The 54,401-nt window shown below is 64.9% G+C and carries 61 protein-coding genes (2 of these 61 cut by a window edge); 26 read left to right on the forward strand and 35 right to left on the reverse strand.

Going from position 1 to position 54,401, the window contains the following annotated elements:
* Window positions 1–572: the 3' end of a cyclopropane-fatty-acyl-phospholipid synthase family protein gene (locus AAFG16_RS28465; protein ID WP_342730580.1), read on the forward strand. Its footprint begins 679 nt before the window's first position; the window shows 572 of its 1,251 coding nt (coding positions 680–1,251); its start codon lies off the left edge, out of view; its stop codon occupies window positions 570–572.
* Window positions 573–674: 102 nt separating this feature from the next.
* Here AAFG16_RS28465 and AAFG16_RS28470 read toward each other — a convergent pair whose 3' ends face one another.
* Entirely contained in the window at window positions 675–854 is a 180-nt protein-coding gene (locus AAFG16_RS28470; RefSeq protein ID WP_342730582.1) for a transcriptional regulator, read from the reverse strand.
* 562 nt (window positions 855–1,416) lie between these two features.
* On the opposite strand from AAFG16_RS28470, the gene AAFG16_RS28475 reads away from it, so the two are divergent.
* Window positions 1,417–2,928: a replicative DNA helicase gene (locus tag AAFG16_RS28475; protein WP_342730584.1), complete on the forward strand. Its 1,512-nt coding sequence runs from the start codon at window positions 1,417–1,419 to the stop codon at window positions 2,926–2,928.
* A gap of 46 nt (window positions 2,929–2,974) precedes the next feature.
* Window positions 2,975–4,252, forward strand: a complete 1,278-nt coding sequence (alr, locus tag AAFG16_RS28480; protein ID WP_342740989.1) for an alanine racemase — start codon at window positions 2,975–2,977, stop codon at window positions 4,250–4,252.
* Window positions 4,253–4,263: 11 nt separating this feature from the next.
* Here alr and AAFG16_RS28485 read toward each other — a convergent pair whose 3' ends face one another.
* A complete protein-coding gene (locus tag AAFG16_RS28485; protein ID WP_342730586.1) occupies window positions 4,264–4,482 on the reverse strand; it encodes a cysteine rich repeat-containing protein in 219 nt (72 codons plus the stop codon).
* A 40-nt stretch (window positions 4,483–4,522) separates the two neighbouring features.
* Between AAFG16_RS28485 and AAFG16_RS28490 the strand changes: the two genes are divergently transcribed.
* On the forward strand, window positions 4,523–5,293 hold the full coding sequence (locus AAFG16_RS28490) for an exodeoxyribonuclease III (protein ID WP_342730588.1): 771 nt from the start codon (window positions 4,523–4,525) through the stop codon (window positions 5,291–5,293).
* Between the two features lie 127 nt (window positions 5,294–5,420).
* Here the strand turns inward: AAFG16_RS28490 and AAFG16_RS28495 are convergent, their stop codons facing one another.
* From AAFG16_RS28495 to AAFG16_RS28505, 3 genes are all read right to left on the reverse strand, one after another.
* On the reverse strand, window positions 5,421–6,236 hold the full coding sequence (locus tag AAFG16_RS28495; protein WP_342730590.1) for a hypothetical protein: 816 nt from the start codon (window positions 6,234–6,236) through the stop codon (window positions 5,421–5,423).
* A 98-nt stretch (window positions 6,237–6,334) separates the two neighbouring features.
* Window positions 6,335–6,703: a GFA family protein gene (locus AAFG16_RS28500; RefSeq protein WP_283079670.1), complete on the reverse strand. Its 369-nt coding sequence runs from the start codon at window positions 6,701–6,703 to the stop codon at window positions 6,335–6,337.
* An 86-nt stretch (window positions 6,704–6,789) separates the two neighbouring features.
* A complete protein-coding gene (locus AAFG16_RS28505) occupies window positions 6,790–7,098 on the reverse strand; it encodes a hypothetical protein (protein WP_342730593.1) in 309 nt (102 codons plus the stop codon).
* A 180-nt stretch (window positions 7,099–7,278) separates the two neighbouring features.
* On the opposite strand from AAFG16_RS28505, the gene AAFG16_RS28510 reads away from it, so the two are divergent.
* The 9 genes from AAFG16_RS28510 to AAFG16_RS28550 all read left to right on the forward strand — a co-directional run bounded on the left by AAFG16_RS28510 (window position 7,279) and on the right by AAFG16_RS28550 (window position 14,105).
* Entirely contained in the window at window positions 7,279–8,019 is a 741-nt protein-coding gene (locus tag AAFG16_RS28510; protein ID WP_342730595.1) for a FadR/GntR family transcriptional regulator, read from the forward strand.
* Window positions 8,020–8,050: 31 nt separating this feature from the next.
* Window positions 8,051–8,956, forward strand: coding sequence for an NAD(P)-dependent oxidoreductase (locus tag AAFG16_RS28515; protein WP_283079673.1), 906 nt, complete (start codon window positions 8,051–8,053; stop codon window positions 8,954–8,956).
* Window positions 8,957–8,960: 4 nt separating this feature from the next.
* Complete coding sequence (locus tag AAFG16_RS28520; protein ID WP_342730597.1) at window positions 8,961–9,644, forward strand: amino acid ABC transporter permease; 684 nt, start codon at window positions 8,961–8,963, stop codon at window positions 9,642–9,644.
* Window positions 9,645–9,651: 7 nt separating this feature from the next.
* Window positions 9,652–10,320 (forward strand): amino acid ABC transporter permease, encoded by a 669-nt coding sequence (locus AAFG16_RS28525; protein WP_283079675.1) that lies wholly within the window; start codon window positions 9,652–9,654, stop codon window positions 10,318–10,320.
* Window position 10,321: 1 nt separating this feature from the next.
* On the forward strand, window positions 10,322–11,077 hold the full coding sequence (locus AAFG16_RS28530; protein WP_342740990.1) for an amino acid ABC transporter ATP-binding protein: 756 nt from the start codon (window positions 10,322–10,324) through the stop codon (window positions 11,075–11,077).
* 20 nt (window positions 11,078–11,097) lie between these two features.
* Entirely contained in the window at window positions 11,098–11,892 is a 795-nt protein-coding gene (locus AAFG16_RS28535) for a transporter substrate-binding domain-containing protein (protein WP_283079677.1), read from the forward strand.
* A gap of 69 nt (window positions 11,893–11,961) precedes the next feature.
* Window positions 11,962–12,408 (forward strand): ribose 5-phosphate isomerase B, encoded by a 447-nt coding sequence (gene rpiB, locus AAFG16_RS28540; RefSeq protein WP_018646068.1) that lies wholly within the window; start codon window positions 11,962–11,964, stop codon window positions 12,406–12,408.
* Window positions 12,409–12,417: 9 nt separating this feature from the next.
* Window positions 12,418–13,335 carry a ribokinase gene (locus AAFG16_RS28545; protein WP_342730603.1) on the forward strand — a complete coding sequence of 306 codons (918 nt, stop codon included), beginning with the start codon at window positions 12,418–12,420 and terminating at the stop codon, window positions 13,333–13,335.
* Between the two features lie 44 nt (window positions 13,336–13,379).
* Window positions 13,380–14,105: a sulfite exporter TauE/SafE family protein gene (locus AAFG16_RS28550; RefSeq protein ID WP_283079680.1), complete on the forward strand. Its 726-nt coding sequence runs from the start codon at window positions 13,380–13,382 to the stop codon at window positions 14,103–14,105.
* Window positions 14,106–14,112: 7 nt separating this feature from the next.
* On the opposite strand, the gene AAFG16_RS28555 is transcribed toward AAFG16_RS28550, so the two are convergent.
* The gene (locus tag AAFG16_RS28555; protein WP_342730605.1) at window positions 14,113–16,182 is read right to left on the reverse strand and encodes an EAL domain-containing protein; all 2,070 of its coding nucleotides are present in this window, start codon (window positions 16,180–16,182) and stop codon (window positions 14,113–14,115) included.
* Window positions 16,182–17,339 (reverse strand): ABC transporter substrate-binding protein, encoded by a 1,158-nt coding sequence (locus AAFG16_RS28560; protein WP_342730607.1) that lies wholly within the window; start codon window positions 17,337–17,339, stop codon window positions 16,182–16,184. Before AAFG16_RS28560 ends, AAFG16_RS28555 begins: the two co-directional genes overlap by 1 nt.
* Window positions 17,340–17,541: 202 nt before the next feature.
* Here AAFG16_RS28560 and radA point away from each other — a divergent pair, with 202 nt between their 5' ends.
* The 6 genes from radA to AAFG16_RS28590 all read left to right on the forward strand — a co-directional run bounded on the left by radA (window position 17,542) and on the right by AAFG16_RS28590 (window position 24,853).
* Complete coding sequence (gene radA / locus AAFG16_RS28565; protein ID WP_342730609.1) at window positions 17,542–18,990, forward strand: DNA repair protein RadA; 1,449 nt, start codon at window positions 17,542–17,544, stop codon at window positions 18,988–18,990.
* Window positions 18,991–19,156: 166 nt separating this feature from the next.
* Window positions 19,157–19,786, forward strand: coding sequence for a CvpA family protein (locus AAFG16_RS28570; protein WP_092216675.1), 630 nt, complete (start codon window positions 19,157–19,159; stop codon window positions 19,784–19,786).
* Between the two features lie 28 nt (window positions 19,787–19,814).
* On the forward strand, window positions 19,815–21,338 hold the full coding sequence (purF, locus tag AAFG16_RS28575; protein WP_342730612.1) for an amidophosphoribosyltransferase: 1,524 nt from the start codon (window positions 19,815–19,817) through the stop codon (window positions 21,336–21,338).
* Between the two features lie 156 nt (window positions 21,339–21,494).
* Window positions 21,495–22,235 carry an SDR family NAD(P)-dependent oxidoreductase gene (locus AAFG16_RS28580; protein WP_342730614.1) on the forward strand — a complete coding sequence of 247 codons (741 nt, stop codon included), beginning with the start codon at window positions 21,495–21,497 and terminating at the stop codon, window positions 22,233–22,235.
* A gap of 78 nt (window positions 22,236–22,313) precedes the next feature.
* The gene (locus AAFG16_RS28585) at window positions 22,314–23,459 is read left to right on the forward strand and encodes a hypothetical protein (protein WP_342730616.1); all 1,146 of its coding nucleotides are present in this window, start codon (window positions 22,314–22,316) and stop codon (window positions 23,457–23,459) included.
* Between the two features lie 167 nt (window positions 23,460–23,626).
* Window positions 23,627–24,853 (forward strand): ABC transporter substrate-binding protein, encoded by a 1,227-nt coding sequence (locus AAFG16_RS28590; protein ID WP_342730618.1) that lies wholly within the window; start codon window positions 23,627–23,629, stop codon window positions 24,851–24,853.
* Between the two features lie 184 nt (window positions 24,854–25,037).
* On the opposite strand, the gene AAFG16_RS28595 is transcribed toward AAFG16_RS28590, so the two are convergent.
* The 8 genes from AAFG16_RS28595 to AAFG16_RS28630 form a co-directional block, all read right to left on the reverse strand.
* Window positions 25,038–26,294: a TCR/Tet family MFS transporter gene (locus AAFG16_RS28595; protein WP_342730620.1), complete on the reverse strand. Its 1,257-nt coding sequence runs from the start codon at window positions 26,292–26,294 to the stop codon at window positions 25,038–25,040.
* A complete protein-coding gene (gene der, locus AAFG16_RS28600) occupies window positions 26,291–27,673 on the reverse strand; it encodes a ribosome biogenesis GTPase Der (protein ID WP_342730622.1) in 1,383 nt (460 codons plus the stop codon). The genes AAFG16_RS28595 and der overlap by 4 nt, the downstream gene beginning before the upstream one ends.
* A 50-nt stretch (window positions 27,674–27,723) precedes the next feature.
* Window positions 27,724–28,269: a hypothetical protein gene (locus AAFG16_RS28605; protein ID WP_342730624.1), complete on the reverse strand. Its 546-nt coding sequence runs from the start codon at window positions 28,267–28,269 to the stop codon at window positions 27,724–27,726.
* A gap of 44 nt (window positions 28,270–28,313) precedes the next feature.
* A complete protein-coding gene (locus tag AAFG16_RS28610; protein ID WP_283079689.1) occupies window positions 28,314–28,967 on the reverse strand; it encodes a tetratricopeptide repeat protein in 654 nt (217 codons plus the stop codon).
* Between the two features lie 169 nt (window positions 28,968–29,136).
* Window positions 29,137–30,729, reverse strand: a complete 1,593-nt coding sequence (locus AAFG16_RS28615; protein WP_342730627.1) for a class I adenylate-forming enzyme family protein — start codon at window positions 30,727–30,729, stop codon at window positions 29,137–29,139.
* Window positions 30,730–30,800: 71 nt separating this feature from the next.
* Window positions 30,801–31,385, reverse strand: coding sequence for an NnrU family protein (locus AAFG16_RS28620; RefSeq protein WP_342730629.1), 585 nt, complete (start codon window positions 31,383–31,385; stop codon window positions 30,801–30,803).
* 71 nt (window positions 31,386–31,456) lie between these two features.
* Entirely contained in the window at window positions 31,457–32,035 is a 579-nt protein-coding gene (locus AAFG16_RS28625) for a hypothetical protein (protein WP_342730632.1), read from the reverse strand.
* 228 nt (window positions 32,036–32,263) lie between these two features.
* Window positions 32,264–33,886, reverse strand: coding sequence for a peptide chain release factor 3 (locus AAFG16_RS28630; protein ID WP_342730634.1), 1,623 nt, complete (start codon window positions 33,884–33,886; stop codon window positions 32,264–32,266).
* A gap of 157 nt (window positions 33,887–34,043) precedes the next feature.
* Between AAFG16_RS28630 and sugE the strand changes: the two genes are divergently transcribed.
* Window positions 34,044–34,358 (forward strand): quaternary ammonium compound efflux SMR transporter SugE, encoded by a 315-nt coding sequence (gene sugE, locus AAFG16_RS28635; protein WP_283079694.1) that lies wholly within the window; start codon window positions 34,044–34,046, stop codon window positions 34,356–34,358.
* Here sugE and AAFG16_RS28640 read toward each other — a convergent pair.
* The 7 genes from AAFG16_RS28640 to AAFG16_RS28670 all read right to left on the reverse strand — a co-directional run bounded on the left by AAFG16_RS28640 (window position 34,351) and on the right by AAFG16_RS28670 (window position 40,987).
* Window positions 34,351–35,355 (reverse strand): inorganic phosphate transporter, encoded by a 1,005-nt coding sequence (locus AAFG16_RS28640; protein WP_342730636.1) that lies wholly within the window; start codon window positions 35,353–35,355, stop codon window positions 34,351–34,353. The genes sugE and AAFG16_RS28640 overlap by 8 nt on opposite strands.
* Window positions 35,356–35,453: 98 nt before the next feature.
* Entirely contained in the window at window positions 35,454–36,098 is a 645-nt protein-coding gene (locus AAFG16_RS28645) for a DUF47 domain-containing protein (RefSeq protein ID WP_283079696.1), read from the reverse strand.
* A 154-nt stretch (window positions 36,099–36,252) separates the two neighbouring features.
* Entirely contained in the window at window positions 36,253–37,221 is a 969-nt protein-coding gene (locus tag AAFG16_RS28650; RefSeq protein WP_283079697.1) for a branched-chain amino acid ABC transporter permease, read from the reverse strand.
* Between the two features lies 1 nt (window position 37,222).
* Window positions 37,223–38,086, reverse strand: a complete 864-nt coding sequence (locus AAFG16_RS28655) for a branched-chain amino acid ABC transporter permease (protein ID WP_027557529.1) — start codon at window positions 38,084–38,086, stop codon at window positions 37,223–37,225.
* Window positions 38,087–38,157: 71 nt separating this feature from the next.
* Complete coding sequence (locus AAFG16_RS28660; RefSeq protein ID WP_342730641.1) at window positions 38,158–39,381, reverse strand: ABC transporter substrate-binding protein; 1,224 nt, start codon at window positions 39,379–39,381, stop codon at window positions 38,158–38,160.
* Between the two features lie 111 nt (window positions 39,382–39,492).
* Window positions 39,493–40,239, reverse strand: a complete 747-nt coding sequence (locus tag AAFG16_RS28665; protein WP_235546869.1) for an ABC transporter ATP-binding protein — start codon at window positions 40,237–40,239, stop codon at window positions 39,493–39,495.
* The gene (locus AAFG16_RS28670; protein ID WP_027557526.1) at window positions 40,232–40,987 is read right to left on the reverse strand and encodes an ABC transporter ATP-binding protein; all 756 of its coding nucleotides are present in this window, start codon (window positions 40,985–40,987) and stop codon (window positions 40,232–40,234) included. Before AAFG16_RS28670 ends, AAFG16_RS28665 begins: the two co-directional genes overlap by 8 nt.
* A gap of 312 nt (window positions 40,988–41,299) precedes the next feature.
* Between AAFG16_RS28670 and AAFG16_RS28675 the strand changes: the two genes are divergently transcribed.
* Window positions 41,300–41,983 (forward strand): hypothetical protein, encoded by a 684-nt coding sequence (locus AAFG16_RS28675; protein WP_283079699.1) that lies wholly within the window; start codon window positions 41,300–41,302, stop codon window positions 41,981–41,983.
* A 24-nt stretch (window positions 41,984–42,007) separates the two neighbouring features.
* On the opposite strand, the gene AAFG16_RS28680 is transcribed toward AAFG16_RS28675, so the two are convergent.
* Window positions 42,008–42,361 carry an ArsC family reductase gene (locus tag AAFG16_RS28680; RefSeq protein WP_342730646.1) on the reverse strand — a complete coding sequence of 118 codons (354 nt, stop codon included), beginning with the start codon at window positions 42,359–42,361 and terminating at the stop codon, window positions 42,008–42,010.
* 103 nt (window positions 42,362–42,464) lie between these two features.
* On the opposite strand from AAFG16_RS28680, the gene AAFG16_RS28685 reads away from it, so the two are divergent.
* The 3 genes from AAFG16_RS28685 to AAFG16_RS28695 all read left to right on the forward strand — a co-directional run bounded on the left by AAFG16_RS28685 (window position 42,465) and on the right by AAFG16_RS28695 (window position 44,468).
* On the forward strand, window positions 42,465–42,836 hold the full coding sequence (locus tag AAFG16_RS28685) for a tRNA-binding protein (RefSeq protein ID WP_342730648.1): 372 nt from the start codon (window positions 42,465–42,467) through the stop codon (window positions 42,834–42,836).
* A 213-nt stretch (window positions 42,837–43,049) separates the two neighbouring features.
* Window positions 43,050–43,682 (forward strand): TetR/AcrR family transcriptional regulator, encoded by a 633-nt coding sequence (locus tag AAFG16_RS28690; protein ID WP_342730650.1) that lies wholly within the window; start codon window positions 43,050–43,052, stop codon window positions 43,680–43,682.
* A gap of 3 nt (window positions 43,683–43,685) precedes the next feature.
* Window positions 43,686–44,468, forward strand: a complete 783-nt coding sequence (locus tag AAFG16_RS28695) for a sulfite exporter TauE/SafE family protein (RefSeq protein ID WP_342730652.1) — start codon at window positions 43,686–43,688, stop codon at window positions 44,466–44,468.
* A 2-nt stretch (window positions 44,469–44,470) separates the two neighbouring features.
* Here AAFG16_RS28695 and AAFG16_RS28700 read toward each other — a convergent pair whose 3' ends face one another.
* The 11 genes from AAFG16_RS28700 to AAFG16_RS28750 form a co-directional block, all read right to left on the reverse strand.
* On the reverse strand, window positions 44,471–45,175 hold the full coding sequence (locus AAFG16_RS28700) for a glutathione S-transferase N-terminal domain-containing protein (protein ID WP_342730654.1): 705 nt from the start codon (window positions 45,173–45,175) through the stop codon (window positions 44,471–44,473).
* 79 nt (window positions 45,176–45,254) lie between these two features.
* Window positions 45,255–45,398 (reverse strand): hypothetical protein, encoded by a 144-nt coding sequence (locus AAFG16_RS28705; RefSeq protein ID WP_342730656.1) that lies wholly within the window; start codon window positions 45,396–45,398, stop codon window positions 45,255–45,257.
* A 117-nt stretch (window positions 45,399–45,515) separates the two neighbouring features.
* Complete coding sequence (locus AAFG16_RS28710) at window positions 45,516–46,181, reverse strand: DUF429 domain-containing protein (protein WP_342730658.1); 666 nt, start codon at window positions 46,179–46,181, stop codon at window positions 45,516–45,518.
* Window positions 46,182–46,186: 5 nt separating this feature from the next.
* Window positions 46,187–46,534, reverse strand: a complete 348-nt coding sequence (locus AAFG16_RS28715; RefSeq protein WP_342730660.1) for a carboxymuconolactone decarboxylase family protein — start codon at window positions 46,532–46,534, stop codon at window positions 46,187–46,189.
* 3 nt (window positions 46,535–46,537) lie between these two features.
* Window positions 46,538–47,059 (reverse strand): sigma-70 family RNA polymerase sigma factor, encoded by a 522-nt coding sequence (locus tag AAFG16_RS28720; RefSeq protein ID WP_342730662.1) that lies wholly within the window; start codon window positions 47,057–47,059, stop codon window positions 46,538–46,540.
* On the reverse strand, window positions 47,056–47,265 hold the full coding sequence (locus tag AAFG16_RS28725; protein WP_283079709.1) for a DUF2892 domain-containing protein: 210 nt from the start codon (window positions 47,263–47,265) through the stop codon (window positions 47,056–47,058). Before AAFG16_RS28725 ends, AAFG16_RS28720 begins: the two co-directional genes overlap by 4 nt.
* A gap of 95 nt (window positions 47,266–47,360) precedes the next feature.
* Window positions 47,361–48,545, reverse strand: coding sequence for a serine hydrolase domain-containing protein (locus AAFG16_RS28730; RefSeq protein WP_342730666.1), 1,185 nt, complete (start codon window positions 48,543–48,545; stop codon window positions 47,361–47,363).
* Between the two features lie 71 nt (window positions 48,546–48,616).
* Window positions 48,617–49,309, reverse strand: a complete 693-nt coding sequence (locus AAFG16_RS28735; protein WP_342730669.1) for a GNAT family N-acetyltransferase — start codon at window positions 49,307–49,309, stop codon at window positions 48,617–48,619.
* 4 nt (window positions 49,310–49,313) lie between these two features.
* Entirely contained in the window at window positions 49,314–49,661 is a 348-nt protein-coding gene (locus AAFG16_RS28740; protein WP_018646107.1) for a Lin0512 family protein, read from the reverse strand.
* A 229-nt stretch (window positions 49,662–49,890) separates the two neighbouring features.
* On the reverse strand, window positions 49,891–51,555 hold the full coding sequence (locus tag AAFG16_RS28745; protein WP_342730672.1) for an acetolactate synthase large subunit: 1,665 nt from the start codon (window positions 51,553–51,555) through the stop codon (window positions 49,891–49,893).
* Between the two features lie 230 nt (window positions 51,556–51,785).
* Window positions 51,786–52,679, reverse strand: a complete 894-nt coding sequence (locus AAFG16_RS28750) for a LysR family transcriptional regulator (RefSeq protein WP_342730674.1) — start codon at window positions 52,677–52,679, stop codon at window positions 51,786–51,788.
* Between the two features lie 104 nt (window positions 52,680–52,783).
* On the opposite strand from AAFG16_RS28750, the gene AAFG16_RS28755 reads away from it, so the two are divergent.
* Together AAFG16_RS28755 and AAFG16_RS28760 are read left to right on the forward strand one after the other, a co-directional pair.
* Window positions 52,784–53,524, forward strand: coding sequence for an SDR family oxidoreductase (locus AAFG16_RS28755; protein ID WP_342730676.1), 741 nt, complete (start codon window positions 52,784–52,786; stop codon window positions 53,522–53,524).
* A 23-nt stretch (window positions 53,525–53,547) separates the two neighbouring features.
* The gene (locus AAFG16_RS28760) at window positions 53,548–53,781 is read left to right on the forward strand and encodes a 4-oxalocrotonate tautomerase family protein (protein WP_342730678.1); all 234 of its coding nucleotides are present in this window, start codon (window positions 53,548–53,550) and stop codon (window positions 53,779–53,781) included.
* On the opposite strand, the gene AAFG16_RS28765 is transcribed toward AAFG16_RS28760, so the two are convergent.
* Window positions 53,762–54,401 carry the 3' portion of a class I SAM-dependent methyltransferase gene (locus AAFG16_RS28765; protein WP_342730680.1) on the reverse strand. 5 nt of this gene lie beyond the right edge of the window, so only the last 640 of its 645 coding nucleotides appear in the window; the start codon falls outside the window, past its right edge; it ends in the stop codon at window positions 53,762–53,764. The two genes, AAFG16_RS28760 and AAFG16_RS28765, sit on opposite strands and share 20 nt — an antisense overlap.

Consider the following 54,401-nt stretch of genomic DNA (forward strand, 5'->3'; position numbering starts at 1 on the left):
TCGAGGACTATCGCGACATCGACGGGCCGTTCGATCGCATCGTCTCGGTCGGCATGTTCGAGCATGTCGGGGCGAGGTTCTACGACACCTATTTCGAGCGCTGCGCCGAGCTCCTGAGCGAGGACGGCATCATGCTGCTGCACTCGATCGGCCGGTCACAGGGGCCGGATTCGACCAATCCCTGGATCGCCAAATACATCTTCCCAGGCGGCTACATCCCCGCCGTGTCGGAGGTGCTACCGGCGATCGAGCGCGCTGGCCTGCTGGTCTGCGACATCGAGATTCTGCGCCTGCACTATGCCGAAACGCTGAAGGCCTGGCGGGAGCGCTTCATGGCGCGGCGCGAGGAAGCCGTGCAGTTCTACGACGAGCGCTTCGCGCTGATGTGGGAGTTTTACCTGGCAGCCTGCGAGATGACCTTCCGCAAGCAGGCGATGATGAACTTCCAGATCCAGCTCACCAAGCGTCAAGGTGTGGTGCCGATCACCCGGGACTACATCGCGCGGGAGGAAGCCCGCCTGCGGGCGATCGAAGGCGGCGCCAAGCCCAGGCTGAAGCTGGCCGGTGAATGAGTTCTCGAGCCCCGTTTCCGATGGCATCGGAACGGGACTCTCGATTCCTGTTTTGACGCGTTTTCTTGACGCGAACCGGTATCCACTTCGCTTGAAAACGCTCTAGTGACGCAGGGTCGAGATCGGCGAGGACCGGAGAGAGGCCGTTAACGTCAGCTGCGCCCGCAGTTCCGCGATGATCTCGGGTGCGACCGGCTGGCGGCGGATGTCGGGGCGTTCGGCGTGCTGCATGGCGGCGATCAGGCCTGACAGCCAGAGCCGGCTACCATCTCGCTTCGCCACTGATGGTGCTGCCGTTCTGGCCGCATCGCTTGCCTCTCCCTGATGGCGGGTCGAAGATAACCCCCTGCCCGCCTGCCTGTTCCGGCTCTACCCCGAAAGAATCCGGGGAGATGTGATCTGCTTCACATAAGTCTGGTCGGGTCCGGTCTAGACCGTCGCTATGAGCAAAGAGACCCAATCCCCATTCGACGTGCAGGACGGCCTCCGTACGGATTACGCCCTGATTGCCACCGGCGTCGGAGCGGCCCTGGTTGCGCTGGTGTACCTCCTGCTGGTCTGAACCCGAGCCGAAGGCTCCCGGGCGGGCCTCGTTCGGTACGCGTCTGAATAGGTCTGCGCCCTCCCCCATAAGGTTCATGTCATCCGGATTCTTCCGTAGCGCGGCTGCGAACGCAGCCGGCGGGGTTCCGCAAATCCGTCAAGCACGGCGCATGCTGCGGCCGCTAATCATCCACCGCTATTAAGATCGGTTGATAGCGACGAGCTTTTGCTTCCGCTTTGGGCTGCGGCGGCGCTTTATCCCGGCCCCGCATCCGCCCAAGAAAATTGCTATCGCTCGACCATGGCCCTGACTGATTCGAACGTCCTGAAACTTGCGCCCGAGCCTGGAACTCCCGCCTATCGGAGCGCGCCGCATAATATCGAGGCTGAACAGAGCCTTCTGGGCGCGATTCTGGTCAACAACGACGCCTTCTATCGTGTCTCCGACTTTCTGGAGCCGAAGCATTATTTCGAGCCGTTGCACCAGACCATCTTCGAGACCGCCGGCAGCCTGATCCGGATGGGCAAGATCGCGACGCCCGTGACGCTCAAGACGTTCCTGCCCGCCGACACCGATGTCGGCGGCATGACCATCGGGCAATATCTGGCGCGGCTCGCGGCGGAAGCCACCACCATCATCAACGCCCAGGACTACGGCCGCACCATCTATGACCTCGCGCTGCGCCGCGACCTGATCGGCATCGGCGAGGACATGGTCAATGTCGCCTATGACGCGCCGGTCGACTTCGCGCCGCGGGCACAGATCGAGGACGCCGAGCGCCGCCTCTACGAACTCGCCGAATCCGGCCGCTACGACGGCGGTTTCCAGAAATTCTCACAGGCGCTGACGGTCGCGGTCGATCTCGCGGCGAAGGCGTTCCAGCGCGACGGAAAGCTGTCCGGCATCTCGACGGGCATGCGGGACCTCGACACCAAGATGGGCGGCCTGCAGCACTCCGACCTCATCATCGTCGCGGGACGCCCCGGCATGGGCAAGACGTCGCTGGCGACCAACATCGCCTACAACGTCGCGCAGGCCTATGTCGGCGAGCTCCAGGCCGACGGCACCATGAAGGCGGCCAATGGCGGCGTGATCGGCTTCTTCTCCTGCGAAATGTCGGCCGACCAGCTCGCCACGCGTATCGTGGCCGAGCGCACCGGCATCCCCTCCTCTCACATCCGCCGCGGCGGCATCTCGGAGGCCGATTTCGAGAAGATCCGCCAGGTCTCGATCGAGCTGCAATCGCTGCCGTTCTATGTCGACGCGACCGGCGGTCTGTCGATCGCGCAACTGATGGCGCGCGCGCGCCGGCTCAAGCGGCAGAAGGGCCTCGATCTGCTCGTGATCGACTACATCCAGCTCTTGTCCGGCTCAGGCAAGCGCGCCAGCGATAGCCGCGTGCAGGAAATCACGGAGATCACGACCAGCCTGAAGGCGCTGGCCAAGGAGCTCAACGTTCCCGTGATCGCGCTGTCGCAGCTTTCACGACAGGTTGAATCGCGCGACGACAAGCGGCCGCAACTCTCCGACTTGCGTGAATCCGGATCAATCGAGCAGGACGCCGACGTCGTGCTGTTCGTTTACCGCGAGGAATATTACCTCGCGATGAAGGAGCCCCGCCCGGGCACGCCTGAACACGAGAAGTGGCAGCTTGACATGAGTCTTGCGCACGGCAAGGCCGAAGTCATCATCGGCAAGCAGCGCCACGGCCCGACAGGCACCGTCGACCTGGCCTTCGAAGCCTCGGTCACGCGGTTCGGCGACCTTGCTCCTGACAGTCAGTTGCCCGCTCGCAGCGGCAACGACTACTGAGTTCCTTGAACCAGACCTGCCTCTTGCGTAAAACGGCGCCATGACAATGGCGTCCGACCCGAAAATGATCCCGCAAACCGGCCTTCTCTCCGCGGAGGCCAACCAGGCTGCCGCGCTCGCAGCCTATGGCGGCGTGCTCACCGTCGATCTCGACGCGATCATCGCCAACTGGCGCAAGCTCGAGAAGACGGCGGTGCCGGCCGAATGCTCGGCGGTGATCAAGGCCGACGCCTATGGTTGCGGCGCCGAGCAGGTTGCGCGCGCCCTGAGCAAGGCCGGCTGCAAGACCTTCTTCGTCGCCACCATCGAGGAAGCGCGCAAGGTGCGGGAAGCCGTGCCGGAGGCCGCGCTCTACGTGCTCGGCGGCTACTTCCAGAACACCGGCGAGCACTACGCCAAGATCAACTGCCGCCCTGTCATCGGCGATCTCAACGAGCTCGCCGAGTGGGACGTGTTCTGCCGCCGCACCGGCTGGAACGGCGGCGTTGCAATCCACATCGACACCGGGATGAACAGGCTGGGACTGACGCTGTCGGAAGCGCAGGCCATCATCCCCCGCATCAATGCCGGCGATCACGGCATCACGCTGGTGATGAGCCATCTGGTTTCAGCCGAGCAGCTCAACAGCCCGGTCAATGCAAGACAGCTCGCGGCCTTCCGCGGCATCGCCAGCGAGTTCGCGGGCGTGCCGGCGGCGCTCGCCAATTCGTCCGGCATCTTCTTAGGGGCGCCCTTCCAGTTCGACATGGTGCGGCCGGGCGCAGCGCTCTACGGCGTCAACCCGACGCCGGAGGCCGACAATCCGATGCAGCCGGTCGTGGATCTCAAGGCGCGCATCGTGCAGGTCCGCAATGTCGAGCGCGGCGAGAGCGTCGGCTATGGCGGCACCTGGACCGCGCGGCGGCCGACGAAGCTGGCGATCGTCGCGGTCGGCTATGCCGACGGCTATTTCCGCGCCGCCAGCTCCAATGACGGCACCCGCGGCGCCGAGGTGATCGTGGCGGGCAAGCGCTGCCCGGTCGCGGGCCGCATCTCCATGGACCTGATCGCGGTCGACATCACCGATCTGCCGCCGAACGCGGCGCGGCGCGGCCACATGGTGACGCTGCTCGGCGAAGGCATCACCGTCGACGAGCTCGCGCATCATTTCGGCACGATCGGCTATGAGGTGCTGACCAGCCTCGGCCACCGCTACGCCCGCGTCTACAAGGGCGGCAACGTGGTGGAGCCGCTGGCAAAGCCGGAGCCCACGCAGGCGGCCGAGCAGCCGCCCTCGCCGCCGCCGATCGAGCAGCCGACAAGTCCGCCGCCGCTGCCGAGCTGAACTCTCGCTGCCTACTTCTTCCGGCTGTCGAGCGCCGCCTTGCAGGTGGCGCTGAGCTGACCGCGCTTGGCCTCGAGGCAGGCGATGATCTTGCCGCCGCCCGGCGCGATGCCGGCGCAGAATTTGTCATAGTCCGCCTTGCACGCACCGCGCGGATCGGACGATTGTGCCGAAGCGACACCGGAGAATGCGACGGCGACGACGATGGCGGCAAAGCTCAACTTGGACATTGTATCTCCGGTGACGGAAGGCAGGAGCCGATAGCTCTACATGAAGATTGCGACATTCAACATCAACAACGTCAACCGCCGCCTGCCCAATCTGTTGGCTTGGATGCGCGCAGCGAAGCCCGATGTCGTCGCGCTTCAGGAATTGAAGGCGAGTGATGGCGAATTTCCGGCGGCCGCGATCGAAAAGGCCGGCTACGGCGCAGTGTGGTGTGGACAGAAGACCTGGAACGGCGTCGCCATCCTCGCCCGCAACGCCGAGCCTGTGCTGACGCGAGACCGGCTACCGGGAAAGGCGGGGGATCACGAAGCCCGCTATATCGAGGCCGCCGTGCGCGGAATCATCGTCACGAGCATTTACTTGCCCAACGGCAATCCGCAGCCAGGACCGAAATTCGACTACAAGCTCGACTGGTTCGCACGGCTCAAGCGCCACGCCAAAACCTTCATCAAGCAGGAACTGCCCGTGGTGCTCGCCGGCGATTACAACGTCGCGCCGACGGAGATCGATATCTATCCGACCCGCTCATGGGACAAGGATGCGCTGATCCAGCCGAAGAGCCGCGCGGCCTACGCCTCGCTCGTCGCGCAAGGCTGGTGCGATGCGATCCGCGAGCGGCACCCTGAGAAACGCATCTACACGTTCTGGGATTACAAGCGAAATCGCTGGCCGCGCGATGCGGGCCTGCGGCTCGATCATCTCCTGCTCAGCCCTGCCCTCGTCTCACGCCTGGCGAAGGCCGGTGTCGACAAGAAGGTGCGCGGCGAGGAAGGCGCGAGTGATCATGCGCCGGCATGGGTGGTGCTGAAATAAACGAGGTGACGAAGATCTCGCAGGGTGGGCAAAGCGAAGCGTGCCCACCAAATTCGCTTACGCAAACAGATGGTGGGCACGGCGCAAGTGCGCCTTTGCCCACCCTACGATTGATCGCACGATTCAATCAGCGCCCGTAATATTCCTGCACCGTATCCCACGCCGCCTTTTGCAGCAGCTGGGTCGTCTCCGCATCGAGCCCCATCGTGTAGGAATTGCCGACCGGCGAGCGTCCCGTCAGCGCGGCCAGTGTCACGCAGGTTGCCAGATACGTGCCGGCGGGACTCGGATGCCGCTTGTCGGGCGCATAGAGATTGAGCTCGGGCTGGAGCTTGCGGACACGCGCGAAGGCAAGACCTGCGGGAATGACCAGCGCATCGTTTGCGTTGCCGGCGATCGTATAGGCCTCGGCCAACCCTTCCGTCATCTCCGGCTTGTCGGCGTAGGCCCAGGACATGAAAAACACCGGCCGCATGCCATGGGCACGGACGATCTCGCTGTCCTTCTTCGCGAAGGTCGTGAACGCGTCCTTCAGCTGCGGATGGATCGGGCACTGGCTGCAATCCATCATCACCACAGCGTCGTATTGCTTGCCCGGCTTGTTGAAGACCACGTTGTTCTGGTCGTCGAAGGAATACGCACCGAGACCGCCGGGTCGCAGCAGATTGTCCATGTCGTGCCAGTCGAGGCCGGAACCACCGATCGTCGCCATGGTGTTGCGATAGGCCGCCTTGTTCTCGGCATCGGCTGCCCGCTCCATGAAGGTGAGATGCCCGGGCATGCCGTTGTTGTAGTAGAAGAAGCTGTTGCCGACGAACAGCGCGGCCTTGGGAAAGTCTGGTCCGAGCGAGGTGACCTTCGGCTTGGTCTGTGCCTGCGCATTGAGGCCGGCCACAACGACCAGACACATTGCGAGCATCACTCGCGCAAAAAGACGCATCATGGCTTCCTCCCCTTTCTGTCGGGCCGGAACCAAATCAGCTTTTCAAAACCGCCTCAAGAGGACGGGGGCGCGCGGCACACATGCGTCGCCCCGCATGCTCACCACAAATTCTTACCGTCGATCATGTTGACCGGCACGGCGTCGAGATCGAAATCGTCGAACAGGCGCGCATTCACCGCGACCTTGGGATTGTCGAAATCGGGCTTGCCGCTCGACCAGTCCGGCGACTCCGAATAGGTGCCGCAGCCGCAATTGGCGCAGAAATGATGTTTGACGGTGCGACTGCCCCAGAGATAGGTCGCGACGTTGTCAGCCGGTGACAGCAGGCGAAACTGCGCCGGCGTGTAATAGGCCCACAGCGCGCCGCGCTTGGCGCAAAGCGAACAGGTGCAGCGGGTGACGCTGACGGGCGCCTCCGTCACCTCGAATACCGTCTCACCGCAATGACAGCTTGCCTCGATCGGCATGACCCGCTCCCCGTTTTGTCAGGAGATGGTCGTAGCCGGCCCCTGCTGCCAACATGCTCTCAGCAGCAAAACCCTGCCCGGAAAGTTCAGTTGGCAGACAGCCGCCTGGCGTTCGCGGCCACATGCTCGCGGTAACGCTGGATGATGGCCGCCGGCGTTGCCCCTGCGAGCAGGTTGGCTGCCGCCTCGAAGGCCGCGGCGATCTTCTCGCTCACCATCAGCACGGCCTCCTGCCCGGCCGCCTCGTCGCCATGGCTGAGCTTCTCGCAGCGCAGCCGCACCACTTCGCTCGTCTCAAACGCGAGCATCGCGCCGGCGTACCAGGGAAAGCCGTTGTCGGATCCGCCGAGCACCGCATGGCGGTCGAGCGCGGAGAAGGAGTGGTGATCGGGCATCGCGGACCTCAAATTCTTTGAGCGAGCGCTCCGATCAATACGCTTCAAATTCTAAGGATCAGGCCGGGGAACCGGTCGGATTGGGCAGTGCTGAGACATCAGCCATTAACCAAGGCCCTTGACGCCATCACTCTGGTTAGCCTACTGGTCTGACCAAGATCAGACCAAAGCGGGATGGGGATGGAGCTCAAGCGCGCCACCGAAGGCGAAAAAGGGTTCGAAAAGGTGTTCGCCTTCTTGCGCGAGCGCCTGCTCGCGGGCTCGCTCAAGCCCGGCGACCGCCTGATCTCCGAGCGCGAGCTCGCAACCCTGCTTGGCGTCAGCCGGCCGATCGTCCGCGAGGCGCTGCGCGCCCTGACCGTGCTCGGCATCGTCGAGATCCGCGACCGCATCGGCACCGTCGTGACCCGGCCGGACGTCTCGGTGCTGAACGACTTCTTCACCTTCGCGCTGGCCCAGCAAGCGGACATGCTTGACGACGTCATGCAGGCGCGCGTCGCGATCGAATGCCAGGCGATCCGCCTCGCCTGCGAGCGCGCCAACATTGCCGATTTCGAGCGCCTGCAGCGCGCGCTCGCGAAGATCGGCGAGACGATCGACGAGGCCGATGCCGGCGGCATGGCCGACTTCGAATTCCACCGCGCCATCGTCGTGGCGTCACATTCGGAAACGCTTTCCGTTTTGCACAGCTCGATGGCGGGCCTCCTTACGCATTCGCATCGCAGCCGCCGCGAACTGGTGCAGGCCTTCCCGTCGATGAAAACCTATCTGATCGACGACCACCGCCGCATCTTCGAAGCCGTCATCGCGCGCGATCCAGAACGCGCCGACGCCACGCTGCGCAAGCATTTCGCCATCGGTGACGAATACCGCAGGCGCGCCGTCGTCGGCGACATCGACAAGACCAGCGCCTCACGCTGATCGCAGACCAACCAAGAAACGGACTGAGGACATGGGACGGAACGACAAGGGCAATGTGGGCTTCATCGGCATCGGCACGATGGGCCGCGAGATGGTGCGCAACCTGCTGATGGCCGGCCATGCCGTGCGCGCCTTCGATCTCAATGATGCTGCCCTGGCCGACAGCGTCATGGAAGGCGCGACGCGCGCCGCGGGCCCCGCCGATGCCGCTCAAGGTGCCGACATCGTCATCACCATGCTGCCCGACACACCCCATGTCGAGGCGACCATTTACGGCGAGCAAGGCCTTTTGAGGTCTCCCCCACCCGGCAAGCTCATCGTCGACATGAGCACGATCTCGCCGGTCGCGGTCCGCCGCATCCATGCCGACTTGCAAAAAGCCGGTGTCAGCTTCATCGACGCGCCGGTCTCAGGCGGGCCGGTAGGCGCCAAGAACGCCGCGCTCTCGATCATGGCTGGCGGCGATGCTGACGCGTTCGCCAAGGCCGAGCCGTTCTTCCGGGCGATGGGCACGACCATCACGCATGTCGGCGCATCGGGCGCCGGGCAAACGGTCAAGCTCTGCAATCAGCTGATCTGCGGCATCAACATCCAGGCGATCTGCGAGGCACTAGCGCTCGGCCGCGCTTCGGGCCTCGACCTCGATCTGCTGCGCCGGGTGCTGCTCGGTGGCTCCGCTGCCTCCTGGATGCTCGACAAGCTCGGCCCCGCAATGATTGCGGGCGACGTCTCCGCGGGCTTCCGCATCGATCTGCAGCTCAAGGACCTTCGCCTCGTGCAGGAGCACGCGCAGGCTCTCAACGTGCCCCTGCCCGGCACCGCACTCGTCACCAGCCAATATGTCGACGCCCGCGCCCATGGCGAAGGCAGCAACGGCAACCAGGCGCTGTTCCGCGTCTACGACCGCATGACCAACCAGACGACCGGCCGAAGCTGATACGATGAGCCTCCAACTCGACTTTCCCGCAGTGATGGAGCGTTGGCCAAGTTTCTTGGCTGGCGCTGCGCTGACGCTCGAGTTGGCTTTCTTCGCGACCGTGCTGGGCGCTCTGATCGGCACGCTCGCAGCTGTCGGCCGCGGCTCGCGGAGTTCGCTGATCGCCGGAGCGTGCAAAGTCTACGTCGAGGCGATCCGCAACACGCCGCTACTGGTCCAGATCTTCCTGGTCTATTTCGGCCTCGCCAGCCTCGGCCTGAAATTCTCCGCCTTCACCGTGGCCGTGGCGGCGCTGACGATCAACGTCGGCGCCTACACCGCCGAGATCATGCGCGCCGGCTTCGAGGCGATCCCGCGTGGACAGATCGAGGCGGCCGAGGGACTGGCGCTGTCGCGGCTGCAAATCTACTGGCACATCATCCTGTTGCCGGCGGTCGAGAAGGTCTATCCGGCGCTGACCAGCCAATTCGTGCTGCTGATGCTGGCCTCGTCGGTGTGCTCGCAGATCTCGGCGGAAGAGCTCACCGCCGTCGCCAACTACATCCAGTCGGACACCTATCGCGCGTTCGAGACCTACATCATCGTCGCCGTGCTCTACGTCATCCTGTCGCTGGTGATGCGCGCCGGCTTCTGGGGCCTCGGCCTCGCGCTGTTTCCGCGTCGTCGCCGGCTCGGCACGCCGCTGTGAGATGATCATGGGCGGACACCTCAACATCAATCATCTGATATTCCTCGGCCAGGGCGCGCTGTGGACCATCGGCCTTTCGGTGATCGCACTGATCGGCGGCGGCATCGTCGGTTTCGTGATCGCGCTGGCGCGGATCTCACCGCTCAAACCGGTGCGGATCGCCAGCGCCGTCTATGTCCAGCTCGTCCAGGGCACGCCGCTGCTCGTCATCCTTTTCCTCGGCTATTTCGGCCTCGCGGCGATCGGCCTCAAGGTCTCGCCGCTGACGGCCGCCGGCGCCTCACTGACGCTCTATGTCGCCGCCTATCTCGGCGAGATCTGGCGCGGCTGCATTCAGTCGGTGCCGAAACCACAATGGGAGGCTGCCGAGGGCCTCGCGCTGAGCCGGACCCAGCGCATGATGAAAGTGATCCTGCCGCAGGCGATCCGCATCGCGACGCCGCCCACGGTCGGCTTCATGGTGCAGATCATCAAGAACACATCGCTCGCCTCCGTCGTCGGTTTCGTCGAGCTGATGCGCTCGGGCCAGATCGTCAACAACTCGCTGTTCGAGCCGTTCGCCATCTACGCCATCATCGCCGTCACCTATTTCGCCATGTGCTATCCCCTCTCCCTGTTCAGCCAGAGGCTGGAACGGCGGATGGGACGTGGCAGGTCCAACCTTGCACCGGCCTGATATGCAGCAGAATCTCTCCTCCGAACCGATCGTGTCGCTCCGCGACGTGCAGAAGAGCTTTGGGCCGCTCCGGGTGCTCGATGGCGTCTCCTTTGCCGTCGAGCGCGGCGAAGTGCTGGCCCTGATCGGCCGCTCCGGCTCCGGCAAGAGCACGGCGCTGCGCTGCATCGACCGCTTCGAGAAGGTCGATGGTGGCGAGATCGTCGTGTGCGGACATCGGGTCGACCGTCCCGACGTCGATCTGCGCGCACTGCGTCAGGACGTCGGCATCGTGTTCCAGAGCTACAATCTGTTTCCACACCTCACGATCGAGCAGAACATCACGCTTGCACCCTGCGCCGTGAAGGGCATGGCCTCCTCGCAGGCCAAGGACCTAGCCCGAAAAGTGCTGGCGCAGGTCGGGCTCGAAGAGAAGCTGCACGCCTATCCCGAACAGCTCTCCGGCGGTCAGCAGCAGCGCGCGGCGATTGCTCGCTCGCTGGCGATGCAGCCGAAGGTCATGCTGTTCGACGAGGTCACCTCTGCGCTGGATCCCGAGCTCACAGCCGAAGTGCTGAAGGTGATCGAACAATTGGCAGCCGACGGCATGACCATGGTGATGGTCACCCACGAGATGGGCTTTGCCAAGGGTATCGCCGACCGCATCGTCTTCATGCATCGCGGCAGGGTCCACGAGACCGGACCCGCCTCGATCCTGACATCGCCGACGACCCCCGAGCTCACGCAATTCGTGGGCACGGGAAATCTAAAATCATAACAGGGAGAGGAGAACCAAGAATGACAAACAAGACGTTGCTGGGCACCGCCGCGGCTTTGTGCGGCCTCATCATGATGGCGGCCACGCCGGCATCGGCCGACCTGCTCGACGACATCACGCAGGCGAAGAAGATCCGCATCTCGACCGATCTCGCCATCCCGCCCTCGGGCATGATGGATTCGAGCATGAAGCCGACCGGCTCGGACGTCGAAGTCGCCCAGCTGCTCGCCAAGGACTGGGGGCTCGAGCTCGAATTCATCCAGACCACCGGCGCAACACGCATCCCCAACGTCCTCACCGGCAAGGCCGACATCATCATCTCGACCCTGTCCGTGACGGCCGAGCGCGCCAAAGTCATCGACTTCACCAAGCGCTATGCGACGCTGCAATCCGACGTCGGCTGCCTGAAGTCGTCGACCGTGAAGGACTGGCCGGACCTGAAGGACAAGTCCATCGGCGTCTCGCGCGGCACCACGCAGGACACCACTCTGTCCAACATGAAGGACAAGGACCTCAAGATCGCCCGCTACGACGACGACGCCACCATGGTGACCGCGGCCGTGTCCGGCCAGGTCGACTGCGTCGCCTCGTCGGCGACGATCATCAATCAGATCGGCGTGAAGAACCCCTCGCGCGTGTTCGAGTCTCGGATTCCGCTGGCGACCTTCGACCTCGCGATCGGCCTGAAGAAGGGCGAGCAACGGCTGATGGACAAGCTCAACGCCTGGATCACCGAGAACGTCAAGAACGGCAAGCTCAACGCAATCTACAAGAAATTCCACGGCGTCGAGCTGCCGCCGGACATGCGCAGCTGAACCATAGAGAATCCGTGACAGCCGCTGTTCGGCTGTCACGGCCAATACAAATATCAAGAAGGACATCACATGCGTCTCGTCATCGGATCCGACCACGCCGGCTGGCCGCTCAAGCAGACCGTCATCGACCACATCCGCAAGCTCGGCCACGACATCGTCGACGTCGGCTCCTATGATGACAAACCGGTGGACTTCCCCGACATCGCGCGGGCCGTGGCGCAGAAGGTGACCTCGGGCGAAGCCGCACGCGGCATCATGGTGTGCGGCACCGGCGTCGGCGCCTCGATCGCCGCCAACAAGATGAAGGGCATCCGCGCCGCGGTCTGCCACGACGTCCACTCAGCCCATCAGAGCGTCGAGCATGACGACGTCAACGTCATGTGCATCGGCGCACAGATCGTTGGCGCCTGGCTCGCCGTAGACCTCGTCTCGTCCTATCTCTCGGCCGAATTCTCCACCGACGAGGATTTCCGCCGCCGCGTCGAGAAGCTGCGCGTCATGGACGAGCAAGGCTGACGTCCCCTCATGATCCTGGTGTTCGGGTCGCTCAACATCGATCTGGTCGCGCAGGTCCCGGTCATTCCCGGCGCCGGCCGGACGGTGCTCGCGCCGTCCTACCAGACGCATTTCGGCGGCAAGGGCGCCAACCAGGCCGTCGCCGCCGCACGGATTGCGCGGCCGGGACAGGTCCGCATGGCGGGCCGCGTCGGCCAGGACGGATTCGGCGACAGCGCGATCGAGAACCTCAAGTCAAACGGTGTCGACACCGGTCTCGTCGTCAGGGCCGACGAGCCGACCGGCTGCGCCTTCATCACGGTCGATCAGGCCGGCGAGAATGCGATCACTGTAGCGAGCGGCGCCAACATGGCCGCGAATGCCGCAGACCTGCCCGCCGCGCTCCTTGGCACTGACATGGTGCTCGTGCTTCAGATGGAGGTGCCGTTTGCACAGGCGCTGCAAGCCGCACGGCGAACGACATCGGCCTCGGGCACCGTCATCTGGAACCTCGCGCCTGTCCCGGACAAGATGACGCGCGAGATGGTGTCCGAGCTTCTCGGCGTCACTGACTATCTTCTCCTCAACGAGCACGAGGCAATGGACGCCGCAGTCGCCATCGGCCTCGCGCCGTCCGGTTACGAAGCTGCAGCCGCGGACCTGGCCAGGACGGGTGACCTCACCTGCATCGTCACCGCCGGCGCGCAGGGCGCCTTGGCTGTCGCAGCGAACGGAACCCGTTTGCACGCGCCCGCCCCGCGCATCACGCCAGTGGACACGACAGGGGCCGGCGACACCTTTGTCGGTGCGTTTGCGGCGATGGTCCACGAGAAGGTTCCGCTGCAAAGCGCGCTCCAGGTCGGGTGCGAAGCGGCGGCCCAGAAGTGTCTCACGCCGGGGGCGCAGGCCGGCATGCCGGTGCGGGCGAAGATTCCGTCTCTCGCTTAGCGTCGTCCGCGGCTACAGTGCTCCGATTCCCGGAGCCCCTGCCCTTGGCCTTTCTTTTCGTCCTCACCGTCGGCCTGATCGCCGGCACCATCTCAGGCATCGTCGGCACGGGGTCGTCGATCATGCTGATGCCGGTGCTGGTCTATGCCTACGGGCCGAAGGAAGCGGTGCCCATCATGGCGGTCGCCTCCGTGATGGCGAACTTTTCGCGGATCCTGGCGTGGTGGCGCGAGGTCGACTGGCGGGCCTGCTTGGCTTATTCGGTGACGGGCATTCCGGCCGCAGCACTCGGCGCGCGCACCCTGCTGGCGCTGCCCTCGCACGCCGTCGACCTTGCCATCGGAAGTTTCCTGATTGCGATGGTGCCGGTGCGGCACGCCCTGGCACGGCATGACCTCAAGGCCAATCTCTGGCACCTCGCGATCGGGGGCGCGGTCATCGGCTATCTCACTGGCATCGTGGTCTCGACCGGCCCGCTCAGCGTGCCGCTGTTCCTGTTCTACGGCCTGTCCAAGGGCGCCTTCCTCGCCACCGAAGCGGCCTCCTCGCTCGGCCTTTACTTCGCGAAGTCCGTGACCTTCGAACGGTTCGGCGCGCTCACCAGTGACGTATTCATCAAGGGCCTGATCGCCGGCGCCTCGCTGATGTCAGGCGCCTTCATCGCCAAACGCTTCGTGCTGCACCTGAAGCCCGAGATGTTCCGCCTTCTGATGGACGCGATCATGATCGCGGCCGGGCTCTCGATGCTCTGGAACGCGGCGCAGTCGTAAGCAGCCCTCAGGCGGCAAATTCCGGCGCGATCGAGGGACTCTCGGCAATGACACGCCGCTCGGGCACCGCTTGTCTCTCGAGCCATTGCAGCACGGCCTCGAGCGGCTGCGGCCGGTGATAGAGATAGCCCTGCCCCAGCGTCACGCCCATCTCGCGCATCGCCCGCGCCTGCTCGGCCCGCTCGATGCCTTCGGCGACGAGCGTCAGCCCCAGCGTGCCGGCGAGCGATGCGATGACGCCGACGATCGCCTTGTCTTCGGCGCTATCGGGGATCTCGCTGATGAACGCCTTGTCGATCTTGACCTTGTCCAGCGGAAAGCGCCTGAGATGCGCGAGCGAGCTGTATCCGGTGCCGAAATCGTCCAGCGCGATGGTGGCGCCGAGGCGCCGCAACCGGTGCAGCGTCTCGGAGGCACTGGCAATGTTGTTGATCAGCGAGCCCTCGGTGATCTCGAGCTCCAGCGACGATGGCGCGACATCGAAGCGCGCGCAGGTCGCGCGCAGCTCGGCGGCGAGCGAATGGTCGGCGAGCTCGGACGGCGGCAGGTTGATCGCGATCCGGATCTGCGGCCTGCCGGCGGCGGCCAGAAGCTGCAGCGCCCGGCAGGCATCGGTCAGCACATAGCGCGTCAGCCGCGTATTGTTGCCGCTGCGCTCGATCAGCGGCAGGAATTCGCCGGGGCCGATCACGCCATGTTCAGGGTGGCGCCAGCGAATGAGCGCCTCGAGCCCGACGACGGCCTGGCTCTCGAGGTCGACCTGGCTTTGATACCAGACCTCGAACTGCCCCTCGGCGAAGCCTGCGGGAACGGCGAGCTCGAGGTCCCTGCGGCGGCGATAGTCGCGCTGAAGTGCTTCGTCCAGCACGGCGACCGTGCCGGGCGCCTTGCTCTTGGCGTGGTAGAGCGCGATGTCGGCAAGCGCCGGCAAATGCGACAATTCAGGGTCGCCGGCGCGGCGCACGGCAAGGCCGATGCTGGCGCGCGGCACCACCTGCTTGTCGTGCAGCCGGATCGGCTCGGAGATCGCGTCCAGCAGCTGGCGCGCGAACGCCTGCGCGGTCGCCGCGTTGCTGACCTCGGGACGGATCACCACGAACTCGTCGCCGCCAAGCCGCGCCACCCAGTCTTGCGGCTCGACTGCCGCAAGCAGACGCTCGGAGATGTGGACCAGGAACTTGTCGCCGGCATCATGACCGAAGGTGTCGTTGATGCCCTTGAAGTCGTCGAGATCGATGAAGCAGAACGCGATCAGCGAGTCCGGCGAGCCGGCATCGTTGCTCAGCGACAGCAGCTGCTCGGACAGCGAGCGGCGATTGGGCAGGCCCGTCAGCGGATCGTGCGCGGCCATGTGCCCGAGCCGGTCGAGCGCTCCCGACGTCGTGTGCTGCATGGCGTTGAAGGCGCGGGCGAGCTGGCCGAATTCGTTGGAGGATTTGACGTCCGCCGGATAGGCACGGCCATCCTGCTTGCTGCGCTGGATCGCCGACATCATCGCCGCCAGCGGCCTGCCGATGAAGATGTTGGCGGATATCCGCATCGCGATCAGGGTGGCGAGCGTTGCGAGCAGGCCGACGACCAGCAGCAGCACCAGCCGGCTGCCCGCATCCGCATACAGCGCCGCACGGGAATAGGCGATCGCGATGCGGCCGGCCTGCACCGACATGTTGCCGTTGCTGTAGTGGATCGGACGCGAGACCTCCGCAACCCCCTGCTCCGAAGGACGCGCCACCACGCGGGCAATCGCAACGCCGGTGTCGTCGTAGACGGCCGCCGCGGCGATGGTCTCGTCGTGCATGATCTCGTTCAGCACGCCCGTGACCTGGTCGTAACGCATCTTCCAGAGCGGCTCGGCGATCAGCTCGGCCCGGCTCTCGGCGACGCGGGCCATGCGGGCATCGAGCTGCCGGATCTGCGACCAGAAGCTCGAAGCCTCGACGCCGGCAGAGGCGAGCAATTGCACCAGCAGCAGAACCGGCACGGTGGCCCAGATCATCGCGCGAACGACCGAGCGCAGACGCGGCGGCACGGCCTGGGCGCTGCGGTCCCGATCGGTCATGTCGTCCTCGTTTTGCATCAATCGGCGGTGCCTTCCACTGGCGCCAGCGACGAGATTAGCGCGTCGATCGAGAAATCGTACTCCCCACAGCGTCCCGGCGTCGCCCTGAACCGCGTGAAGTCGATGCGGTCGAAGGCGCGCACCCGGATGAGGTCGCCGACCGAAACCAGATTGTCGCGCGTGATCGCGGATGTCTTGACCTCGACGCGCGGAGATGCGGCCGCGAAATCGCAGCCGTCGGCATAGTCGCGCAGGAGAACGATCGACCAGCCGCCGAGCAGGAAATGCCCACCGTCGCTCAGGAGCAGATGGCCCGCCTTGATCTCGCGCAGCGCGTCGTCGGACCAGTTGAGGCCGGCCACCTGGATGTTCCGGCCGGGCGTGAGGCCGGCAGCGATCGCCGCGCGCAGCGCGCCGAGCGCCATCGGATCGTTTCCGGCCCAGATGCCGGCCGGCCTGATCTCCTTGCGCGAGGCCCAGCCCAGATAGTTCGCGGTGACCCGCTCGGCCTCGGACTGCGTCCAGTTGGCGAACAGCATGCGGTCCACCACCACATCGGGCGCAGCCTCGACGGCGAGCTTGAGGCCGGCATTGCGGGCGATCGAGGACGGGGTGATCTCGTCACCGCCGATGCCGAGAATGTGGATCTTGCCGTCGGCGCTCTGCCATTTCTCGGCGCGCGCGGTGGCGATCAGGGCGTTCGCCATCCGCGCCCCCGCGGTCTGAAGATCGGTCGTGATATCGCCGAGCCAAGTCTTCAGCTTCTGGCGCGGCGGGCCAAGGCGAGTCGCGTCATCGCCGATCAGCGTGTTCGAGAGCAGCAGCGACTTGACGCCGGCGGCCTCGGCCGCCTCCAGGATCGGAACGGCGGCGGATTCCTCGTTCGAGAGGATGAGGAAATCGGGCTTGTCAGCGCGCGCGACCACGCCGAAGCCCAGCTCCTGCATGGTGCGGTAATTCCGCTCGCTGGTCAGCACCTCGATATGCGCGTCGAGCTTGCGGCCGGCGGCCTGCATGGTCTGCGCGACCATGTCCCAATAGACCTCGCCGGTCTTGCCGGGGTTGACGAAAACGATGTTGAGACGCTTGGCGTCCGCCGCAACAGCGCCGCCAGGCGGCATCAGAACGCCGCAGGCCATGCTCATCGCGAGCAATATGCGCAAGACTACAGTCATTTGTTTCGCCATCCCGTCTCGGTTCCGAAACTGGGCCTGCGTCCGCTAACATTTGGCAAAGTCCGGCCTAGTGCCGCGGCGCAGAGCTAACAAAGGGTGTATCGGACGCGCTGAATTGCCATATTTGGCGGCGCGGGTCGCTCTGTCCGCCCTCCGTTCCGTGCTATCAGCAGGCCCGAAACCCCTCCGACTCGCTGTCCCCATGGCCAAGAACACGCTTTCCTTCGTCTGCCAGAACTGCGGCGCGGCCTATAACCGCTGGCAGGGCAAATGCGAGTCCTGCGGCGAGTGGAATACGCTCGCGGAAGAAGACACCAGCGGTAGCGTCCCGGTGTCGATCCGCTCCAAGCGCAAAGGCCGGACGTTCGCCCTCGAGAGCCTTGCCGGCAAGAGCCCGGACGCGCCGCGCCTGTCGTCGGGGATGACCGAGCTCGACCGCGTCACCGGTGGCGGCTTCGTCCGCGGCTCGGTGCTCTTGGTCGGCGGCGATCCCGGCATCGGCAAGTCGACGCTGTTGACGCAGGCGACCAGCATGATGGCGCGCGCCGGCCACCGCATCGTCTACATCTCCGGCGAAGAAGCCATCGCCCAGGTTCGGCTGCGCGCCGAGCGGCTCGGCCTGTCCGACGCGCCGGTGCAGCTCGCCGCAGAGACATCGGTGGAAGACATCGTCTCGACGCTGTCGGACGGCGCGGTCCCGCGGCTGATCGTGATCGACTCGATCCAGACCATGTGGACGGACACGGTGGAATCGGCGCCCGGCACGGTGACGCAGGTGCGCGCCTCGGCACAGGCCCTCATTCGTTTCGCCAAGAAAACCGGCGCTGCCATCATCCTGGTCGGCCACGTCACCAAGGACGGCCAGATCGCGGGCCCTCGCGTCGTCGAGCACATGGTCGACGCGGTGATGTCGTTCGAGGGCGAAGGCTCGCAGCAATTCCGCATCCTGCGCGCCGTGAAGAACCGTTTCGGCCCGACCGACGAGATCGGCGTGTTCGAGATGACCGGCCTTGGCCTGCGCGAGGTCACCAACCCTTCCGAGCTGTTCCTGTCCGAGCGCGATCTCGGCACGCCCGGCACCGCAGTCTTTGCGGGCATCGAGGGTACGAGGCCCGTCCTGGTCGAATTGCAGGCGCTTGTGGCCCCGACCTCGCTCGGCACCCCGCGGCGGGCCGTGGTCGGCTGGGACCAGAGCCGGCTCTCGATGGTGCTGGCGGTGCTGGAGGCCCATTGCGGGGTCAAACTGTCCGGCCACGACGTCTATCTGAACGTCGCGGGCGGCCTGCGCATCCACGAGCCGGCGGCCGACATGGCCGCCGCAGCCGCACTGGTATCGTCCCTGGTTAATGCGCAGTTACCCACCGATGCCGTCTATTTCGGCGAGATCTCGCTCTCCGGCGTGATCCGTCCGGTGGCACAGACCCCGGCCCGGCTCAAGGAAGCGGCCAAGCTCGGCTTCAAACGCGCCGTACTGCCCGAATCGGCCCGGGGCGGCGATGCCGGCGGTGACGCCGGATTGTCGCTAAACGCGGTCAACAGCCTCACCACGCTGGTGGCCGAAATCGCCGCCAAAGGCTCCCGCCGCGGCGAACAGAGCCCGCCGGCGGAGAAAAATGCCACACCGGCAAGATTCCGCCGTGGAGAGGGTTAGCTGGAGGTGACGTTCCCCGCCCCCGCCGCTATACAGCCGTCACAAAAGCAGCATGGGATTGCGTGGTTGCGGCCTTGCCGGGAACGCCGTCTGCCCCTCTTTTAAGGCAGCGGCCAAGCACCGATTCGCTGAGCACCTTTGAAGTACGAGCGGACCAGACCAGCCGATGCCAGTAACACTCCTCGACCTGATCCTGCTCGGTGTGATGCTGATCTCGGGCCTGCTCGCCATGGTCCGCGGCTTCATGCGCGAAATCCTGTCGATCGCAGCCTGGGGCACGGCGGCGATCGTGACGCTCTACTCCTTCTCGAAGCTGCTGCCGACGGCCAAGACCTATTTCAACAACGACACGGTCGCGAGCGTGGTCGTCGTCGCAGGCGTGTTCGTCGGCACCCTGGTCATCGTTTCCGTGATCACGGTCCGGATCTCCGACATGATCCTGGATTCGCGCATCGGCGCGCTGGACCGCACCCTGGGGTTCCTGTTTGGCCTCGCTCGCGGGCTTTTGATCGTCGTGGTCGCGTTCCTGTTCTTCACCTGGCTGGTGCCGGACAAGCAGCGCCCCGACTGGGTCACGGGGGCCAAGTCCCGCGTCGTGCTCCAGGGAACCGGCGATTGGCTGATGTCCCTCTTGCCTGATGACCCCGAGAACACCATCTTGAAGAGATTCAAGAAAAACAAACCAGATGATGATCAAGCTGATTCCGAGCAGCAGCCTTCGGGCAGTGGCGACGGATACAGTAAACCGGCTCGTGACAGTTTGAAAAAACTGATCGAGAAACCCGCGGCACGTTGACTTGAGCCCAGAGAGAGGCGCGAACGAGATGCGACACCCTGACCAGGACGCTCAACTTGATCTCGACGCCAAGGCCGGTTTGGGCCCATCCGCGCTGGAGCTTCAGGACGATCTGGAAGGGGATACGCTGCGCGAGGAATGCGGCGTGTTCGGCATCTACGGCCACCCCGACGCCGCCGCCATCACGGCGCTCGGTCTCCACGCCCTCCAGCACCGCGGCCAGGAAGCCGCCGGCATCGTCTCCTACGACGGCAGCCGCTTTCACAGCGAACGCCGCCTCGGTCTCGTCGGCGACACCTTCTCCCGCCGCGAGGTGATCGATCGCCTGCCCGGCAACATGGCAGTCGGCCATGTCCGCTACTCCACCACCGGCGCCACCATCCTGCGCAACGTGCAGCCGCTGTTCGCCGAGCTCAATGCCGGCGGCCTCGCGGTCGCCCACAACGGCAACCTCACCAACGGCCTGACGCTGCGCCGCGAGCTCGTGAAGCACGGCGCGATGATGCAGTCGACCACCGACACCGAAGTGATCCTGCATCTGGTCGCGCGCTCCAAGCGCGCCCGCTTCATCGAGCGCTACATCGACGCGCTGCGCGAGATCGAGGGCGCCTATGCGCTGGTCTCGCTGACCAACAAGAAACTCGTCGGCGCGCGCGACCCGCGCGGCATCCGTCCGCTCGTGCTCGGTGAGCTCGACGGCTGCCCGATCCTGACCTCGGAGACCTGCGCGCTCGACATCATCGGCGCCCGCTTCATCCGCGACATCGAGCCGGGCGAAGTCATCGTGTTCGACGAGAACGGCCAGGACATCCACAAGCCGTTCCCGCCGATGGCGCCGCGCCCCTGCATCTTCGAATACATCTATTTCTCCCGGCCGGATTCCATCGTTCACGGCCGCTCGGTCTATGAAGTGCGCAAGGCCTTCGGCGCGCAGCTCGCGCGCGAGAGCCACGTGCCGATCGACGTCGTCGTGCCGGTGCCGGATTCCGGCGTACCCGCTGCGGTCGGCTACAGCCAGCATTCCGGCGTGCCGTTCGAGCTCGGCATCATCCGCAACCACTATGTCGGCCGCACCTTCATCCAGCCGACGCAGGCGATCCGCGAATCCGGCGTGCGCATGAAGCATTCGGCCAACCGCGCCGCGATCGAAGGCAAGCGCATCATCCTGATCGACGACTCGCTGGTGCGCGGCACCACCTCGAAGAAGATCGTGCGCATGATGCGCGATGCCGGCGCGAAGGAAGTGCATTTCCGCCTCGCTTCGCCGCCGATCCTCTACCCTGATTATTACGGCATCGACCTGCCCGATCGCGGCGGTCTTCTTGCGGCGACACATTCGCTGGAGGAGATGCGCGAGATCATCGGCGCCGACTCGCTCGCCTTCCTGTCGATCGACGGCATGTACCGCGCCATGGGCGAGCCCGGTCGCGATCCCGCCAATCCGAAATTCTCGGATCATTGCTTCACCGGGGCCTATCCGACCCACCTCACCGACCAGACCCAGACCGAACAGCAACCGCGGCAGCTGTCGCTGCTGGCGGAGGCGAGCTGACGGCGTAGCCGTCATCCCGGGGCGGTCCGCAGGACCGAACCCGGGATCTCGACGTTGTCTTGCAGCCTCTAGATTCCGGGTTCGATGCTTCGCATCGCCCCGGAATGACAATGCCGCAGGCTTGTGCGGGCCGCCTGCCTCTGCGATACCGCCTGCATGACAAAACCGCTCGCCAACCGCATCGCTCTCGTCACCGGCGCCTCGCGCGGCATTGGATTCGCCACGGCCCTCGCTTTGGCAAAGGCCGGCGCGCATATCGTTGCCACCGCGCGCACACAGGGCGGGCTGGAAGAGCTCGACGACGAGATCCGGAAAATCGGCGGCAGCGCCACGCTGGTGCCACTGAACCTCACCGATTTTGATGGCATCGCGCGGTTAGGCGCCGGCCTGCACGAGCGTTATGGCAAGCTCGACATCCTCGTCGGCAATGCCGGCGTGCTCGGCCCCTCTTCGCCCATCGGCCATATCGAGCTGAAGACGTTCAACGACGTCATGGCCGTCAACGTCTCTGCCAACTTCCAGCTGATCCGCTGCATGGAGCCGCTGCTGAGGCAATCCGATGCCGGCCGCGCCGTGTTCATCACCTCCGGCGCCGCCAACAAGGCGACCGCCTATGTCAGCCCCTACGCCGCCTCCAAGGCCGCGCTGGAGACGCTGGCGCGCGCCTGGGCGCAGGAGACCGCGAACACGTCTCTACGCGTCAACCTGTTCAATCCCGGGCCGATCCGCACCCGTATGCGCGCGACCCTGATGCCCGGCGAAGACCCCGCGACGCTCGACACGCCCGAGCAGGTCGCCGAATTCATCGTGCCGCTCTGCGCGCCCGACTGGACCGAGACTGGCAAGTTCTACGACTATAAGACCCGCAGCCTGATGAGCTTCCGCCCGCCGGCCTGATTGACTCGGGTCCCTCCCCGCGATTGACTGCCGGCGCTCAAGCGGCAGCAAGCTGCAGGCCAAAAAAGGGAGGTCGCCATGACACCATGGCATCGCGCAGGGCTTTCGCGTGCGCTCGCAAATGTCTCTCACGCCTTCTCCATCCTGATCGCAGCCATTGCGCTCGTCCTTCCGGGCGTTGCGATTGCTGCCGACGTCCCGACCTTCGCGGTCGATCCTTCCTGGCCGAAGCAGCTGCCGAACAACTGGATCCTCGGCCAGGTCGGCGGCATCACCGTCGACTGGCAGGGCCATATCTGGGTGATCCATCGCCCGCGCTCGCTCACCGACGATGAGAAAGGCGCGAGCCTCAACCCGCCGCGCTCCAAATGCTGCGTCTCGGCGCCGCCCGTCCTCGAGTTCGACAGCGATGGCAACCTGCTGCGGTCCTGGGGCGGACCGGGCGAAGGCTATGAATGGGTCGGCCGCGAGCACGGCATCGAGGTCGACGAACGCGGCTTCGTCTGGGTCGGCGGCAACGCCGACAACGACAACGCGATCCTGAAGTTCACGCTGGACGGCAAGTTCGTCGCGCAGATCGGCAAGATCGCGCCGAGCCTCGGCAGCAACGACACGACGCAGCTCGGCAAGCCCGCCGAAACCGCGCTCGACAAGGAAGCGAACGAAATCTACGTCGCCGACGGCTACGGCAATCGCCGCGTCATCGTGTTCGATGCGACGACGCTCGCTTACAAGCGGCACTGGGGCGCCTATGGCAACAAGCCTGATGATGCCAAGCAGGCGGCCTATGATCCCAAGGCGCCAGTGTCGCAGCAATTCGGAAATCCCGTGCACTGCGTGAAGCTCACCAATGACGGCCTCGTCTACGTCTGCGACCGCATCAACAACCGCATCCAGGTGTTCAAAAAGGACGGCACCTTCGTGAAAGAGTTCTTCTTCGAGAAGAACACGCTCGGCAATGGCGCCGTCTGGGACATCGCGATCTGGCCCGATCCGAAGCAGACTTATCTGCTCAGCGCCGACGGCGAGAACAACGAGATCAGGGTGATCAAGCGCGACGACGGCGGCGTCGTCGGCAGCTTCGGGCATAACGGCCGCAATGCCGGGCAATTCCACTGGGTGCATGCGATGGCGATCGACGCCAAGGGTAACGTCTATACCGCCGAGGTCGATACCGGAAAACGCATCCAGAAATTCAAGCTGACCTCGGACGCGCTGAAATAGCGTCTCAACGCATTTTGTCCAAAAGTTAACCGACGGATGACGCTACGACGCAGCGTCATCCGGCTTTAGGCGCATTGCCGGGACCTGCGGGACACGGTAGAGCCATCAGCCGGAACAAGGCTCCGCAAGAGAGCCGTCCGCATATTTGACAATGGAGGAAACCTTTTATGACGACGACGTTCGCGCGCCGCTCCGCGGCCCTTCTGGCCTGCGCCGCTTTCGGTTTTGCCACATCCGCCTACGCCCAGGACAAGACCGTCAGGATCGGCGTGCTCAATGACATGTCCAGTCTCTACGCCGACATCGGCGGCCCCAACTCCGTGGTGGCAGTCAAGATGGCGGTGGAGGATTCCGGCCTCGCTGCCAAGGGCTGGAAGATCGAAGTCGTCAGCGGCGACCACCAGAACAAGCCGGACATCGGGGTCAACATCGCGCGGCAGTGGATCGACACCCAGAAGGTCGACATGATCACCGACACGCCCAACTCCGGCGTGGCGCTTGCGGTCAGCAACGTCGCCAAGGAAAAGAACGTCGTCCTGCTCAACAATGGCGGCGCCAGCGCCGACCTCACCGGCAAGGCCTGCAACGCCAACACCATCTCCTACACCTACGACACCTACATGCTCGCCAACGGCACCGGCAAGGCGCTGACCAAGGCCGGCGGCGACACCTGGTTCTTCCTGACCGCCGACTATGCGTTCGGCGCCGCGCTCGAGCGTGACACCAGCGCGGTCGTCACCGCGAACGGCGGCAAGGTGCTCGGCGGTGTCAAGCATCCGCTCAACACGTCCGACTTCTCTTCTTTCCTGCTGCAGGCGCAGAACTCCAAGGCGAAGATCGTCGGGCTCGCCAATGCCGGCGGCGACACCACCAACTCGATCAAGCAGGCGGCCGAGTTCGGCATCGTCGAAGGCGGCCAGAAGCTCGCCGCGCTCCTGCTGTTCATCAACGACGTCCACTCGCTCGGCCTCAAGACCGCGCACGGCCTGACCTTCACCGAATCCTTCTACTGGGATCTCAACGAGGGCACGCGCGCGTTCTCGAAGCGTTTCCAGGAAAAGACCGCCAACAAGGCGATGCCGTCGATGACGCAGGCCGGCAACTATGCCGGCGTGCTGCATTACCTCAAGGCGCTCGAGGCGCTCGGCGGCAACCCGCATGACGGCGCCAAGGTCGTCGCCAAGATGAAGGAAATCCCGACCGACGATCCGCTGTTCGGCAAGGGCCCGCTGCGCGAGGACGGCCGCCGCATCATCCCGGCTTACCTGTTCGAGGTGAAGAAGCCGGAGGAGTCGAAGGGTCCGTGGGACTATTACAAGCTGGTCGCGACCATCTCGGCCGAAGACGCGGCCAAGCCGCTCAAGGACAGCGAGTGCCCGCTGGTGAAGAAGTGACCGCGTAGCGGTCATCCCGGGGCGATGCATAGCATCGAACTATGGTGCGCAATTGCACCTGAGGATCTCGCGCGGCATTCTACACTGCCGTAGGGTGGGCAAAGGCGCGTAAGCGCCGTGCCCACCTTCTCGCCACATACTCAAGACGTGGTGGGCACGCTTCGCTTTGCCCACCCTACGGGGTCTACGAGACTGTCTTCGTGGTCGCCAGCGCCCGCAGCGCGATCGCAACGCACGCCACCATCAGCACGGCCGCGAGCAGGAATGGCGCGCCGGGCAGATGCAGCGGCGCGCTGGCGCCGATGAAATAGGAGAACGTCAGGGTGAACAGGAACGGGCCGACGAGCTGCGAGACGCTCTGCACGCTCGCGGTCGCGCCCTGCAACTGGCCCTGCTGATCGGGCGCGACCAGCCGCGTCATCAGCGATTGCGAGGCGGCGCCAGAGATGCCCCACAGCGACAGCACGGGAATACCGATCCAGGACAGCGGTCCGGTCGGCGCAGCGCCCAGGATCACGAAGCCGATCGCGCCACAGCACAAGCCCATCAGCAGCGCGTTCCGCTCGCCGAGCAGGCGCACGATCGGGCCGATCGCAAGCCCCTGCACCACCATGGTGCAGATGCCGACCATGGCCAGCGTCAGGCCCACGGTCTTGGAATCCCAACCGTAGCGATAGGTCGCATAGAGCACGAAGGTCGACGGCAGCACCACATGCGCGACTTGCGCGATGAAATTGACGATCGACAGCCCAGCCAGTGCCGCGTTGGAACGCAGCAGACGTAGCGCTCCGACCGGATTGGCGCTGGTCCAGTGGAACGGCGCGCGTTTTTCGGGCGCCAGCGATTCCGGCAGGACCAGTAATCCATAGAGCGCATTGGCAAAGCTCAAGGCCGCCGCGGCCCAGAACGGCAGCCGCGGATCGATGTCGCCGAGCAGACCGCCGAGCGCCGGCCCCAGGATGAATCCTGCACCGAACGCCGCGCCAATCCTGCCGAACACCGCCGCCCGCTGTTCCGGCGGCGTGATGTCCGAGATGTAGGCAAAGGCGGTCGAGATGCTCGCCGAGGTGATTCCGGAGATCAAGCGGCCGATGAACAGCCACGTCAGCGACGGCGCCAGCGCCATCAGCACGTAGTCGGCGGCGAGCCCAAAATTCGACAGCAGCACCACTGGCCGCCGTCCGAAGCGATCCGACAGCGCGCCAAGCATCGGCGAGAACACGAACTGCATCAGCGCCCAGGCGGTGCCGAACAGTCCGAAAATGCGCGCCGCATGAGCCGTGTCGTTGCCCACGAAGCTCTCGACCAGCTTTGGCAGGATCGGCATGATCACGCCGAGCGCGAGCATGTCGAGCAGGATGGTGACGAAGATGAAGGCGACCGCGCCGCGCCGGACCGGCGCTGTGCCTTGCGCCACCGCCTCGCCGGCGCCGTCACTCATGACGGCCGCTTGCGCTTGTGCGCGAAGGGATTGGCCTTCTCGCGCAGGGTGATGCGCACCGGCGTTCCCGGAAGCTCGAAGGTCTCGCGCATGGAATTGGTCAAATAGCGCAAATAGGACTGCGGCACGGCGTCGGCGCGCGAGCAGAACAGCACGAAGCTCGGCGGGCGCGCCTTGTTCTGCGTGATGTAGTTCAGCTTCAGCCGGCGGCCGGACACCGCGGGCGGCGGATTGGCCTGGATCGCCTGCTCGAACCAGCGATTGAGTGCGGAGGTCGGCACGCGCCTGTTCCAGACCGCATAGGCGTCCTGGATCGCCTGCATCAGGCGGTCGATGCCCTCGCCCATCAAGCCTGACACGGCAACGATCGGCACGCCCTTGACCTGCGGCAGCCAATGATCGGCGTCGCGGCGCAGGCCGGAGATCGCACCGCCGCCCTTGGTCTCCATCAGGTCCCATTTGTTGACGGCGAGCACGACGGCGCGGCCCTCGCGCTCGATCAGATCGGCGATGCGCAGGTCCTGCTCCTCGAAGCGGTTCTGCGAGTCCATCATCAGCACGACGACTTCGGCAAAGCGCACCGCGCGCAGCGCGTCGGCGACCGAGAGCTTTTCCAGCTTCTCCTCGATGCGCGAGCGCCGGCGCAGACCTGCGGTATCGAACACGCGGAAATCGCGGCCCTTCCAGTTGATCTCGACTGCGATGGAATCGCGCGTGGTGCCGGCCTCCGGGCTGGTCAACAAACGTTCTTCGCCGAGCAGATGATTGATCAGCGTCGACTTGCCGGCATTGGGCCGGCCGACGATAGCGACCCGGATCGGGCGCGTCGCGGCCTCTTCTTCCGAGAGCGGCGCGTCGTCCTCATCCTCGTCTTCTTCGACGGGCTCCGGCATCAGCTTAGCCAGCTCATCGTAGAGCTCGCCCATGCCCTCGCCATGCTCGGCCGAGATCTGGATGGGATCGCCGAGACCGAGCGCAAAGGATTCCATCGCGCCGGCATCGCCATGCTTGCCCTCGCTCTTGTTGGCGACGAGCAGCACCGGCTTGTTGGCCTTGCGGGCAAAATCGGCGAAGGCGCGATCAGTGGGCGTGAGGCCGATGCGGGCGTCGATCACGAAGAACAGCGCGTCCGCCTGCGCGATCGCGGTCTCGGTCTGCTCCTGCATCCGTGCGGTCAGCGAACCCCTGGCGCCCTCGTCGAGACCGGCGGTATCGATGATGGTGAACTGGAGATCGCCGAGCCTGGCCTCACCCTCGCGGCGGTCGCGGGTGACGCCCGGCAGATCATCGACGAGCGCGAGCTTCTGTCCGACCAGGCGGTTGAACAGCGTCGACTTGCCGACATTGGGCCGGCCGATGATGGCGATCGTGAAGGACATCGGTCATTCGTGCGCTGCCGAGGCTGCGCCTGTCAATGCAGTGAGGATGATTAGCGCGAGAAGCTGCCGCTCGGCAGCGGCGCCGGGAAAGCGCCCTGCGACTGCTGCGTGGTCTGGGCCGATTGTGCCGGCTGCTGTTGGACGGGCTGGTCCGGCGGCGGCGCGGTGGTGCGCTTGCGGACGATCTTCTGCTTGGGCGGCGGAGCGGCCGACGGCGGTGCAGCTTCCGGCTGGGCCTCGCCATCGACCTCGCCGGCCGGCGCCTGCGCGGGTGCGGCCGCGGCGGCCGGCTGCTTGCTCTTCTTCGCCTTGGCGCCCCTGGCCGGCTCAGGCGGCGGCGGCTCTGTCGGCAAAGCCGCAACGGCCCCCGCGTTCGGATCGGGCTGTTGCTGGGCGCCCTTGTACAGCTCCTTCGGGACGCCTTGCTCGAGGCCCGGGACACCTTCCGGGAACACCGGCTTACGGTCGCCTGGCAGCTTCTTCTTGGTGTCGAGGAAGTCGAGCATGTCGCTTGGATCGAAGCTGGAGCAGCCGCCCAGGACGCCTGTGAAGGCGATCAGGACGGCGGCTGCGATCAAGCGTGGCGTGCGGCGCATCTTGGTGTCTCGTTACGTCAGAGGGCCCGAAGGTCAGCTCTTGGTCAGCTTTTGGCGACGGGCGGCAGCAGAGCCTGAAGCGCCTCGGCGCGCGAGCGCAGTCCTGGCGGCGTTTCGCCGTCTTCGGCAATCGTATCGAGCCATTTGCGCGCGGCGGTCGCGTCATTGTTGCGCCAGGCCGACAGCGCCAGCATCTCGCGCGCGCTGTGGCGGAATGTCGATTTGGGCGCGGCCGAAGCCTCGAGCCGCTGCTGAATGTCGGCATAGGACGCGCTGTCGAGCAGCAAGCCGGCGGCGCGGATCTTTGCCATATCCTGCCACTCACCACCCACACTGCGATCGGCGGCGATATCATCATACAGCTTCGCGGCCGCCTTGGGATCGCGGGGGGCGGCCTCCGCCGCGGCGCGCAGCCGCGCCAGGGTGCGATAGCCCGACGGCGCCCTGGCGGCGAGCTCGGTGAAGGCGGCCTCGGCCTCGGCGTGCTTGTTCTGGTCGGACAGCTCGACGGCCTTCTCGAAGGCGGCGCCGGCCTCGGCGGCCTTCTTGGCCTCCAGGTATTGATAGCCGCGCCAGCCGCCGACAGCGGCCACGACCAGCACCATCAGGGCGATGAAGTAGATCGAATACTTATCCCACAGCTTCTTGAGCTGTTCGCGACGTACTTCCTCGTCGACTTCGTCAAATAATTCAGACACTTATGCTAATCCCATGCCCGTCCGGGTGCGCGCGCCAATGCGTCCGCGTCAAGAATCCCGTACCCGCGTGGCGGCGAGGTACCCTAACGATATGGCGGTGGCAAGGCAAAGCCAGCCCAATCAAGGCGTTAACCACCCGGCAGAAGCCCGAAACCACCCTCTGGCCGGCTCAGGTCCCCAGGAGCTCCCGCAGCTGCCGCTTCAGCACCTTGCCATTGGCATTGCGCGGCAGCGGCTCGGCAGTGATCGCCATGGTCTCGGGGACCTTGTAGTCGGACAGCCGTTCCGCGCACCAGGCCCGCAAGGCATCGGCGGCCACCGGCGCGCGTGTCACCACGACGGCATGGACGCGCTCGCCAAGCACCGGGCACGCCCTGGCGATGATCGCACTCTCGACCACCGCGGGATGGCCGGCCAGGACGGATTCGACCTCGGCGGAATAGATCTTCAGGCCGCCGCGGTTGATCATGTCCTTCTGCCGGTCGAACACGCGGACGAAGCCTTCGGCGTCGACCGAACCGAGATCGCCGGAGTGCCAGAATCCGGCGGTGAAGCTCTCGGCGGTCGCCTTCGGATTGTTCCAGTAGCCCTTGATGACGGAGGCGCTCCGAATCCAGAGCTCGCCGATCTCGCCGGGCGGCAGCTCACGGCCATCAGGCCCCATCGCGATGATGCGCGCACCGGGGCACGGCAGGCCGACGCTATCGATGTGGCTCGCGGTCAGCTCGCCGGGCATGATCGTCGACGGTGACGTCGTTTCGGTCGCGCCGTAGCAGTTCGCAAGCTTCAGGCCGGGGATAGTCGCCTTGAGCTTCTCGATGGTCGCGACCGGCATCGGCGCGCCGCCGAAGCCGCCGATGCGCCAGCTCGAGAGATCATAGTTGTCGAAATCGGGCTGGAGCAGGCAGAGATTGTACATCGCCGGCACCATCACCGTGTAAGTGACGCGCTCGCGCGCGGCGAGCTTGAGATAATCCGCGGCCTTGAACTCCGGCATGATGATCAGTGCGCCGCCGCAGCGGATCATCGTCGTGATGTTGGCGACGACGCCGGTGACGTGGCCGAGCGGCACGGCCGCGATCGACCGGTCCGCCGCCGTCAATTGCAGGCAGGACACGAACACCATCGAGGAATGCACGATGTTGCAATGGGCGAGCATCGCGCCCTTCGGCTTGCCCGTCGTGCCCGAAGTGTAGAGGATCATTGCGGTGTCCTCTTCACCCACCTCGACCGGCGCCGAGGCTGGCGCGTGGTCAGCGAGCGTGGCGAAACGCGACAGGACCGGATCACTGTCGACGGCGATGCGGTGAATCACATCGGGGACATCCGATGCATCGGGCAGCCGGTCGGCAAGCCCCGCCTCATGGATCAGGACCTTCGCGCCGCAATCGGCGAGCACATAGGCGATCTCCGGCTTCTGCTGGCGCGTGCTGAGCAGCACCGTGACGAGCCCCTCATGCGCGGCGGCGAACAGCAGAAGCGGAAACTCGATGCGGTTGCCGAGCAGGATCGCAACACGATCGCCGCGTTCCAGGCCGAGCTTGCGAAAGCCCGCCGCGATCCGTGCCGCCCGCTCCACCGCCTGCCGCCAGCTCAGGCGGACGTCGCCTGCGATGAGCGCTTCGCCATCGGCATTGCGGGCGCAGGCGTCCGCGATCATCGCCCACAGGTTCGCGGGACGGTCGCAGAACGCCGGCACCACCCGATCGCCAAAGCGCGCCTCGAGACGCATCGGCGGAATCTGAGATTGCGACCAGTCCATCGGAACGCCTCGGCTTGTTGCTCTTGTTATCTTCCGCGCACGATCGAGCCGTGCTGTCTTGTGCCGGTCGGCTAGATGCCGATGACGGGAACGCCGATCACGACAGGATGGAACGCAAAGGCCAGCGCCAGATACGCAACGATGCCGACGACGACCGCGATCAGATCGTTGGTGACGCCGCCCACCGGGATCGGCGGCGCGCCGGCGTCCTTGCGATGCTTGAGCGAGATGCGGTCATACACCGCCCAGCCCAGGAACGAGCCGAACAGGATGATGGAGCCGAGATCGCCATTGGCGAGCAGATGCGCCGCCGCCCAGAGCTTGATGCCGGCCAGCATCGGATGCTTCAGCGTCGCATAGATGCGGCCGCGCAGGTAGGAGGCGACCACCAGGATGACGGCGGGAAGCATCAGCGCGAGCGTGATGTGCTTGAGCGCCTTCGGCGGATACCAGACATCGATCCAGCCGGAGCTGCGATAATGGGCAAAGCCCCAGATGATCAGCGCCAGCCCCGCAAGCGAAACGACGGAGTAGAGGAGCTTGTAGGTCCCCTCGCCCAGCCGCGCGATGGCCTGCCCGCGTGCCTCACGTTTCGTGGTGAAAACATGGGCCGCAAAAAACAGCACCAGCCCCAGGATCATGACCAGCAGACCCACGACATCCTCCCCTCGTCCAGCGCCCCCGCCCATGGCGTATCATCGATTGGCCGCCGGTCGCAACTGACGCGCTACTTGCCGGGCTCCCGATTGTCGACGTAGCGGATCGCAATCGGCCGTCCGGCCAGCGCGCCGCCGAGGCCGCTGGTGAATTTCAGCGGCAGACAGGCTTTCAGCGATGAATTGATCGCATTGAGATAGGTGGTTCGGATGTCGGCGGGGACGCCCGCGGTCGCGTATGTCAGGCGTGGCGGGCCGATCAGGGCGCCCGCCTTGTTGAAGCTGAAACGCACCGACATCTGCATGCCCGCCCGTGCATTGTCAGAGGGTGGCGACCAGCAGCTGCGCAGCTCGGCGAAGAGGTCGCCGATCGTGTCGAGGTCGTGATCCGGCCTTTGATACTTGGCGCGATCGGCGCCGGACGGAACGCTCTCGATCGTGAGCTGGAGATTCTGGCCGTAGGGATAGTCGATCTCGGGAATGCAGGGGCCGGGCTCGAGCGGGCTGCAATAATACGGCGTACAGGGCCGGCCGTCGAGTACGCTGCACGGCTCGTGCGAAAACGGAATCGGATTGATCTGGCGCGGCCGCGCGTCGGCCGCCATCGTCGAGATCGCCAGCAGGAGAAAAGGAAGGATGACGCGCCACATGATGCGAGCTCACAATGTCACGGACAATAAGTGGCATTGTCGATGACCGCATCAAGTCCGCGTGCGTTCACATGCTCGCGTTCGCCCCCGCTGTCGTCGCCCGGCTTGACCGAGCGACCCAGTACTCCGAGACGTCTGTGATTGGATCGATGGGCTGCGGCGTATTGGATTCCCCGCCTTCGCGGGGAATGACAGTGGCGCGTGTGGCCAGTGGCGGGCGAGAGCGCCCTACCCTTTCTTCTTGACGTCCTTGACGTTGGTGAACTCGATGCCCTCGGCGCGCTCCCTGGTGTAGCCGAGGTAGAATTCGTTCCGCGCCAGATACACGGGATCGCCGTCGACATCGTCGGCGATGCTGGAGGTGTTGGCGGCGATGAAGGTGTCGAGCTTCTTGCGGTCCTCGGAGGAGACCCAGCGCGCGAGCTGGAACTCGCTGACCTCGAATTCGACCGGCAGCGAATATTCGGCTTCGAGGCGCGCCTTCAGCACGTCGAGCTGAAGTGCGCCGACCACGCCGACCAGTGCGGGCGCGCCGTCGCGCGGCCGGAACACCTGGACCACGCCCTCTTCCGACATCTGCTGAAGCGCTTCCTTCAGCTTCTTCGCCTTCATGGCGTCGGTGAGCCGGACGCGGCGAACGATTTCCGGCGCAAAGCTCGGCACGCCGACAAAGTTGAAATCCTCGCCCTCGGTCAGGGTATCGCCGATGCGCAGCGTGCCGTGATTGGGGATGCCGACGACATCGCCGGCAAAGGCCTCATCCGCCACCGAACGGTCCTGCGCGAAGAAGAATTGCGGGCTCGACAGCGGCATGCTCTTGCCGGTGCGTACCAGCTTCGCCTTCATGCCACGGCTGAGCTTGCCGGAGCACAGGCGCGCGAAGGCAATGCGGTCGCGGTGGTTCGGATCCATGTTGGCCTGGATCTTGAACACGAAGGCGCTCATGCGCGGATCTGTGGCCTCGACCTTGCGCTGGTCGCTGTCCTGCGCGCGCGGCTCGGGCGCGAACCTGCCGAGACCTTCCAGGAGGTCGCCGACGCCGAAATTGCGCAGCGCGCTGCCGAAATAGACCGGCGTTAGATGCCCTTCGCGAAACGCGTCGAGCTCGAATGGTTTTGAAGCTTCGGTGACGAGCTCGAGTTCGTCCTTCACAGCAGAGGCGTCGAGATTGGCGTTGAGCTTGGCGAGCTCGGCGATCTCGATCTGCTGCGCGGCGCCGGTCTTGGCACCGCCGCCTTCGAGCAGGCGGACACCGCCGTTAATGACGTCGTAGGTGCCAAGGAAGTCGCGGCCGCGGCCAACCGGCCAGGTCATCGGCGTGGTGTCGAGCGCCAGGGTCTTTTCGATCTCGTCGAGCAGCTCGAACACGTCCCGGCTCTCACGGTCCATCTTGTTGATGAAGGTGATGATCGGGATGTCGCGCAACCGGCACACCTCGAACAGCTTGCGGGTGCGCGCCTCGATGCCCTTGGCGGCGTCGATCACCATGACGGCGGAGTCGACGGCCGTCAGCGTGCGATAGGTGTCTTCCGAAAAGTCCTCGTGGCCCGGCGTGTCCAGGAGGTTGAACACGAGGCCCTCGAACTCGAAGGTCATCACCGAGGTCACGACCGAGATGCCGCGCTCGCGCTCGATCTTCATCCAGTCCGAACGCGTGTTGCGCCGCTCGCCCTTGGCCTTGACCTGGCCGGCGAGGTTGATGGCGCCGCCGAACAGCAGGAGCTTTTCGGTCAGCGTGGTCTTGCCGGCGTCGGGGTGGGAGATGATCGCAAAGGTCCGTCGTCGCGCCACTTCAGAGGCAAGCGGGGAACGGGCCGGCGACTCGGCTGTGGTGGTGGCGATGTCGGACATGGCGGGAGCGTTTGGCAGGGAAAATGGGCCTGATCAAGCCTCATTTGGTGATTGCGGAGCCCTCCGGCCAGCCCCATATCCGTCGACGGGAGGGACGGCCCTCCCTTTCGCAGCCAATCGCCAGCGGGGACGACCCTGCCTTGAATGGAGGGTCGTCATGGCCTGGAGCATCCTGTTCGTCGCCGGTCTTCTCGAGATCACCTGGGCGATCGGGCTGAAATACACCGAGGGTTTCAGCAGGCTTGTTCCGTCCGTCGTCACGCTCGCGGCCATGGCCGGCAGCGTCATTCTGCTGGGATTTGCCCTCAAATCCCTGCCCGTCGGGACCGCCTATGCGGTCTGGACCGGGATCGGCGCGGTCGGCACCGCCACGCTCGGCATCTTCCTGTTTGGCGAGCCCGCCACCGCCTTCCGCCTCGCCAGCATCGGGCTGATCGTTGCCGGCATCGTCGGCCTGAAGCTCGTCACCTGAAGAGCTGGACTGCCCACCAGGTCAGCGCAGCCACGATCGCCGAGGCCGGGATCGTGATCACCCAGGCATAGACGATCGAGCTTGCGACGTTCCAGCGCACCGCCGAAACCCGGCGGGCTGCGCCGACGCCGACGATGGCGCCAGTGATGGTGTGGGTGGTCGAGACGGGAACGCCGAGGAACGTCGCCATGAACAGGGTCGCGGCACCGCCGGTCTCGGCGCAAAAGCCCTGCATCGGCGTCAGTTTGGTGATGCGCAGGCCCATGGTGCGGACGATGCGCCAGCCCCCCATCAGCGTCCCCAGCGCCATCGCCGCCTGGCACGACAGCACCACCCAGAAGGGCACCGAGAATTCGCTGCCGAGATGGCCTTGCGAATAGAGCAGCACGGCGATGATGCCCATGGTCTTCTGCGCATCATTGCCGCCATGGCCGAGCGAATAGAGCGAGGCGGAGGCGAATTGCAGGATGCGAAACGCGCGATCGACCGCGAACGGCGTCGAGCGCACCGAGAGCCAGGACACGATCGCCACCAGCAGCATCGCCAGCAGGAAGCCGACCAGCGGCGACAGCACGATCGCCAGCACCGTCTTCGACAGACCGCTCCACACCGCCGCCGAGATCCCGGCCTTGGCCATGCCGCCGCCGACGAGGCCGCCGATCAGCGCATGCGACGAGGAGGACGGGATGCCTAGCGCCCAGGTCACGAGGTTCCAGATGATGGCGCCGACGAGAGCGGCGAAGATCACCTGGGCATCGACGATCGAGGGATCGATGATGCCGGTTCCGATGGTCTGGGCGACGTGCAGGCCGAACACCATGAAGGCGACGAAATTGAAGAACGCGGCCCAGAACACCGCGAATTGCGGCCGCAGCACGCGGGTCGACACGATGGTCGCGATCGAATTGGCGGCGTCGTGCAGGCCGTTCAGGAAGTCGAACAGCAGCGCGACGGCGATCAGTCCGACCAGGACAGGAAGACCCAACACGGCATCCACGGCGCTGCCCTGCCTTACTCTTCGCGCATGATCTCCGCGCAAACGCGTTCCGCGTTTGTCGCGAAGGAAAACCGCTGCACGCTTTTCCGGATCATGCGCTAGACCTGCTCGATGACGATACTGTTGATCTCGTTCGCGACGTCGTCGAAGCGATCGGCCACTTTCTCCAGATGGTCGTAGATCTCGACGCCGACGATGAAATCCATCGCGTTGCCATCGCGATGCTTGAGGAACAATTCCTTCAGCCCGATGTCATGGAGGTCGTCGACGCGCCCCTCGAGCTTGGTCAGTTCCTCCGTGATGGCGGTCAGCATCGCGACGTTCGGTCCGATCGATTGCAACAGCGGCAATGCGCGTCCGACCAGATTGGCGCACTCGATCAGGAGCCCGCCGATCTCGCGCATCGGCGGCTCGAACGTGCGGACCTCGAACAGCATCACGGCCTTGGCGGTCTGCTGCATCTGGTCGATGGCGTCGTCCATCGAGGTGATGAGGTTCTTGATGTCGCCGCGATCGAACGGCGTGATGAAAGTGCGTCGCACCGCCGTCAGCACCTCGCGGGTGATGTTGTCGGCCTCGTTCTCGAACTGGTTGACGCGCTGGCAATAGACCGGCGTCTCCTCGCCGCCATTGAGCACGCCCTGGAGTGCAACGGCGCCCTGAATCACGGTCTGGGCATGGCGGTCGAACAGTTCGAAAAAGCGCTCTTCCCTGGGAAGCAGAGCGCGAAACCAACGCATCATGGGGTCGCTACCGGCTCGAAATGGCCCGGCCCGAACGAGCCGTCACAAAACTGTCATAGACCATTTCGACGCCGCGCGCGTGTCTTCTCACGCCCGCGGAGCCGGATCATCCACCGCTTTAGCGCACCAATGAAATTGATGCGATATCAATGATTTAGAGCGAGCGCCGGAAGTAATGGGCGATTTCGCCAATGACGCCGCGGCGGAAGGTGAGCACGCAGACCACGAAAATCGAGCCCTGAATCACCGTCACCCACTGGCCGAAGCCCGCCAGGTATTGCTGCATGGCGATGATGGCGAAGGCACCAACCACCGGGCCGAAGATGGTGCCGAGACCGCCAACCAGCGTCATCAGCACGACCTCGCCCGACATCGTCCAGTGCACGTCGGTGAGTGAGGCGTTCTGCGCCACGAACACCTTCAGCGCACCGGCAAAGCCCGCCAGCGTCCCCGACAGCACGAACGCCAGGAACTTGTACTGGTCGGTGCGATAGCCGAGCGAGATCGCGCGCGGCTCGTTCTCGCGGATCGACTTCAACACCTCGCCGAACGGCGAGTTGATGATGCGGTAGATCAGCAGGAAGCCGGCGAGGAAGCCGACCAGCACGACGTAATAGAGCACGGTCGGCTTCGACAGATCGAGCACGCCGAACATGCGTCCCTGCGGAATGCCCTGGATGCCGTCCTCACCATGGGTGAACGGCGCCTGGAGATAGATGAAGTACAAGAGCTGCGAGAGCGCCAGGGTGATCATCGAGAAATAGATGCCCTGGCGGCGGATCGAGATGTAGCCGGTGATGATCGAGAGCGCGAAAGCCGCGGCGACACCGACGAGAATGCCGAGCTCCGGCGGCAGCGCCCATACTTTCAGCGCGTGAGCGCTGCAATAACCGGCGGTGCCCATAAACATCGCGTGACCGAACGACAGCAGTCCGCCGTAACCGATCAGCAGGTTGAAGGCGCAGGCCAGCAGCGCGAAGCACAGCGCCTGCATCACGAAGAACGGATAGACCCCCGTGAAGGGCACCGACGCCAGCAGCAGCGCCATCAGCACGAATACGATCATCTCGTCGCGCATCGCACGCGGGGTTACCGGCAGCGTGTCGTCCGTCAAGGCTGTCATATCAGGCCGCCCTTCCCGTCAATCCCGTTGGCTTCACCAAGAGCACCAGCACCATCAGCACGAACACGACGGTGTTGGACGCCTCGGGGTAGAAATATTTGGTCAGCCCCTCGATCACACCGAGCGCAAAGCCGGTGATGATGGAGCCCATGATCGATCCCATGCCGCCGATCACGACCACCGCGAACACGACGATGATGAGGTCGGCGCCCATCAGCGGCCGCACCTGGTTGATCGGCGCCGAAAGCACGCCGGCGAGCGCGGCAAGGCCGACGCCGAGACCATAGGTCAGCGTGATCATGCGCGGAACGTTGATGCCGAAAGCGCGTACCAGCGTCGGATTCTCGGTGGCGGCGCGCAGGTAGGCGCCGAGCCGCGTCTTCTCGATCAGGAACCAGGTCGCCAGACACACCACCAGCGAGAAAATGACCACCCAGCCGCGATAGACGGGCAAGAACATGAAGCCGAGATTCATGCCGCCCTTGAGCTGGTCCGGAATGGCGTAAGGCAGGCCGGAGGAGCCGAAATAGTTCTGGAACACGCCCTGCACGATCAGCGCGATGCCGAAGGTCAGCAGCAGGCCGTAGAGATGGTCGAGACCGGTCAGCCATTGCAGCATTGTCCGTTCCAGGATCATGCCGAAGATGCCGACGATGATGGGGGCCAGCAGCAACGCCCACCAGTAGTTGATGCCGCCGAGGTTGAGCAGGAAATAGGCGACGAAGGCGCCCATCATGTAGAGCGCGCCATGGGCGAAATTGATGATGTTGAGCATGCCGAAGATCACGGCAAGCCCGAGACTGAGCAGCGCGTAGAACGAGCCGTTGATCAGTCCCACCAGTAGCTGAGCGTATAGAGCCTGCATCGATCCCGCACCCGGTCCCTTCGGCGTTCCCTAGAGTTGCCCGCCGGCTCGAAGCCGGCGGGCTGTTGGTCTTACTTCTTGAGCAGCGCGCACTTGCTCTCGGAGAGCGGCGTGAAGGCCTGGTCGCCCGGCACCGTGCCGACCAGCTTGTAGAAGTCCCACGGTCCCTTGGACTCCGAGGGCTTCTTCACCTCGAACAGATAGGCGTTGTGGATGGTGCGGCCGTTGGGCTGGATCTCGCCCTTGCCGAACAGATCGTCCTCGGTCGGCATCGACTTCATCTTCTCGACGACCTTGACTCCGTCATGCGGATTGCCGCCGAGGGCTTCGAGGGCCTTGAGGTAGTGGCGCACGCCCGCATAGACGCCCGCCTGCACCATGGTCGGCGGGGCGTTGTTCTTCATCTTCTCCGAGAACCTCTTCGAGAAGGCGCGGGTCTTGTCGTCCATGTCCCAGTAGAAGGTCTCGGTGAAGTTGAGGCCTTGCGCGGTCTCGAGGCCGATCGCCTTGACGTCGGTGAGGAACAACAGCAGCGCCGCGAGCTTCTGGCCGCCCTTGACGATGCCGAATTCGGCCGCCTGCTTGATCGAGTTGGTGGTATCGCCGCCGGCATTGGCAAGGCCGATGATCTTGGCCTTGGAGGCCTGCGCCTGCAGCAGGAAGGACGAGAAGTCCGGCGTGTTCAGCGGATGCTTGACGCCGCCGACGACCTTGCCGCCGTTGGCAGTGACCACCGCCGTGGTGTCGCGCTCGAGCGCCGCGCCGAAGGCGTAGTCTGCGGTCAGGAAGAACCAGCTGTCGCCGCCGGCCTTCACCAGCGCCTGGCCCGTGGTGTGGGCCAGCATGTAGGTATCGTAGGTCCAGTGCACGGTGTTGGGCGAGCACTGTGCGTTGGTGAGGTCCGAGGTCGCTGCGCCAGAGTTGATGTAGACGCCGTTCTTTTCCTTGATGACGTTATTGACCGCGAGCGCCACGCCGGAATTCGGCACGTCGACGATGACGTCGACCTTGTCGACGTCGAACCACTGCCGCGCGATCGCGGTGCCGATGTCGGGCTTGTTCTGGTGATCGCCGGAGATGATGTCGATCTTCCAGCCCTTCGCCGCAAGACCAGAATCTTCAACGGCCATCTGCGCGGCGAGCGTCGAGCCGGGACCGCCGAGATCGGCGTAGAGGCCCGACTGATCGGACAGCGCGCCGATCTTGACGGTCTTGTCCTGCGCGAACGCGACGCCTGTTGCGGCGATGGTGAGCGCGGTGGTCAGCAGCAATGACGCAATCGACCTGGTCTTCATGCAACGTTCCTTTTGAATTTTCTCTTTGGCCGTTCTTAGTTTGAGCACGATCGCTTCGGAAAACCGCTACACACTTTGTGCCAACGCGGCCCTGCCGGTCCTGATCATGCTCTAGACACCGAGATAGGTGTGGAGCTTGTCCATGTTGGCGGCAAGCTCCGAATTGGAAAATCCGTCAATGATCTTGCCGTGTTCGACCACGTAGTAGCGGTCGGCGACGGTGGAAGCGAAGCGGAAGTTCTGCTCGACGAGGAGGATCGTGAAGCCCTCCTTCTTGAGCCGCGCAATGGTGTGACCGATCTGCTGGATGATGACGGGCGCAAGACCTTCGGTCGGCTCGTCCAGCATCAGGAAGCTCGCGCCGGTGCGCAGGATGCGCGCGATCGCCAGCATCTGCTGCTCGCCGCCGGACAGCTTGGTGCCCTGGCTGTTCAGCCGTTCCTTCAGGTTCGGGAACAGATCGAAGATCTGATCGAGCGGCAGTCCGCCCGCGCGGACCACCGGCGGCAGCAGCAAATTCTCGCGCACGTCGAGGCTGGAGAAGATCCCCCGCTCTTCCGGACAGAACGCGATGCCCATGCGGGCGATCTTGTCGGAGGTCGCGCGGATGATGTCCTGGTTGTTGAACTTCACCGAGCCGGTCCGCTTGCCGATGATGCCCATGATCGACTTCAGCGTGGTGGTCTTGCCGGCGCCATTGCGCCCGAGCAGGGTGACGACCTCGCCTGCATTCACGTCGAAGTTGATCCCGTGCAGGATGTGGGACTCGCCGTACCAGGCCTCGAGGTTGCGGACCTGAAGGATGTTGCCGCCGGTGGCGGCCTTCGCGGGAGCTTCGGCCATCGCAGTCTCAGGCATGACCGGCTCCCAGATAGGCTTCCTTGACGCGCTCGTCTTTGGTGAGCTCTGCGTAATGCCCCTGCGCCAGCACCTGCCCGCGCGTCAGCACGGTGATGATGTCGGAGAGATTGGCGACGACGCTCAAATTATGCTCGACCATCAGGATGGTGTATTTCGCGGAGATGCGCTTGATCAGCGCCGCGATTTTGTCGATGTCCTCGTGGCCCATGCCGGCCATCGGCTCGTCCAGCAGCATCATCTCAGGGTCGAGCGCGAGCGTGGTTGCGATCTCAAGTGCGCGCTTGCGCCCGTAGGGCATCTCGACCGCGGGCGTGTTGGCAAACTCGCTGAGGCCGACATCGTTCAACAGCTCGCGTGCGCGATCGTTGAAGCGATTGAGCACGGACTTCGAGCGCCAGAAGTCGAACGAGGAGCCGTGCTGGCGCTGGAGCGCGACACGGACGTTTTCCAGCGCGGTGAGATGCGGAAACACCGCCGAGATCTGGAACGAACGAACGAGACCCATGCGGGCCACGTCGGCCGGCGCCATCGCGGTGATGTCCTGGCCCTTGTACAGGATTTTCCCGGCAGACGGTTTCAGGAACTTGGTCAAAAGATTGAAGCACGTCGTCTTGCCGGCACCGTTCGGGCCGATCAGCGCGTGAATGCTCCCACGGCGGACTTTGAGCGCAACGTCGCGGACGGCGAAGAAACCCGCGAACTCCTTGGTCAAGCCTTCCGTTTCGAGAATGAACTCATCGGCCAAACAGATTTCCCCCTGCCCGCACGACGCGCTGGCCGCGCGTGGCTGTCCTTGTTTACTTCGGCTTTCCGGAGGCCTTGGAGCCTGTCCCGGAACGCCGCCTCCGGGCGCGGAATATGCCGGAGGTGACGGGGGTTAGGCAAGGCGGAAAGCTGAGCAGATCAGGCCTCCGGCTGGGATACAAATGCTCCCTTAGTCGGAGACGTTTTGATGTCGCCTGCCTGGCCTCCCGGTTCGCGAAAGCTCCGGTCATCAAGCCGTCGTTAACGGTCTTTCGTTCCCCGCACCAGCCTTCATAGAAAATTTTCCCGCAACATGGATCATGTGCGGGTTTTACATGCCAGGAATATTGTTTTGGATTTCGCAAGCGCCGCTCCCTCCGTCGTCAAGTCGATCCGGCAGCGTGATCTCCTGAACACGTGGCTGCGACTTTATGCGCGCGAGCAGATGGTGCCGGCGATCTGGGAGTATCAGCCGGCAAGACTCGAGGATGAGCTGTCGGATCTCATCTATTACACGGTGGACACCTCAGCTCCGACGCCGCGGCTGACCATCCAGAGCGAAGGCACTCGCATCTCGCGCGCCTACGGACATACCGGCAAGGGCGTTCTGCTCGACGACTATATCGGGCCACGACTCGTGCCGTTCGTGATGCCGATCTATTACGAATGCGTCGCGCGCGGACTTCCGGTCTACAGCGTTGCTGAGGTCGACGACATCTACGGCCGCGTCGTAGCCTATGAGCGCCTGCTGCTGCCGTTCCAGACCGACGGCAAGATCTGCCACGTCATCGCCTCGCTCAAGACCTTCTGCGAGGACGGCGGCTTCGAGATCAAGAATCTGATGCGCGGAAATGACGCGCTGCCACGCCCGAAGCTGCGCGCGGTGATCGACTGCGACCTGTTTCATCGTGCCCCCGGCCGCATTGCGGCGGCCGACGTGGTCGAGCTCGTCGATCAGCCCGGCGTCACCACCACCGAGATCATCGAGCTGAACTGACGTCCAGCGAGATCGGGCATCGACCTATTTGGTCTTGACGTCCTTGGCATAGATATCCGGCTTGAAGCCGACCAGCAGCTTGCCGCCGATCTCCAGCACCGGTCGCTTGATCATCGATGGTTGCGCCAGCATCAACGCCAGCGCCTTCTTCTCGGTGAGACCTTCCTTGTCGGCATCGGGCAACTTCTTGAAAGTCGTGCCGGCGCGATTGAGCAGCGTCTCCCAGCCGACCTTGTCGCTCCACTGCTTGAGCTTGTCCTTCTCGACGCCCGCCGCCTTGTAGTCGTGGAATTCATACGCGACGCCATGGGTGTCGAGCCAGGCGCGCGCCTTCTTCATGGTGTCGCAGTTCTTGATGCCGTAGATGATGTTGGGCAAGACGTCCCCCGCGCATGCGTCATATCGTGACCACGGCGTTGTACGAAACTCCGCGTCGCGCCACAATATTGCGAACGATGCCAACTCTCCCAACGGACAGATTATGCACGTCACCCACGATCCCGCAGCCGCGGCCTCGCCGACCATCGACTTCAACGCCTTCCTCGCGGTCGACATCCGTGTCGGCACCATCGTCGACGCAAAGCCGTTCCCGGAGGCGCGCAAGCCGGCCTTTCGGCTGTGGATCGATTTCGGACCTGTGATTGGCGTGCGCAAGAGTTCGGCACAGATCACCGAAAACCACCCGCTCGAGACGCTGGTCGGACAACAGGTCGCAGCCGTCGTCAATTTCCCGCCGCGCCAGATCGGGCCGGTCGTCTCCGAAGTGCTGACGCTCGGCTTCCCTGATGCCGAGGGCAAGGTGGTGCTGGTGCAGCCGAGCAAGCCGGTGCCGAACGGCGGGCGGCTGTTCTAGCGGCGCAGTCGGGCCGGGCCGTCGCCTCTCCGGGCGCGTTCGCAACCGAATAATCCTCCTCTTTTCCCGGCTCTGGCGGGCCGGACTTGACCAAAATGCATTTTCACATTAAAAATGACTGACTGATCGTTTTTTTATTCTGATCGACCATTTTCGGAGTGCCTCTCGCCGACAGCGAAGACGATCAATCAGTCAGTTATTTACGGACGCAAAATGCCCAAGATCAGCGACAAGCAGCGCGAAGGCCGGCGGCAGCAGATTCTGGAAGCCGCCCTCGCCTGCTTCGCCGAGGACGGTTTCCACCAGACCGGCATGGCCGACATCGTGAAGCGGTCGGGGCTGAGCCACGGCGCGGTCTATCTCTACTTCCAGAGCAAGGACGATCTGATCGAGGCGCTCGCCGACGACCGGCATCGCCGCGAGGCCGTGCTCAACTCGGTCGCACAAGGATCGGGCGATCCGATCGAAGGCCTGCAGGCGCTGGTCCGCGTCTACGCGCAATGGCTCACCGACCCTGCCGGTGAAGCGCGGCGACGCGTCGGCATCCATGGCTGGGCCGAAGCGCTGCGCAACCGCCGCGTCCGTCTAAGCGTCGTCGAAGGCATCGACATGCCGCGTGCCCTGATCGTGGCACTGGTCGAACGCGGCCAGCACGACGGGCTGATCAAGCGCGACCTCGGCGCCGATGCGATCGCGCGTGTGCTGATCGCGATCTTCCAGGGTTTTGTGCTGCAGAAGTGCTGGGGCGAGGATTTTGACGTCGAGGCCTGCATGGCGGCCGTCGGTGGCGTGATCGATGGCTTCCGCACGACGAAGCCGGACGTCAAGCGACGATCCAGGACATGAACGATGTCCTGGATTCATGAACTCCTCGCCGGCGCTGGCGTCGGTCTGGTCGCAGGGCTGGCATCGGGTTTCACAGGCACGAGCCCGGGTGGCGGCCTCGTGATCTTCTCCGTGCTGCTGCTCGGGGCCGAGCAACACGTTGCCCAAGGCACATCGCTGATCACGCAAATCCCCCCAACCGGCCTCGCCGGCGCGCGCCGCTACTGGCAGAGCGGCAATCGCAGTCCGCTGCAATGGATCATCTGGATCGGCATTGGATTTCTCGTCGGTGGCGTCGGCGGCGGCTATGCCGCGGCGTCGGTTTCGGACTCCGTTCTGCAATGGACTTACGTGGTCTATCTCGTTGCATTGATCGCGCTTCTGATCCTGCGCCGCGAGCGCAAGGACGACAGCATCAAGGCCCGTGACCACGACGAACTGCCCCGGCTCCCACTGCTCCTCATCGGCATGCTCGCCGGATTTTCCTCCGGCTTCATGGGCATCGGCGGCGGGCTCGCGATTACCGTCGGCCTCGCCGCGGGCCTGCGCGTGCCGCAACATCAGGCGCAACTTGTCAGCCTGATTTTCTCGGTGATCCCGACCAACATTCCGGCGGCCTGGATCTACTGGAGCAAAGGGGCGATGGTCGGCTGCCCGGCCATCATCGGCATCGTCGCCGGCCTGTGGATCGGCACCGACCTCGGCGCGCGCATGGCCAACGGCGTCAGCAAATCGGCGCTGCGCCGGGCCATGATCGCCCTCGTCGCGCTGATGGCGTTCTACATGACGTACAAGGCGCTGGGCTGATCTTACGGCCGCTTCGGAATGTTCAGCCCGCGCTCCACCGCCGGGCGCGCCAGCCCGCGTTCGAGCCAGGCACCGACCGACTTGAATTGATTGAACTCGACGAGATCGCCGGCGCCGTAGAAGCCGATGAGATTGCGTACCCAGCCGAGCATCGAGATGTCGGCGATGGTGTAGTAGTCGTCCATGAACCATTGCCGGCCGGAGAGATGCGTCTCCATCACGCCAAGCAGACGCTTGGCCTCGCTGACGTAACGATCGCGCGGCCGCTTGTCCTCAAAATCCTTGCCGGCGAATTTGTGGAAGAAGCCGACCTGGCCGAACATCGGGCCGATGCCGCCCATCTGAAAATGCACCCACTGGATGGTCTGGTAGCGGCAAGCGGCGTCCTCCGGCAGCAGTTTGCCGGTCTTCTCCGCGAGATATTGCAGGATGGCACCGGACTCGAACAGCGGCAGCGGCCTGCCACCGGGACCATTGGGATCGAGGATCGCAGGGATCTTGCCGTTCGGATTGAGCGATCGAAACTCTGCCGTCGCCTGATCGTCCTTGCCGAAATCGACGAGATGGACTTCGTAAGGCAGCCCGATCTCCTCGAGCATGATCGAGACCTTGACGCCGTTCGGCGTCGGCAGCGAATAGAGCTGAAGCAACTCGGGATGCTTCGCAGGCCAACGCTTGGTGATGGGAAAGGCGGACAGATCGGACATCGGGACCCCGGTGCGTTCGTGAGACGCCGCCTAATCTAGGCGAGCCGGCGAACGGCGCAAGGCCGGGCAGTTGGCCGGATCACAATGGCCGCGGCAAATGGCTGGTGGCGTACACCACATCGTGCTGTGCGCGCCGCTCGATGAAGAGCTGCCCGGTGACGAGGAGCGCCCCGGTGAAGACGAGCGCGAGCATCGCGGTCGCGAATTGACTGGCATCATTCATCGCGAGGAATTCTCCGTGATCGGTTCGCACGGGGAACGCGGTCCGACCACCGGCAGTTCCTATATACGTCAAATTAATTGCCGCTTTTTCCCGATTTTTGGTGAGCCGCGAACCGCCTCAATAATTGATCTCCATCCGCAACCCGCGTGGATCGACCTCCTCCCCGCCGACACGCTGCGTGCTGTCGCGTGCAGCGGTTGCACAGGCGCAGGCATCGATGAGATCGTCGCGGCCGATACCGGTGCCGTGCCGCTGCGTCAGCCATTTCGGCAGGCGGGTGAAGCCGGTTTGCGCCAGCAGCGCGATGCGCTGCTCGCGGCCTTCCGCAGACGTCTTCCTGGCAAGCCGCATGCGGCCGGCGAGATTCCAGAAAATCAATTCCGGATGCGCCTCCCCGATCGTCGCCTGCCGCGCTGGCGTCATGATCGCGTCTACGTCCCTGATCTTGTCCCTGATATTCCAGAGCTGCGCAGAGACGCCCCTGCCCTTGCCTTCGTGTTCCCAATAGTGCCGATTGGCTGCCGCCATATCGGGAAAGGTCCAGAGGTCACGGCGCGCCCCGAGAAACACGGCAGGCCCGACCAGCTCGCGTGCGTACAAATCGCAGGCCCGGTAGCCGCTCGGCTTCAATCCGATCGGCATGTCGATCATCGCGCGCGCGTGCGGCATTGCGAGCAGCCGTGTCAGCCCCGGCGAGTAATCGAAGCCGTGATCGCCGCGCTCGTCGATCCAGGCCGCGACCCAGCCGAAGCGAAATCCGTCGAGGCCGAGATAGTTGGGCAAGCGACCTAGCTCTCCCCCTCGCCGCGATGCCGCTCGAACAGGCGCTGTGCCAGCAGCGCATGGCCGAGCGTGCCACCGGCACGGACCGCGGCCGCGATCAGCGCGGCTTCCGCCACCTCCTCGCGCGTTGCGCCGGCTTTCGCCGCCTGCGCCGTGTGCACGTCGAGGCAATAGGCGCACTGCGTGGTGAGCGCGACCGCGAGCGAGATCAGCTCGCGATATTTCGGCGGGATCAAGCCGTCCTTGCGTTCGACCGCATGGTTGAACGCAAGGAACGCGTTGGCCTCGACCGGCGCGAGCGCCACGAAGGCCGGAATCGATTTCAGATCGTCAGGGGTTTGATATTCGGTCATGGCTCATCTCGTCAGATATTCGCGCATCAGGGCGCGGGCGCGATGCAGGCGGGCCTTGACGGTCTGCCTGGAGGCACCGAGTGCGTCGGCGATGTCATCGATGGTCATTTCCTTGACGTCGCGCATCAGCGCGACGTCGCGGTAATGCGGCGGCAGCGCCTCGAAGGCCGCGGCCAGGTCGAGGCGCAGATCCGCTTCGGGACGCGAAAGGATCAGCGCTTCCGCTTCGCCTTGGTCGATCGCCGGCGCGAGGCCGGCTTTGCGCGCGAGCCGCAGGCATTCGCGGCGGACCACGCTGAACAACCAGCCCGAAAACGCCAGCAGCGAGCGGATCGTCCCGACATGGCGGAACAGGATCCACAGCGCCTCCTGCGCTGCGTCCTCGGCATCCGCCGAGCTGCGGCAGGTCGCGCGGGCGTAACGGCGGATGTCCGGCTGCGCCGTCTCGAGCAGCGAAGCGATCGCCTGGGGATCGCCGAGCCGCGCCGCCTCGAACAGGATTGGCGAGATCGCAGCCGCACTCACGACACGCCTCCTCTCCCGATCCCGGCCATCGCGCACATCGGGCAATAGCCAACGAGGCCGGTCAACGCGAAGCCGGCACCGCCGAGCGCCACCAGCCACGCCGCGGCGCCTGTGAGATAGACCAATGCCGCGAGCGCCACCGCGATTCCTGCGGCGATCCGCACCGCCTGATGCAGTCCGCCGATGTTCTTCCTGTAAAATGCCATCACGTCCTCCGAGATGAGCCGAGGCAAGATGCCTCGACCATCAAGAGGAGGCGAAGACCGGAAAGGATTCGCGGCGGTCGGCAATTTTCTCGCGGTCAGCCTCCGACCGCCTGATAGGCCAGGCGCTTGAACTCGAAGAAGAACGGATTCCAGAACCCCATGTAGCGCTGGGCCATCAGCACGCCGGCGGTGTTGGCCTCCGGGCAGATCCACCAATGCGTTCCCGCGAGGCCGCCCCATTGGAATTCGCCGGTAGAGTTCGGCGGATCGAACGGCGTCGGCGCGAAGGTGACGGCGCCGCCGAGCCCAAAGCCCTTGCCGGGGATCGGCCCGAGATTGGCAAAGCGGATGGACTGGCCCGCGGGCAGCTGGTTCGTCATCATCTGTCGCAGCGTGTCGGGCTTGAGCAGTGTATCCGTCCCCGGCAGCAGTGCGCGGACCAGCGCCAGCATATCCGGCAAGGTCGAGACCAGACCGCCGCCGCCCGACAGCCGTGGGAACGACCGCCGATAAGCCTGCGGGTAAGGCAGATTGTCGGCGCGCGTCAGGCCCGCTTTCATGGGATCGAGCACATCGGCGCCGTTGTAGAGCGCAACCAGCCTGCCCTGCTGCGCCTCCGGCACGTAGAAGCCGGTATCGGTCATGCCGAGGGCATCGAAGATGCGCGCCTTGAGGAAGGCATCTAGGGACTTGCCCGAGACGACCTCTACGACGCGGCCGAGCACGTCGGTCGCGACCGAGTATTCCCAGCCAGTGCCTGGATGATAGGACAGCGGCAGATCGGCGAGCTTGTCGATCATGTCGGTCAGCGGCGTCAGCGGATTGAGCACGCGCGCTTCGTTGTAGCCTTTGAACAACACCGTGCCGGGATCGAAGATACCGTAGCTCAGTCCGGACGTGTGGGTCAGGAGCCGGCGGATCGTGATCGGGCCGTTCGCCGGCTCGACGTCGGCAAGGCTCGTCGCGCCCTGCCTGAGCACCTTGCGATTGCCAAGCTGTGGCAGGAATTTCTCGATCGCGTCATCGAGCCCGATGCGGCCTTCCTCGACCAGCAGCATGATCGCGCAGGTGACGAAGATCTTGGTGTTGGAGAACGCGCGGAAGATGTGGTCGGGACGCAGCGCGGTATTCGCCTCGCGATCGGCGAAGCCGACGCATTGCTGGTCCACGACCTCGCGCCCGCGCAGCACCGCCCAGGATACGCCGGGAATGATCTCCTGATCGACGTACCGCTGCATCGCCGTCCGCGCAGCGGAAAAATCTGGCGTCCTGGCGTCCATGCGTCTCCCCCATTATGGTTGGGATGATATAGCGCGCTTTCGCCGGAAATGAAGGGCCTCCCTAAGGACGCCTACTCCTGCTTCATGAACGCCGTCACATGCAGGCGGCGACGGAGGCGCATGCCCTGTCGCTGGTACAGCGCGATTGCGGATGTGTTGTTCGAAAACACATGCAGGAACGGAATTTCGCCGCGCGCCTCGATCCGGCGCGCGACAGCTGCGAGCAGCGCCTGCGCGTAGCCGCGCCCGCGATGATCAGGATGGACGCAGACCGCGGTCATCTCGACGAACTTGCCCGGCTTCATCCGCTCGCCCGTCATCGCGACCAACTCGCCGCCGGCACGAATGCCGAGGAAGGTGCCGAGCTCGTGCGTCCGCGCGGCGAAGGGTCCGGGCTTGGTCAGCGTCGTCAATGCCGTCATCGCGGGAACGTCGGCCTTCCCGAGCGTGACGATCTCGGCATCACGCCGCGGGCTGTCCGCCGGTGAGCCGATCATCTGGTCACAGCTCTCAGACAGCACCACCTTGAAGCCGACGGGAACATCGACCGGCTCCGGCGTGAACAGCGCGACAACCTGCGTGGGCGCCATGAGATCGCCGAGCGCGGCGAAACTCCCTGCGGACATGTCGACCATGTCGGCGAACGGCGTCATGTCCTGGGGATAGCACAGCGCGCGCGGGCCGCCTTCGGCCAGATGTTTATGGCTCGTTGTCAGCGCGCCCCAGATCGGACGGTCCAAAAGCGCCTCATCGCTGTCGGTCACTGGGTCAGTCCTTGTCGAAGCTGACGATGACGGCGGCATTGGCGATCAGGATGGGATCGTTGGCCACTTCCGTGGCCGAGGGAATTTCCAGCCCGCCCTTGACCGCGGTGACGGTCACGGTGCCGTAAGGAAGCTCCTTTGCAACGGCTTCCTTGTCGACCGCCTCGGGGTTGGGTACGCCGATCGTGACATCCACGAACATGTCGTTTGCGGTCTTGCCGATCATCCTGAAGAAACCCAGGCTCGAATGCCTGATGGCATCGGACACCGCCCGCTTCGCCGCCTTGGTGGCGTCCCTGCCGTGGACGTCGACGCCCATGCCCATCTCGGTAACGCAGCGAACACGTGTCATTTCATAGTCCTGTGGCTGGTGAAGTGATTGTTACGAATGTCGGCGATCGGTGGTCGCAATACAAGTGCGAGCGCATCCCTCGTGTCCCGGACGCGCTGCAACGCCCTTGGCGTTGCTGCGCAGAGCCGGGACCCAGGAGGCCACAAAATGCGCTGATGCATGGGCCCCGGCTCTGCAGCGCACCGCTGAAGGAGCGCTGCGCCGCGTCCGGGGCACGAGACTGTAGCTTTCACGCCTTCGACTTCTCGTGCGCGCGCAGCTCGTCGACCAGCACCCGCACGTTCTCCGAATAGTCGATCGGGATCACGACCAGATGCACGCCGCCCTCTTTGAAGGCGGCCTCCAGCGTCGGGCCAAAGCTGTCGATGCTCTCGATCCGATGCCCCTTCGCGCCATAGGCGTTGGCGTACAAAACAAAATCCGGATTGCCGAAGGTCATGCCGTAATCGGCGAAATGATCGACGGCCTGCTTCCAGCGGATCATGCCGTAGGCGTTGTCCTCCAGCACCAGCACGACCAGATTGAGCTTGAGGCGGACGGCCGTCTCCATCTCCTGGCTGTTCATCATGAAGCCGCCGTCGCCGGCGACCGCGAGCACGCGGCGATCGGGATAGAGCATCGCCGCCATCATCGCCGACGGCAGGCCAGCGCCCATGGTCGCCAGCGCGTTGTCGAGCAGCAGCGTGTTGGCGACGCGGGTGCGATAGTTGCGCGCGAACCAGATCTTGTACATGCCGTTGTCGAGCGCGACGATGCCGTTCTCGGGGATGACCTGGCGGATGTCGTGCACGATGCGCTGCGGCGTCGGCGGCCAACGCGCCTCGGTGGCGCGATCGGCGATGTGATTGAGGATCTCTTCGCGGAGCGGCAACAGCGTCGCGGCCTGCGGTAGCTTGCCTTCGAGCCGATCGGCGAGCTGCTCCAGGCTCGGGCCGACATCGCCGACGACCTCGGCATCAGGAAAATAGACCAGCTCGACGCTCGCCGGCGTGTAGCTGACGTGAATGACCTTCGGCCCCGACGGCCCCATGATGAAGGGCGGCTTCTCGACGGGATCGTGGCCGATCGCGACGATGAGGTCGGCGGCGTCGATGGCGTCATGGACGTAGTCGCGTTCGGACAGCGCCGCGGTACCCATATAGAGATTGGTGCCGCCGGGCACTGTGCCCTTCCCCATCTGCGTGGTGAAGAACGGAATGCCGGTCCGCCGCACGAAGCTGGCGATGCCGTGGGTCGACCGCGGCCGGCTGGTCGCCGCCCCCATCATCACCAGCGGACGCTTCGCGGCCAAGATCATCTCGGCGGCACGATCGAGCGCGGCGCGATGGGCGACCGGGATCTCGATCGGATGAACCGGGATCGCGGGGGCCGCAGGCACTTCATCGCCGGCGATGTCTTCGGGCAGCTCGAGATGCACCGGTCCGGGCCGCTCCTCCATCGCCACGCGAAACGCGTCGCGCACCACGGTCGGGATCGAGGAGGCGCTGACGATCTGCCGTGACAGCTTTGTCAGCGGCTTCATCGTCGCCACCACATCCACGATCTGGAAGCGCGCCTGCCGGCTGCTCATGATCGGCTTCTGGCCGGTGATCAGGATCATCGGCATCGCGCCGAGATGGGCGTAGGCCGCGCCCGTGGACAGATTGAGCGCGCCGGGACCGAGAGTGGAGAGACACACGCCGGGCTTGCCGGTCAGCCGCCCGTGCGTCGCCGCCATGAAGGCCGCGGCCTGCTCGTGGCGGGTCAGCACCAGTTCGATTTTGGAGGTGCGCAGCGATTCGACGAGGTCGAGGTTTTCCTCGCCGGGCACGCCAAAAATGCGGTCGACGCCTTCATTCTCCAGCGCCGCGACAAACAGGTCCGAGCCCTTCACCTTGCGCTCCTGCCCACTCATGTCGCCTCCCGCTCGTTGTGCTGGCTCCCGTGTTCCGCAGGAGCGGGCGCATGGTAGCGATCTGCGGCGCGGGCACAACTCACAATGCGGCGTGGTCTGTGATGCGCAGTGCGTCCGATACACTCCGCTGTCATGCCCCGGCTTGAGTCGGACGATGACGGCGGAGTTTGAGGCACACAGCCGCAATGACGGAGCTCGGCGCAACGCCGGGCTCCGAAGTGCGGCCTCCATCAAAGCTTCGCCGCAGCAAAAATCCCTGCGATCCAGTCGAGAAAGACGCGCAGGCGCAGCGCGAGCTGGCGGTTCTGCGGATAGAGCGCCGAGAGCGGCGTCGGCGACGGCGGATAGCCGGCAAGCACCTCGACCAGCGCGCCGCTGGCGAGATCGTCGGCGAAGCGATAACGCGGCGCCTGCGCAAGGCCGAAGCCGAGCCGTGCGAGGTCGGCCATGGTGTCGGAATTGTTCACGCGCACCCGGCTCGGCAGCACGATCTGGCGCAGTGCGCCGGCAACAGAAAATTCCAGCGGCAGCACGTCGCCGGTGCGCGAGGAGACGAAGGCCACCATCTGGTGTCCCTCGAGCTTATCAGGCATCGCCGGCATGCCGTGACGCGCAAGATAGGCCGGGCTTGCCACCGTGATCTCCGCGATCGTGCCGAGGCGACGCTGGATCATGCCGCTGTCACCGGGCTCGCCCGACCGGATCACGCAGTCGACGCCCTCGCGCACGAGATCGACCAGCCGGTCGCCCTGCCCGATCTGCAATTCGAGCTGCGGATGGCGCGAAAGAAACTCCGGCAGATGCGGCAGGATGAAGGTCCGGGTCAGCAAGGGATGCGCGTCGATGCGGAGCAGGCCGCGAGGTTGCGCGTCGCGCATCGCGGCTTCCGCCTCCTCGACTTCCGCGAGGATGGCGACGCAGCGGCGATAAAAGTCCTCGCCGTCGAGCGTCGGCGTGACGTGGCGGGTCGTCCGCTCCAGCAGGCGCGCGCCGAGGCGCGCTTCGAGCCCGCGCAAGACCTCGCTCGCCGTCGAGCGGGGAATGCCGAGATCGGCAGCCGCAGCCGTAAAGCTCCGCCGCTCGACGAGACGGACGAACAGGCGCATGGCGTCAAAGCGATCCATGACCGATTATTCACCACACCCGACAAGTGATGGCAAGTTTCGGGCGATTATCCGGCCATAGCGACCAGCTATTCTCGCCCTCATCAACATCGAGGAGAGCCGCCATGACCAACCAAGTTCAGCGTGCCGCCATCGTCACCGGCGGCTCCCGCGGCATCGGCGCGGCGATCGCCCGCCGGCTGGCGCAAGACGGGATCGCGGTCGCGATCAACTATGCCAGCGGCAAAGCGGCTGCCGATGAACTCGTCGCCGAGATCGCGGCCGCCGGCGGACGCGCCATCGCCGTGCAGGCCGACCTCGCCGATCCGGCAACGCCGGCGCGGCTGTTCGATGCGGCCGAGCAGGCCTTCGGCGGCGTCGACATCCTGGTCAACAATGCCGGCATCATGGAGCTCGCCCCGCTCGCCGAGGTGACCGACGAGGCGTTCGCGCGGCAGACGTCGATCAATCTCGACAGCGTGTTCCGCTCCTTGCGCGAGGCTGCGCGGAGGCTCCGCGACGGCGGCCGCATCGTCAGCTTCTCCTCCAGCGTCATCGGCCTCTATCAGCCCGGCTACGGCGTCTACGCCGCAACCAAGGCCGCGATCGAAGCCATGACGCACATCCTCGCCAAGGAGCTCGGCGGACGGCAGATCACCGTCAACGCGGTCGCGCCCGGCCCGGTCGAAACCCGGCTGTTCCTCGCGGGCAAGAGCGAGCAGCAGGTGCGTGCGATTGCCGCCATGAACCCGTTCGGCCGCCTCGGCCAGCCCGACGACATCGCGGGCATCGTCGCCTTCCTTGCCGGCCGCGACAGCGGCTGGGTCAACGGCCAAATCATCCGCGCCAATGGCGGCGTGGTCTGACACATCACACGGAGAGACCCATCATGCCTTTCGCCAATATCAAGATCCCCGAGGCCGCGCTGTCACGGGCGCAGAAGGCGGAGATCGTGCATAACCTCACCGCGCTGTTCGTCCACTATTTTGGCGAAGCCGCACGGCTGCATACGATGGTGCTGATCGAGGAGGTGCCCGACGGCGGCTACGGCCGCGCCGACGAGGTGTTCGTGGTTCCCGAGGCCTATCGCGCCAGCGACGCCGTCAGTTCACCTTCAGACTGAGCTCGGTGCCGCCCTTGAGCGGCAGCGTCATCGAGACGAAGCCGTTGTCGGGATCGCGGATAAAGTCGAGATAATCAGGTTCGGCGTTGTCGTTCATGACATAGCCGCCGACCAGAAGCTGCGGCGCCACGATCTCGATCACCTCGCGCGCGAGCGAGGGACCTTCCTCGCCCGGCCAGCCGTCGATCAGGACGAAGTCGACGGGGCCGCCGAGGTCGCGGAGAGTCTGCCGCGCATCGCCCTGTCGGATCTCGGCATAGTCGGCAAGGCCTGCTTTGGCGAGATTGCGCCTCGCAGTCTCGACCTTGGCCGGCACGATCTCCGAGCCGATCACGGTGCCGCCGCCATTGTCGCGGATGGCGGCCGCAAAATAGAGCGTGGACATGCCGACCGAGGTCGCGAACTCGACCACGCGCGTGGCGCGCAAGCCGCGGCAGAGCAGATAGATCAGTTCGCCCTGCTCGGGATGGATCGAAAAGCCCTGCTCAGCATAGGCGTGGGGATCGCGGCTGTTGAAGGCGCCGCGCGGCCCGCCACCCGCCGGCCGCTGCCGCGCGCCTTGCAGGCGCGCGATGACGGCGTTGACGCGCGGGTCCTGGATTGGACTGTGAGGCCGATCG

Origin of the sequence: Bradyrhizobium sp. B117, from assembly GCF_038969555.1 — a bacterium.
In the GTDB taxonomy this organism is placed as follows: Bacteria; Pseudomonadota; Alphaproteobacteria; order Rhizobiales; family Xanthobacteraceae; genus Bradyrhizobium.

What these genes read in the sequence shown, in the direction of transcription:
- AAFG16_RS28475 (WP_342730584.1), top strand. Translation starts at nt 1,417, where the DNA reads ATGGCCCTGACTGATTCGAACGTCCTGAAACTTGCGCCCGAGCCTGGA.
- alr (WP_342740989.1), top strand. Translation starts at nt 2,975, where the DNA reads ATGGCGTCCGACCCGAAAATGATCCCGCAAACCGGCCTTCTCTCCGCG.
- AAFG16_RS28485 (WP_342730586.1), bottom strand. Translation starts at nt 4,482, where the DNA reads ATGTCCAAGTTGAGCTTTGCCGCCATCGTCGTCGCCGTCGCATTCTCC.
- AAFG16_RS28490 (WP_342730588.1), top strand. Translation starts at nt 4,523, where the DNA reads ATGAAGATTGCGACATTCAACATCAACAACGTCAACCGCCGCCTGCCC.
- AAFG16_RS28495 (WP_342730590.1), bottom strand. Translation starts at nt 6,236, where the DNA reads ATGATGCGTCTTTTTGCGCGAGTGATGCTCGCAATGTGTCTGGTCGTT.
- AAFG16_RS28500 (WP_283079670.1), bottom strand. Translation starts at nt 6,703, where the DNA reads ATGCCGATCGAGGCAAGCTGTCATTGCGGTGAGACGGTATTCGAGGTG.
- AAFG16_RS28505 (WP_342730593.1), bottom strand. Translation starts at nt 7,098, where the DNA reads ATGCCCGATCACCACTCCTTCTCCGCGCTCGACCGCCATGCGGTGCTC.
- AAFG16_RS28510 (WP_342730595.1), top strand. Translation starts at nt 7,279, where the DNA reads ATGGAGCTCAAGCGCGCCACCGAAGGCGAAAAAGGGTTCGAAAAGGTG.
- AAFG16_RS28515 (WP_283079673.1), top strand. Translation starts at nt 8,051, where the DNA reads ATGGGACGGAACGACAAGGGCAATGTGGGCTTCATCGGCATCGGCACG.
- AAFG16_RS28520 (WP_342730597.1), top strand. Translation starts at nt 8,961, where the DNA reads ATGAGCCTCCAACTCGACTTTCCCGCAGTGATGGAGCGTTGGCCAAGT.
- AAFG16_RS28525 (WP_283079675.1), top strand. Translation starts at nt 9,652, where the DNA reads ATGGGCGGACACCTCAACATCAATCATCTGATATTCCTCGGCCAGGGC.
- AAFG16_RS28530 (WP_342740990.1), top strand. Translation starts at nt 10,322, where the DNA reads ATGCAGCAGAATCTCTCCTCCGAACCGATCGTGTCGCTCCGCGACGTG.
- AAFG16_RS28535 (WP_283079677.1), top strand. Translation starts at nt 11,098, where the DNA reads ATGACAAACAAGACGTTGCTGGGCACCGCCGCGGCTTTGTGCGGCCTC.
- rpiB (WP_018646068.1), top strand. Translation starts at nt 11,962, where the DNA reads ATGCGTCTCGTCATCGGATCCGACCACGCCGGCTGGCCGCTCAAGCAG.
- AAFG16_RS28545 (WP_342730603.1), top strand. Translation starts at nt 12,418, where the DNA reads ATGATCCTGGTGTTCGGGTCGCTCAACATCGATCTGGTCGCGCAGGTC.
- AAFG16_RS28555 (WP_342730605.1), bottom strand. Translation starts at nt 16,182, where the DNA reads ATGCAAAACGAGGACGACATGACCGATCGGGACCGCAGCGCCCAGGCC.
- AAFG16_RS28560 (WP_342730607.1), bottom strand. Translation starts at nt 17,339, where the DNA reads ATGACTGTAGTCTTGCGCATATTGCTCGCGATGAGCATGGCCTGCGGC.
- radA (WP_342730609.1), top strand. Translation starts at nt 17,542, where the DNA reads ATGGCCAAGAACACGCTTTCCTTCGTCTGCCAGAACTGCGGCGCGGCC.
- AAFG16_RS28570 (WP_092216675.1), top strand. Translation starts at nt 19,157, where the DNA reads ATGCCAGTAACACTCCTCGACCTGATCCTGCTCGGTGTGATGCTGATC.
- purF (WP_342730612.1), top strand. Translation starts at nt 19,815, where the DNA reads ATGCGACACCCTGACCAGGACGCTCAACTTGATCTCGACGCCAAGGCC.
- AAFG16_RS28580 (WP_342730614.1), top strand. Translation starts at nt 21,495, where the DNA reads ATGACAAAACCGCTCGCCAACCGCATCGCTCTCGTCACCGGCGCCTCG.
- AAFG16_RS28585 (WP_342730616.1), top strand. Translation starts at nt 22,314, where the DNA reads ATGACACCATGGCATCGCGCAGGGCTTTCGCGTGCGCTCGCAAATGTC.
- AAFG16_RS28590 (WP_342730618.1), top strand. Translation starts at nt 23,627, where the DNA reads ATGACGACGACGTTCGCGCGCCGCTCCGCGGCCCTTCTGGCCTGCGCC.
- AAFG16_RS28595 (WP_342730620.1), bottom strand. Translation starts at nt 26,294, where the DNA reads ATGAGTGACGGCGCCGGCGAGGCGGTGGCGCAAGGCACAGCGCCGGTC.
- der (WP_342730622.1), bottom strand. Translation starts at nt 27,673, where the DNA reads ATGTCCTTCACGATCGCCATCATCGGCCGGCCCAATGTCGGCAAGTCG.
- AAFG16_RS28605 (WP_342730624.1), bottom strand. Translation starts at nt 28,269, where the DNA reads ATGCGCCGCACGCCACGCTTGATCGCAGCCGCCGTCCTGATCGCCTTC.
- AAFG16_RS28615 (WP_342730627.1), bottom strand. Translation starts at nt 30,729, where the DNA reads ATGGACTGGTCGCAATCTCAGATTCCGCCGATGCGTCTCGAGGCGCGC.
- AAFG16_RS28625 (WP_342730632.1), bottom strand. Translation starts at nt 32,035, where the DNA reads ATGTGGCGCGTCATCCTTCCTTTTCTCCTGCTGGCGATCTCGACGATG.
- AAFG16_RS28630 (WP_342730634.1), bottom strand. Translation starts at nt 33,886, where the DNA reads ATGTCCGACATCGCCACCACCACAGCCGAGTCGCCGGCCCGTTCCCCG.
- sugE (WP_283079694.1), top strand. Translation starts at nt 34,044, where the DNA reads ATGGCCTGGAGCATCCTGTTCGTCGCCGGTCTTCTCGAGATCACCTGG.
- AAFG16_RS28645 (WP_283079696.1), bottom strand. Translation starts at nt 36,098, where the DNA reads ATGATGCGTTGGTTTCGCGCTCTGCTTCCCAGGGAAGAGCGCTTTTTC.
- AAFG16_RS28650 (WP_283079697.1), bottom strand. Translation starts at nt 37,221, where the DNA reads ATGACAGCCTTGACGGACGACACGCTGCCGGTAACCCCGCGTGCGATG.
- AAFG16_RS28655 (WP_027557529.1), bottom strand. Translation starts at nt 38,086, where the DNA reads ATGCAGGCTCTATACGCTCAGCTACTGGTGGGACTGATCAACGGCTCG.
- AAFG16_RS28660 (WP_342730641.1), bottom strand. Translation starts at nt 39,381, where the DNA reads ATGAAGACCAGGTCGATTGCGTCATTGCTGCTGACCACCGCGCTCACC.
- AAFG16_RS28665 (WP_235546869.1), bottom strand. Translation starts at nt 40,239, where the DNA reads ATGCCTGAGACTGCGATGGCCGAAGCTCCCGCGAAGGCCGCCACCGGC.
- AAFG16_RS28675 (WP_283079699.1), top strand. Translation starts at nt 41,300, where the DNA reads ATGGATCATGTGCGGGTTTTACATGCCAGGAATATTGTTTTGGATTTC.
- AAFG16_RS28685 (WP_342730648.1), top strand. Translation starts at nt 42,465, where the DNA reads ATGCACGTCACCCACGATCCCGCAGCCGCGGCCTCGCCGACCATCGAC.
- AAFG16_RS28690 (WP_342730650.1), top strand. Translation starts at nt 43,050, where the DNA reads ATGCCCAAGATCAGCGACAAGCAGCGCGAAGGCCGGCGGCAGCAGATT.
- AAFG16_RS28695 (WP_342730652.1), top strand. Translation starts at nt 43,686, where the DNA reads ATGTCCTGGATTCATGAACTCCTCGCCGGCGCTGGCGTCGGTCTGGTC.
- AAFG16_RS28700 (WP_342730654.1), bottom strand. Translation starts at nt 45,175, where the DNA reads ATGTCCGATCTGTCCGCCTTTCCCATCACCAAGCGTTGGCCTGCGAAG.
- AAFG16_RS28705 (WP_342730656.1), bottom strand. Translation starts at nt 45,398, where the DNA reads ATGAATGATGCCAGTCAATTCGCGACCGCGATGCTCGCGCTCGTCTTC.
- AAFG16_RS28715 (WP_342730660.1), bottom strand. Translation starts at nt 46,534, where the DNA reads ATGACCGAATATCAAACCCCTGACGATCTGAAATCGATTCCGGCCTTC.
- AAFG16_RS28725 (WP_283079709.1), bottom strand. Translation starts at nt 47,265, where the DNA reads ATGGCATTTTACAGGAAGAACATCGGCGGACTGCATCAGGCGGTGCGG.
- AAFG16_RS28730 (WP_342730666.1), bottom strand. Translation starts at nt 48,545, where the DNA reads ATGGACGCCAGGACGCCAGATTTTTCCGCTGCGCGGACGGCGATGCAG.
- AAFG16_RS28740 (WP_018646107.1), bottom strand. Translation starts at nt 49,661, where the DNA reads ATGACACGTGTTCGCTGCGTTACCGAGATGGGCATGGGCGTCGACGTC.
- AAFG16_RS28745 (WP_342730672.1), bottom strand. Translation starts at nt 51,555, where the DNA reads ATGAGTGGGCAGGAGCGCAAGGTGAAGGGCTCGGACCTGTTTGTCGCG.
- AAFG16_RS28750 (WP_342730674.1), bottom strand. Translation starts at nt 52,679, where the DNA reads ATGGATCGCTTTGACGCCATGCGCCTGTTCGTCCGTCTCGTCGAGCGG.
- AAFG16_RS28755 (WP_342730676.1), top strand. Translation starts at nt 52,784, where the DNA reads ATGACCAACCAAGTTCAGCGTGCCGCCATCGTCACCGGCGGCTCCCGC.
- AAFG16_RS28760 (WP_342730678.1), top strand. Translation starts at nt 53,548, where the DNA reads ATGCCTTTCGCCAATATCAAGATCCCCGAGGCCGCGCTGTCACGGGCG.